Origin of the sequence: Psychroflexus maritimus, from assembly GCF_011089875.1 — a bacterium.
In the GTDB taxonomy this organism is placed as follows: Bacteria; Bacteroidota; Bacteroidia; order Flavobacteriales; family Flavobacteriaceae; genus Psychroflexus; species Psychroflexus maritimus.
Map to the genome: position 1 here is coordinate 1 of NZ_JAANAS010000037.1, position 56,647 is coordinate 56,647.

General features: G+C 35.3%; 50 protein-coding genes and 1 pseudogene. 31 read left to right on the top strand and 20 right to left on the bottom strand.

What is annotated here, in order from left to right; genetic code table 11:
• Positions 1 to 61: 61 nt before the first annotated feature.
• Positions 62 to 1,282: an IS256 family transposase gene (locus G7034_RS03945; protein ID WP_166399667.1), complete on the top strand. Its 1,221-nt coding sequence runs from the start codon at positions 62 to 64 to the stop codon at positions 1,280 to 1,282.
• Between the two features lie 103 nt (positions 1,283 to 1,385).
• On the opposite strand, the gene tsf is transcribed toward G7034_RS03945, so the two are convergent.
• From tsf to G7034_RS11870, 5 genes and pseudogenes are all read right to left on the bottom strand, one after another.
• Positions 1,386 to 2,213: a translation elongation factor Ts gene (tsf, locus tag G7034_RS03950; protein WP_166399668.1), complete on the bottom strand. Its 828-nt coding sequence runs from the start codon at positions 2,211 to 2,213 to the stop codon at positions 1,386 to 1,388.
• A 59-nt stretch (positions 2,214 to 2,272) separates the two neighbouring features.
• Positions 2,273 to 3,034 (bottom strand): 30S ribosomal protein S2, encoded by a 762-nt coding sequence (rpsB, locus tag G7034_RS03955; protein ID WP_166399669.1) that lies wholly within the window; start codon positions 3,032 to 3,034, stop codon positions 2,273 to 2,275.
• A 177-nt stretch (positions 3,035 to 3,211) separates the two neighbouring features.
• The gene (gene rpsI / locus G7034_RS03960; RefSeq protein ID WP_166399670.1) at positions 3,212 to 3,598 is read right to left on the bottom strand and encodes a 30S ribosomal protein S9; all 387 of its coding nucleotides are present in this window, start codon (positions 3,596 to 3,598) and stop codon (positions 3,212 to 3,214) included.
• Positions 3,599 to 4,054 (bottom strand): 50S ribosomal protein L13, encoded by a 456-nt coding sequence (gene rplM / locus G7034_RS03965; RefSeq protein ID WP_166399671.1) that lies wholly within the window; start codon positions 4,052 to 4,054, stop codon positions 3,599 to 3,601. It abuts the gene before it with no gap.
• Between the two features lie 418 nt (positions 4,055 to 4,472).
• Positions 4,473 to 4,641: pseudogene (locus G7034_RS11870) on the bottom strand (IS1380-like element ISPto6 family transposase); the annotation flags it as partial.
• 154 nt (positions 4,642 to 4,795) lie between these two features.
• On the opposite strand from G7034_RS11870, the gene G7034_RS03970 reads away from it, so the two are divergent.
• The 18 genes from G7034_RS03970 (at position 4,796) to bioD (ending at position 24,483) form a co-directional block, all read left to right on the top strand.
• Positions 4,796 to 6,574 (top strand): 1-deoxy-D-xylulose-5-phosphate synthase, encoded by a 1,779-nt coding sequence (locus tag G7034_RS03970; RefSeq protein WP_166399672.1) that lies wholly within the window; start codon positions 4,796 to 4,798, stop codon positions 6,572 to 6,574.
• Positions 6,575 to 6,769: 195 nt separating this feature from the next.
• Positions 6,770 to 8,101 (top strand): trigger factor, encoded by a 1,332-nt coding sequence (gene tig / locus G7034_RS03975; protein WP_166399673.1) that lies wholly within the window; start codon positions 6,770 to 6,772, stop codon positions 8,099 to 8,101.
• Positions 8,102 to 8,209: 108 nt separating this feature from the next.
• Complete coding sequence (locus G7034_RS03980) at positions 8,210 to 8,881, top strand: ClpP family protease (protein ID WP_166399674.1); 672 nt, start codon at positions 8,210 to 8,212, stop codon at positions 8,879 to 8,881.
• Positions 8,882 to 8,884: 3 nt separating this feature from the next.
• On the top strand, positions 8,885 to 10,117 hold the full coding sequence (gene clpX, locus G7034_RS03985) for an ATP-dependent Clp protease ATP-binding subunit ClpX (RefSeq protein WP_166399675.1): 1,233 nt from the start codon (positions 8,885 to 8,887) through the stop codon (positions 10,115 to 10,117).
• Positions 10,118 to 10,301: 184 nt separating this feature from the next.
• Positions 10,302 to 14,345 (top strand): T9SS type A sorting domain-containing protein, encoded by a 4,044-nt coding sequence (locus G7034_RS03990; protein WP_166399676.1) that lies wholly within the window; start codon positions 10,302 to 10,304, stop codon positions 14,343 to 14,345.
• A gap of 25 nt (positions 14,346 to 14,370) precedes the next feature.
• Positions 14,371 to 14,556, top strand: a complete 186-nt coding sequence (locus G7034_RS03995; RefSeq protein WP_166399677.1) for a hypothetical protein — start codon at positions 14,371 to 14,373, stop codon at positions 14,554 to 14,556.
• A gap of 136 nt (positions 14,557 to 14,692) precedes the next feature.
• On the top strand, positions 14,693 to 15,667 hold the full coding sequence (locus G7034_RS04000) for a polyprenyl synthetase family protein (RefSeq protein ID WP_166399678.1): 975 nt from the start codon (positions 14,693 to 14,695) through the stop codon (positions 15,665 to 15,667).
• A 5-nt stretch (positions 15,668 to 15,672) separates the two neighbouring features.
• Positions 15,673 to 16,023 (top strand): hypothetical protein, encoded by a 351-nt coding sequence (locus G7034_RS04005; protein ID WP_166399679.1) that lies wholly within the window; start codon positions 15,673 to 15,675, stop codon positions 16,021 to 16,023.
• 72 nt (positions 16,024 to 16,095) lie between these two features.
• A complete protein-coding gene (locus G7034_RS04010) occupies positions 16,096 to 16,815 on the top strand; it encodes a heavy-metal-associated domain-containing protein (protein WP_166399680.1) in 720 nt (239 codons plus the stop codon).
• Positions 16,816 to 16,925: 110 nt separating this feature from the next.
• The gene (locus tag G7034_RS04015) at positions 16,926 to 19,232 is read left to right on the top strand and encodes a putative monovalent cation/H+ antiporter subunit A (protein WP_166399681.1); all 2,307 of its coding nucleotides are present in this window, start codon (positions 16,926 to 16,928) and stop codon (positions 19,230 to 19,232) included.
• Positions 19,233 to 19,237: 5 nt separating this feature from the next.
• Positions 19,238 to 19,651, top strand: a complete 414-nt coding sequence (locus G7034_RS04020; RefSeq protein ID WP_166399682.1) for a Na+/H+ antiporter subunit B — start codon at positions 19,238 to 19,240, stop codon at positions 19,649 to 19,651.
• A gap of 3 nt (positions 19,652 to 19,654) precedes the next feature.
• Positions 19,655 to 20,008 carry a Na+/H+ antiporter subunit C gene (locus G7034_RS04025; protein WP_166399683.1) on the top strand — a complete coding sequence of 118 codons (354 nt, stop codon included), beginning with the start codon at positions 19,655 to 19,657 and terminating at the stop codon, positions 20,006 to 20,008.
• Entirely contained in the window at positions 20,005 to 21,510 is a 1,506-nt protein-coding gene (locus G7034_RS04030; protein WP_166399684.1) for a proton-conducting transporter transmembrane domain-containing protein, read from the top strand. The genes G7034_RS04025 and G7034_RS04030 overlap by 4 nt, the downstream gene beginning before the upstream one ends.
• Before the next feature lie 6 nt (positions 21,511 to 21,516).
• Positions 21,517 to 21,996 carry a Na+/H+ antiporter subunit E gene (locus tag G7034_RS04035; RefSeq protein WP_166399685.1) on the top strand — a complete coding sequence of 160 codons (480 nt, stop codon included), beginning with the start codon at positions 21,517 to 21,519 and terminating at the stop codon, positions 21,994 to 21,996.
• Complete coding sequence (locus tag G7034_RS04040; protein ID WP_166399686.1) at positions 21,993 to 22,271, top strand: monovalent cation/H+ antiporter complex subunit F; 279 nt, start codon at positions 21,993 to 21,995, stop codon at positions 22,269 to 22,271. Before G7034_RS04035 ends, G7034_RS04040 begins: the two co-directional genes overlap by 4 nt.
• The gene (gene mnhG / locus G7034_RS04045) at positions 22,264 to 22,665 is read left to right on the top strand and encodes a monovalent cation/H(+) antiporter subunit G (protein WP_166399687.1); all 402 of its coding nucleotides are present in this window, start codon (positions 22,264 to 22,266) and stop codon (positions 22,663 to 22,665) included. The genes G7034_RS04040 and mnhG overlap by 8 nt, the downstream gene beginning before the upstream one ends.
• A 20-nt stretch (positions 22,666 to 22,685) precedes the next feature.
• Positions 22,686 to 23,819 (top strand): aminotransferase class I/II-fold pyridoxal phosphate-dependent enzyme, encoded by a 1,134-nt coding sequence (locus tag G7034_RS04050; protein ID WP_166399688.1) that lies wholly within the window; start codon positions 22,686 to 22,688, stop codon positions 23,817 to 23,819.
• Between the two features lie 25 nt (positions 23,820 to 23,844).
• On the top strand, positions 23,845 to 24,483 hold the full coding sequence (gene bioD, locus G7034_RS04055; RefSeq protein ID WP_166399689.1) for a dethiobiotin synthase: 639 nt from the start codon (positions 23,845 to 23,847) through the stop codon (positions 24,481 to 24,483).
• A 2-nt stretch (positions 24,484 to 24,485) separates the two neighbouring features.
• Here bioD and recO read toward each other — a convergent pair whose 3' ends face one another.
• The 4 genes from recO to G7034_RS04075 all read right to left on the bottom strand — a co-directional run bounded on the left by recO (position 24,486) and on the right by G7034_RS04075 (position 30,379).
• Entirely contained in the window at positions 24,486 to 25,193 is a 708-nt protein-coding gene (gene recO, locus G7034_RS04060) for a DNA repair protein RecO (RefSeq protein ID WP_166399690.1), read from the bottom strand.
• Positions 25,194 to 27,488: a type IX secretion system anionic LPS delivery protein PorZ gene (porZ, locus tag G7034_RS04065; RefSeq protein ID WP_166399691.1), complete on the bottom strand. Its 2,295-nt coding sequence runs from the start codon at positions 27,486 to 27,488 to the stop codon at positions 25,194 to 25,196.
• 139 nt (positions 27,489 to 27,627) lie between these two features.
• Positions 27,628 to 28,971, bottom strand: a complete 1,344-nt coding sequence (gene gdhA / locus G7034_RS04070; protein WP_166399692.1) for an NADP-specific glutamate dehydrogenase — start codon at positions 28,969 to 28,971, stop codon at positions 27,628 to 27,630.
• Between the two features lie 262 nt (positions 28,972 to 29,233).
• The gene (locus G7034_RS04075; protein WP_166399693.1) at positions 29,234 to 30,379 is read right to left on the bottom strand and encodes a cystathionine gamma-synthase; all 1,146 of its coding nucleotides are present in this window, start codon (positions 30,377 to 30,379) and stop codon (positions 29,234 to 29,236) included.
• A gap of 164 nt (positions 30,380 to 30,543) precedes the next feature.
• Between G7034_RS04075 and hemF the strand changes: the two genes are divergently transcribed.
• Together hemF and hemB are read left to right on the top strand one after the other, a co-directional pair.
• Entirely contained in the window at positions 30,544 to 31,452 is a 909-nt protein-coding gene (gene hemF, locus G7034_RS04080) for an oxygen-dependent coproporphyrinogen oxidase (protein ID WP_166399694.1), read from the top strand.
• Between the two features lie 11 nt (positions 31,453 to 31,463).
• Complete coding sequence (gene hemB / locus G7034_RS04085) at positions 31,464 to 32,456, top strand: porphobilinogen synthase (RefSeq protein ID WP_166399695.1); 993 nt, start codon at positions 31,464 to 31,466, stop codon at positions 32,454 to 32,456.
• Here the strand turns inward: hemB and G7034_RS04090 are convergent.
• Positions 32,453 to 33,514 (bottom strand): alkane 1-monooxygenase, encoded by a 1,062-nt coding sequence (locus G7034_RS04090; protein WP_166399696.1) that lies wholly within the window; start codon positions 33,512 to 33,514, stop codon positions 32,453 to 32,455. The genes hemB and G7034_RS04090 overlap by 4 nt on opposite strands.
• Before the next feature lie 129 nt (positions 33,515 to 33,643).
• Between G7034_RS04090 and kbl the strand changes: the two genes are divergently transcribed.
• Entirely contained in the window at positions 33,644 to 34,843 is a 1,200-nt protein-coding gene (gene kbl, locus G7034_RS04095) for a glycine C-acetyltransferase (RefSeq protein ID WP_166399697.1), read from the top strand.
• Between the two features lie 130 nt (positions 34,844 to 34,973).
• Here kbl and hppD read toward each other — a convergent pair whose 3' ends face one another.
• Both hppD and G7034_RS04105 read right to left on the bottom strand, forming a co-directional pair.
• Positions 34,974 to 36,134, bottom strand: a complete 1,161-nt coding sequence (gene hppD / locus G7034_RS04100; RefSeq protein ID WP_166399698.1) for a 4-hydroxyphenylpyruvate dioxygenase — start codon at positions 36,132 to 36,134, stop codon at positions 34,974 to 34,976.
• A 122-nt stretch (positions 36,135 to 36,256) separates the two neighbouring features.
• On the bottom strand, positions 36,257 to 37,414 hold the full coding sequence (locus G7034_RS04105; protein WP_166399699.1) for a homogentisate 1,2-dioxygenase: 1,158 nt from the start codon (positions 37,412 to 37,414) through the stop codon (positions 36,257 to 36,259).
• A gap of 214 nt (positions 37,415 to 37,628) precedes the next feature.
• Here G7034_RS04105 and rpiB point away from each other — a divergent pair, with 214 nt between their 5' ends.
• The 3 genes from rpiB to G7034_RS04120 are packed head-to-tail and all read left to right on the top strand — an operon-like array spanning position 37,629 to position 39,407.
• A complete protein-coding gene (rpiB, locus tag G7034_RS04110) occupies positions 37,629 to 38,060 on the top strand; it encodes a ribose 5-phosphate isomerase B (RefSeq protein WP_166399700.1) in 432 nt (143 codons plus the stop codon).
• The gene (locus G7034_RS04115; protein ID WP_394351935.1) at positions 38,041 to 38,961 is read left to right on the top strand and encodes a cation diffusion facilitator family transporter; all 921 of its coding nucleotides are present in this window, start codon (positions 38,041 to 38,043) and stop codon (positions 38,959 to 38,961) included. Before rpiB ends, G7034_RS04115 begins: the two co-directional genes overlap by 20 nt.
• Entirely contained in the window at positions 38,961 to 39,407 is a 447-nt protein-coding gene (locus tag G7034_RS04120; protein ID WP_166399701.1) for a GNAT family N-acetyltransferase, read from the top strand. Before G7034_RS04115 ends, G7034_RS04120 begins: the two co-directional genes overlap by 1 nt.
• Positions 39,408 to 39,411: 4 nt before the next feature.
• Here the strand turns inward: G7034_RS04120 and G7034_RS04125 are convergent, their stop codons facing one another.
• Positions 39,412 to 40,143, bottom strand: coding sequence for a lysophospholipid acyltransferase family protein (locus G7034_RS04125; protein WP_166399702.1), 732 nt, complete (start codon positions 40,141 to 40,143; stop codon positions 39,412 to 39,414).
• 230 nt (positions 40,144 to 40,373) lie between these two features.
• Here G7034_RS04125 and trpS point away from each other — a divergent pair, with 230 nt between their 5' ends.
• Positions 40,374 to 41,342: a tryptophan--tRNA ligase gene (gene trpS, locus G7034_RS04130; RefSeq protein ID WP_166399703.1), complete on the top strand. Its 969-nt coding sequence runs from the start codon at positions 40,374 to 40,376 to the stop codon at positions 41,340 to 41,342.
• A 41-nt stretch (positions 41,343 to 41,383) separates the two neighbouring features.
• Here trpS and G7034_RS04135 read toward each other — a convergent pair whose 3' ends face one another.
• Positions 41,384 to 41,848, bottom strand: coding sequence for a CBS domain-containing protein (locus tag G7034_RS04135; protein ID WP_166399704.1), 465 nt, complete (start codon positions 41,846 to 41,848; stop codon positions 41,384 to 41,386).
• Positions 41,849 to 41,997: 149 nt separating this feature from the next.
• Here G7034_RS04135 and G7034_RS04140 point away from each other — a divergent pair, with 149 nt between their 5' ends.
• From G7034_RS04140 to G7034_RS04150, 3 genes are all read left to right on the top strand, one after another.
• A complete protein-coding gene (locus G7034_RS04140; RefSeq protein WP_166399705.1) occupies positions 41,998 to 42,183 on the top strand; it encodes a YgaP family membrane protein in 186 nt (61 codons plus the stop codon).
• Between the two features lie 88 nt (positions 42,184 to 42,271).
• On the top strand, positions 42,272 to 42,829 hold the full coding sequence (locus G7034_RS04145) for a YeeE/YedE family protein (RefSeq protein ID WP_166399706.1): 558 nt from the start codon (positions 42,272 to 42,274) through the stop codon (positions 42,827 to 42,829).
• An 11-nt stretch (positions 42,830 to 42,840) separates the two neighbouring features.
• Positions 42,841 to 43,254, top strand: a complete 414-nt coding sequence (locus G7034_RS04150) for a DUF6691 family protein (protein ID WP_166399707.1) — start codon at positions 42,841 to 42,843, stop codon at positions 43,252 to 43,254.
• Between the two features lie 159 nt (positions 43,255 to 43,413).
• Here the strand turns inward: G7034_RS04150 and odhB are convergent, their stop codons facing one another.
• From odhB to G7034_RS04175, 5 genes are all read right to left on the bottom strand, one after another.
• Complete coding sequence (gene odhB, locus G7034_RS04155; protein ID WP_166399708.1) at positions 43,414 to 44,649, bottom strand: 2-oxoglutarate dehydrogenase complex dihydrolipoyllysine-residue succinyltransferase; 1,236 nt, start codon at positions 44,647 to 44,649, stop codon at positions 43,414 to 43,416.
• A 22-nt stretch (positions 44,650 to 44,671) separates the two neighbouring features.
• Positions 44,672 to 47,473, bottom strand: coding sequence for a 2-oxoglutarate dehydrogenase E1 component (locus G7034_RS04160; protein ID WP_166399709.1), 2,802 nt, complete (start codon positions 47,471 to 47,473; stop codon positions 44,672 to 44,674).
• A 299-nt stretch (positions 47,474 to 47,772) separates the two neighbouring features.
• Complete coding sequence (gene fbp / locus G7034_RS04165) at positions 47,773 to 48,792, bottom strand: class 1 fructose-bisphosphatase (RefSeq protein ID WP_166399710.1); 1,020 nt, start codon at positions 48,790 to 48,792, stop codon at positions 47,773 to 47,775.
• Positions 48,793 to 48,964: 172 nt separating this feature from the next.
• Positions 48,965 to 49,936: a sodium-dependent bicarbonate transport family permease gene (locus G7034_RS04170; protein ID WP_166399711.1), complete on the bottom strand. Its 972-nt coding sequence runs from the start codon at positions 49,934 to 49,936 to the stop codon at positions 48,965 to 48,967.
• Between the two features lie 138 nt (positions 49,937 to 50,074).
• Positions 50,075 to 51,505, bottom strand: a complete 1,431-nt coding sequence (locus G7034_RS04175) for an NADP-dependent isocitrate dehydrogenase (RefSeq protein ID WP_166399712.1) — start codon at positions 51,503 to 51,505, stop codon at positions 50,075 to 50,077.
• A gap of 85 nt (positions 51,506 to 51,590) precedes the next feature.
• On the opposite strand from G7034_RS04175, the gene G7034_RS04180 reads away from it, so the two are divergent.
• Entirely contained in the window at positions 51,591 to 52,490 is a 900-nt protein-coding gene (locus G7034_RS04180) for a LysR family transcriptional regulator (RefSeq protein WP_166399713.1), read from the top strand.
• Between the two features lie 7 nt (positions 52,491 to 52,497).
• Here the strand turns inward: G7034_RS04180 and G7034_RS04185 are convergent, their stop codons facing one another.
• Positions 52,498 to 53,313: a UbiA prenyltransferase family protein gene (locus G7034_RS04185; RefSeq protein WP_166399714.1), complete on the bottom strand. Its 816-nt coding sequence runs from the start codon at positions 53,311 to 53,313 to the stop codon at positions 52,498 to 52,500.
• Between the two features lie 120 nt (positions 53,314 to 53,433).
• Here G7034_RS04185 and gcvP point away from each other — a divergent pair, with 120 nt between their 5' ends.
• Complete coding sequence (gene gcvP / locus G7034_RS04190) at positions 53,434 to 56,292, top strand: aminomethyl-transferring glycine dehydrogenase (RefSeq protein WP_166399715.1); 2,859 nt, start codon at positions 53,434 to 53,436, stop codon at positions 56,290 to 56,292.
• Positions 56,293 to 56,647 lie beyond the last annotated feature (355 nt).

Here is a 56,647-nt window from a genome sequence, read left to right on the forward strand (position 1 = left end):
AGGGTGTAATTTGAACTCTGTCTAAAATTTATTAAATTAAACCTTTAAAATTTAGATAGAGATGAAAAAAGTAGAACAATCCGAATTAGAACAAAAAATATTAGACCAATTTTTGTCAGGCAAAAATTTATTTGGAGAAGACGGAGCTTTGGCTCCCTTATTAAAAAATGTTTTAGACAAGGCTTTACAAGCCGAGATGGAGAACCATTTGAATGAATCAGAGCGAAGCTCTGGCAACAAGCGCAACGGACTAAAAACTAAAACAGTAAAGAGTAGTTTGGGTAATTTTGAATTAGAAGTACCCCAAGATCGTAACAGTAACTTTGAACCTGAAATAGTGAAGAAACGTCAAACTGTTTTAGCTGATCAATTAGCCGATAAAATTATTGGTTTATATGGTTTAGGTATGAGTTACAGAGACATCTCTTCTCACATTAAAGAGATGTATGATACAGAGGTATCGCATAGTGTTTTAAGTCAGATTACCGATAGAATAATACCTGAGATTAAACGATGGCAAAATCGTCCTTTAGAATCGATGTACTGCATTGTTTGGTTAGATGCAATGCACTACAAAGTAAAAGTGGATGGACTCATAAAGAGCAAAGCTCTTTATAACGTGCTTGGAGTAAACAAAAATGGCTACAAAGAAGTTTTAGGTATTTATTTATCCGAGAGTGAAGGAGCTAACTTCTGGTTAAGTGTTTTAACAGATTTAAATAATCGTGGATTACAGGATATTTTAATTGCTTGTACAGACAACCTAAAAGGCTTTAGTGAAGCTATTTTAAGTGTATTTCCAAAGACTGAAATACAGAAACGTGTTATACATCAGATTAGAAATTCCCTAAAGTACATAGCCTCTAAAGACAAAAAAGACTTTATGAAAGACCTGAAAGAGGTCTATAGAGCAGATACCAAGGATTTAGCAGAAGAAGCTTTAAAAGCACTCGAAGAGAAGTGGGTACAGAAATACCCTTTAGTGATAGAAAGCTGGAAAAACAACTGGGAAGAACTCAGTACCTATTTTCAATATACTAAGCCAATACGTAAGCTTATTTACACGACAAACACCGTAGAGGGTTATCATCGCCAAGTAAGAAAAGTAACAAAAACAAAAGATGCATTCCCAACTGATATGGCTCTTCTAAAGATAGTTTACTTAGCTACAATGAATATACAAAAAAAGTGGAAAGCACCACTGCACAATTGGAGTTTGACGATTCAACAATTATATATTAAATTTGGCAACAGAATCCCATTGGATTTGGAACTTCGTTAACGAAAAAATCGGACAGAGTTTAAATTACACTCCCTAATTAAGCACAAAAAAATGCCGTTTTACACTTGGTAAAACGGCATTTACAATGTTAGTTGATTTAGTTTTAACCTAAAGCAACTCTTTCAAAAGCAACTACTTCAACATCTTTACCAAGTTCAGCTTGAACGTGTTTAGCAACTGTTGTTTTGTTATCTTTGATAAAAGCTTGGTTAACTAACGTATTGTCTTTAAAATATCTGTTGATTTTTCCAACAACAATTTTATCCAACATTTCTTCAGGTTTCCCTTCTTGTCTTAACTGATCTTTAGCTATTTCTGTTTCTTTGTCTATAGTTTCTTGATCAACTTCACTTTCATTAAGTGCAATAGGATTCATAGCAGCAGCTTGCATAGCAACTTCTTTAGCTACTACTTCTGCTCCTTCTGCTTTTTTGTTTAGACCGGTTACAACACCAATTTTGTTGCCTGCGTGAATGTAGAAACCTACAAATGGAGCTTCTAATGTTCGGAAGTCACCAATTTCAATTTTTTCACCAATAACGCCTGTTTGCTCAATAAGTTTTTCTTGAACTGTGATGCCTTCATAACTAGCCGCCAATAACTCTTCTTTAGTGTTTACACCTAATGCAAGTTCTGCAAAGTCGTTGGCTAATTTAACAAATGAATCATTTTTTGCTACGAAATCAGTTTCGCAATTCAAAGAGACTACAACACCTTTGTTAGCTTCACTGTTTACTTTTGCAATTACAGCACCTTCAGAAGAATCTCTATCGGCTCTTTTTGCGGCTACTTTTTGGCCTTTCTTACGAAGCACCTCTACGGCCTTATCAAAATCGCCCTCAGCTTCAACTAGGGCTTTTTTACAGTCCATCATACCGGCACCGGTACTTTTTCTTAATTTGTTTACTTCTGCTGCAGTTATTTTTGCCATTTTAATTTTATTTAAAAAGAGAGCATTCTCAAAAAGAATGCTCTCAAGTTATTTAAAGATTAAGCTTCCTTAGTAGCTTCTTTTTCTTCTACTTTTTCTTCTTTTTTCTTTTCTTTACTTTCTTTGCTTTCTTTTCTAGCTTCAAGCCCACCAACAATTGCATCGGCTACATAACCTACAATTTTGTTAATTGATTTAGAGGCATCATCATTAGAAGGAATGGGGTAATCTACCTCTCTTGGATCGGAGTTGGTATCTACCATAGCAAAAATAGGAATGTTTAATTTTTTAGCTTCCTTAATAGCAATGTGTTCTCTAAGTGTATCAACAACAAATATTGCGCTTGGCAATCTGTTCATTTCTGAAATAGAACCTAAGTTTTTTTCTAATTTTTCGCGTAAACGATTTACTTGTAAACGTTCTTTTTTAGAAAGGGAGTTGAAAGTTCCATCTTTTTTCATGCGGTCTATAGCTGCCATTTTTTTAACCGATTTTCTAATGGTTACAAAGTTGGTTAACATACCACCTGGCCAACGCTCAGTGATATAAGGCATTTTTGCACGCTTGGCGTGTTCTGCTACAATTTCTTTAGCTTGTTTTTTGGTTGCAACAAACAAAATATTTCTACCTGAGGCAGCAATTTTTGCTAAAGCAGTGCTTGCTTCTTCTAATTTTGCAACTGACTTGTAAAGGTTAATGATATGGATTCCGTTACGTTCCATGTAAACGTAAGGAGCCATATTAGGATTCCATCTTCTGGTTAAGTGCCCAAAATGCACTCCAGCGTCAAGTAATTCTTTTACTTCTATATGATTTGCCATTTTTTGTAATAGTTTACGTTCTGTTGAGATAGCAACAAATAAGTGGCGAGTTTCCCTCGGCCTTATTCATTTAGATGCTAAACTAACTTCCGAACAATGCGGAATAACAACAAAATTTCAAATTGAACTTTAATTTTATTAATTGATTCAGGTAACCTGAATACCAATCTCTTCCGATTAACGCTTTGAGAATTGGAATTTTTTACGCGCTTTCTTCTGACCGAATTTCTTACGTTCAACCATTCTTGGGTCTCTAGTAAGTAAACCTTCTGGCTTTAACTTTAAACGGTTTTCAGCATCAATATGACATAATGCTCTAGAAATAGCTAAGCGAATTGCTTCTGCTTGACCTGTGATTCCACCACCAACTACATTTACCTTTACGTCATAGCTTCCTTCACTTTCCGTTAATAAAAATGGTTGATTTAATTTGTAAACCAATTGGTCTGTGCAAAAATATTCTTTCGCACTTTTCCCGTTAATGTTGAATTTTCCTTCTCCTTGAGTTAGGTAAATTCTTGCTACAGAGGTTTTTCTACGACCTATCTTGTGAATTGTATCCATTTACACTAGTTCGTTTAAATTAATAACTTCTGGTTTTTGAGCCTCCATTCCGTGCTCTGCATCCAATACAACTTTTAAGTTTCTAAATAATTTAGCACCTAATTTGTTTTTTGGAAGCATCCCCTTTACTGATTTTTCAATTAATCTAGCTGGGCCTTTAGCAAACATTTCTGTTGCTGTCATCTCTCTTTGTCCACCTGGGTAGCCTGTGTAACGAATGTACTTTTTAGAGTTCCACTTATCACCAGATAATTCAACCTTGTTGGCGTTGGTAACAACTACATTGTCTCCACAATCAACGTGAGGGGTGAAATCTGGCTTGTGTTTTCCTCTTAAGTACTGCGCAACAACAGAAGCCACTCGTCCAAGCGATTGTCCTTCTGCGTCTATTACAACCCACTTTTTATTTACTGTTTGTGAGTTGGCAGACACGGTTTTGTAACTTAATGTATCCACACTTTTTACTTTTTAATTAAACATTCCTTTTCTTGAAAAATTTCAAGGGTGCAAATGTACGATTATTAATTTTATTTTCAAGTCTTTGTAGTAGAATTTTATTTCACACAATGTCAATGCTTTATTCCTCTTAAATCCGCAAACATATATATTGATGAATAACGGATTAATTTGTATAAAGTTCTTGTCTTATTTTATAAATTTAGAGTGATTATAATCGAATTCAGGGTATAATACCAATTTAACCATCAAATGACCCTATTTAGCTTATTCATTTTCCCATATATTTCCTTGTTCACAATTTCCGTCCCGTACGTACAGGATGCAAATTATTCACAGCCTTATATATGAAAAAAGCAATTTCGCTCTCTTAACGACAATTAATAGTAAAATTGGTATTATTTGATACATGGTTTTAAAAGTAGGTGTAAAAGTTTTTAGCATTGCAGTTATTATCATAAAACGGCAATTTTGATTTAAGAAGGAAAAGGCTAAACGTTTCCCTCCAAAATCATTATTTATCACATCAAATTTTTTTTATTTCCATCTCTCTGATTGTAATATTCAATAACTTGCTTTTCAGAAGAATAAAAAAAAAGTAAAATTTTCTTAGTTCAAGCTACTAAGAGAAGTCTTTTTTCTTAGTAACTTAGATTAACATATCAGCGGTTGTGAATTTAAGTTGATATAAGAATTTCGAAAAAATGATTTCATGTTAAAAAATTGAAATACTTTTGCGTTATGAGTTATCCATTTTTAAGTAAAATCAATGAGCCTAGTCAGCTAAAGCAATTCAACCTTGAAGAACTCCGCTTACTAAAGGAGGAATTGAGAGCTTTTATCATTGATGTAGTTTCTACTAAAGAAGGACATTTAGGCGCTAGTTTAGGCGTGGTTGAACTAACTCTAGCTTTACATTATGTATTTCACACACCCAACGACCTTTTGGTTTGGGATGTTGGTCACCAAGCTTATGGCCATAAAATCTTAACAGGAAGAAGGGATGTTTTTTTTACTAACCGACAAAAAAATGGAATTTCAGGATTTCCTAAACGAAGCGAAAGTAAATTTGATGCTTTTGGCGTGGGACACAGCTCAACTTCAATTTCTGCAGCACTAGGAATGGCCATTGCTTCTCAATTAAAAGGCGATGTTAACAGGCAACATATTGCGGTGATTGGCGATGCGTCTATTGCTGCAGGAATGGCTTTTGAAGGACTGAACCACGCTGGCGTAACCAAGGCTAATTTAATTGTTATTTTAAACGATAACGCCATAGGAATCGATCCTAGTGTAGGGGCGCTTAAAAATTACTTGACCAAAGCTAAAGTTGGTCATAAGCCTAAACAAGATAATATTATTGAAGCCCTAAATTTCACCTATAAAGGCCCTGTAGATGGTCATGATTTACCAAGTTTAATAGCCGCCCTAGAAGAACTTAAAAGCAAAAAAGGCCCTCAGTTTTTACACGTTATCACCAAAAAGGGCAAAGGCCTGCAAAAAGCCGAAGAAAATCAAGTAAAATATCACGCACCAGGGAAATTCGACAAAAATACAGGCGAACTTTTACCTAAAAATAACCAGGATTTACCGCCTAAATTTCAAGATGTTTTTGGACTGACTTTAGTAGAACTAGCCCAAAATAACGAAAAAATTGTGGGCATTACTCCAGCCATGCCCACAGGGAGTTCGTTAAAATATATGATGCAAGCTTTTCCCGATCGCGCTTTTGATGTAGGCATTGCCGAGCAACATGCCGTGACTTTTGCAGCAGGTTTGGCCACTCAAGGTAAACGTGTTTTTTGTTCCATTTACTCTACGTTCTTACAACGCGCCATAGATCAAGTTATTCACGATGTGGCCTTACAAAATTTACCTGTTATTTTCTGTATAGATCGCGCTGGTTTAGTAGGAAACGACGGCGCGACCCACCACGGTGTTTTTGATGTAGCCCTACTCAAAAGCATTCCTAATATAATTATTGCCAATCCAAGTAATGCCATCGATTTAAGAAACTTACTTTACACCGCTTCTTTGGGATTGAATAACCCAATTGCTATTAGGTACCCACGAGGTAGGGGCGAAATTAAAGATTGGCAGCAGGCGTTCGAGAAAATTGAAATAGGAAAAGCAGTTGAATTAAAACATGGAAATCGACTCGCCATTCTCAATTTTGGTCATTTACTGCCTCAAGTTGAATCGGCTGTCAATTCACATCAACAAAAAGAAGAAATAGGCTTATACGATATGCGTTTTGCGAAACCTTTAGACTTTGAAACACTAAACCAAATTTTCTCCACCTATCAGTACTTAATTACTGTTGAAGACGCTGCTGTGGAAGGCGGATTTGGTCAATCTGTACAAGCCCTTGCGCAAGCTAAAGGTTTTACTGGAAAAATTGAAAAACTTGGCATTCCAGACTACTTTATCGACCACGGTAGTACGGAAGAGCTGCATGAAGAGGTAGGAATAAGTAGTACTCAGATTACGCAGAAAATTGATTTTTTATTAGATAAATAAGCATAGAAGATTAAATCATGTTGCTGTTTTAGTCCTTTACACACTTAGCGCCTTTGCAGTAAAACAAGTTGATGCTATATCATTAACCCTTTCACTTTTTTAAAGCTTAATCTTCACTAACAAGCTTTTAATCAAAAACTTGCTTGGCCATTAAAATAATTGTACTTTTGCAAATTCAAAAACAGAAGCTTACGTATGAATATTACCAGAGAAAACAAAGACAATTTAAACGCTGTTTTAAGTGTTGCTATAGCGAAAGGTGACTACAGTGAAAAAGTAGAAAAAATATTAAAAGATTACCGTAAAAATGCCAATATTCCAGGGTTTAGAAAAGGAAAAGTACCTATGGGCATGATTAAAAAACAATACGGGCAAGCGGTATTGGTGGATGAGGTAAACAAGTTACTTCAAGATTCATTGAATAAGTATATCCAAGACGAGAAATTAGATGTATTAGGAAATCCACTTCCTATGCCTCAAGATAATTTAGATTGGAAACAAGACGATTTTACCTTTGAATTTGAATTAGGTTTAGCCCCAGAATTTGATGTAAACTTCGATAACAAAGAAAAAATAACGCATTATAAAATTACCGCTGACCAAGAAATGATTGATGAGCAAATCAAATTGATTCAGCGTCAGTACGGAAAACTTGAAACGCGTCAAGAAGTTAAAACAGGCTTTAATGTGGTGGTGGAAATCACTAACCAAGACCAAGCCATTAAAAATGAAACTACGCTACAACTAAAAGACTTAGCAAAAGACGCTCAAAAAAGTTTAAAAGGAACTAAAATTGGTGATAGCGTTCAATTGAACTCAAAAGGGCTTTTTGAAAACGAAGAAGATTTAGGGCGTTTTCTTGGTTTAGAAAAAGAAGATGCTGAAGCTTTAGGCGAACTAGATTTGACTTTCGAAATCAAAGAAATTAACGAAGAAATACCCGCCGAATTAAATCAAGAATTGTTTGATAAATACACCGGTGAAGAAGCTAAGCTTACTTCTGAAGATGAATTGATAAACTTCATTAAAGAACAAGCCGCTGAGCAATTTGTTCAGCACAGCGACCAACAATTATTGAATGACGTTTCTGCCCACCTTATTGAAAACACCAAATTTGAATTGCCAGGTCAATTCTTGACAAAGTGGATTCAGCAAACCGCAGAAAAAGAACTTTCTGACGAAGAGGCTAAACAAGAATACGAGAATAGCGAAAAAGGAATTCGTTATCAATTAATAGAAAGCAAAATCATTAAAGAAAATGATTTAAAAGTTGAGCCTAAAGAAATGAAAGCGATGATGATGGACCGCATCAAACAGCAAATGGCACAATACGGAGGTGCAAATATGCCAGACGAGCAATTGGAAGGCTTTGCAGACCAAATGCTTGCTAATCAAGAAGAGTCAAGAAAGATTGCAGAACAAGTAATGAATGCAAAAATTCTTGAAGTATATAAAGAAAAATTGAACTTAAAAGAAAAGGAAGTAAGCTTTAAAGAATTTGCAGACGAGGCTTACAAACAGCAGTAAATAAATTACTTTTGCTAAGCTTCAATAAAGAAGTTTAGCAAAAGTTTTTGATTGATACATAGGCGTAGTGCCTATATTCGTAGTTTATTTCTAATTAATATAAGACGTATGAATATCGCTAAAGAATTTGAAAAATTTGCTACTAAAGACCAAGGGGTAAATAGCAATTACTACAATAAAGTTATTAATTCAATGTATCCTGTGGGCATGACGCCTAATATTATTGAAGAGCGACAAATGAACGCTGTGGCTATGGATGTTTTTTCTCGATTAATGATGGACCGAATTATCTTTTTAGGTACTCCAATTAATGATCAAGTGGCTAATATTATTCAAGCACAGTTGTTGTTTCTAGAAAGTACAGATGCTACAAAAGACATTCAGATTTACATTAACTCTCCCGGAGGTAGTGTTTATGCAGGATTAGGAATTTACGATACCATGCAGTTTATTAAACCTGATGTAGCAACTATTAATACAGGAATGGCAGCCTCTATGGGCGCAGTGTTATTGTGTGCGGGTACCGATGGTAAACGTACTGGATTACCGCACTCTAGAGTGATGATTCACCAACCTATGGGGGGCGCGCAAGGACAAGCCGATGATATTGAAATTACCGCTAAACAAATTTTGATTTTAAAGAAAGAACTTTATGAAATCATCGCTCAACATTCTAAAAAAGATTACGATAAAGTCTATCAAGATGGCGATCGTGATTTTTGGATGAATGCTGAAGAAGCACTAGCGTACGGTATGATTGATGAAGTTTTGAAAAGATAAATAATGGCAAAGGAAAATTTAAGTTGTTCGTTTTGTGGACGTAAAAAAGCAGAAACCAATATTTTAATTGCAGGTTTAGATGCACACATCTGTGATCGATGCATTGAACAAGCCCACGGAATTGTTTTGGAAGAAGCTAAACAAGAATCATCAAACGAGCTTTCTTCTGAATTGGTATTAAGAAAACCTAAATCCATTAAAACTTTCCTAGATGAATATGTAATTGGTCAAGACAAAACCAAAAAAGTAATGTCGGTGGCCGTTTACAACCACTACAAACGATTATTACAACCCACTACCGATGACGATATTGAGATTCAGAAATCCAATATTCTAATGGTAGGAAAAACAGGTACAGGTAAAACTTTAGTGGCTAAAACCATTGCACGCATGCTTAATGTGCCTTTGGCCATTGTAGATGCTACTGTTTTAACGGAAGCCGGTTACGTGGGCGAAGATGTAGAAACCATCTTAACCAAACTTTTAGCCGCCGCCGATTACAATGTTGAAAAAGCAGAACGCGGAATAGTTTTTATTGATGAAATAGATAAAATTGCCCGAAAAAGCGATAATCCATCGATTACTAGAGACGTTAGTGGCGAGGGTGTGCAACAAGCTTTATTGAAACTATTGGAAGGAACTACAGTAAATGTACCCCCAAAAGGAGGAAGAAAACACCCCGACCAAAAATTTATTGAGGTGAACACCGAAAACATTTTATTTATTGCGGGGGGTGCCTTTGATGGTATTGATAGAAATATTTCGAAGCGCTTAAACATGCAAGCCGTAGGTTATGGAGCCTCTAAACAAGGCGAAAGTTTAGATAAAGAAAACATGCTGCAATACATCATTCCTAAAGATGTAAAAGATTATGGACTAATTCCTGAAATTATTGGTCGTTTACCCGTTTTAACGCACATGGACCCGCTGGATAGAGCCACGTTGAAAATGATTCTTACCGAACCCAAAAACGCCATTATCAAGCAATATGAAAAACTCTTTGAAATGGACGATATCAAGTTTAGTATCACCGACGGCGCCTTAGAATACATTGTTGACAAAGCCTTAGAATACGAATTAGGCGCTCGAGGTTTACGCTCCTTATGCGAAGCCATTCTCACCGAAGCCATGTATGAAATGCCCGACGGAGAAGAAAAAGAATTACGCGTTACTAAAACTTATGCTGAGCACAAACTCAACCAAAGTGGCATTAGCAAATTGAAAACCGCCTCCTAATTATTTTTCCAAAAAAAGCAAAAACCCCTTATTTAAATAAGGGGTTTTTTATGCGTTAAACTTTTTTCAATTTTACCGCAAAGTGTAGTCATTTGACTGTTAAGTGTTTGTTAATTTAAAGATTTTCTTCATATTCATTTACATAAAAGTTTATAAGTTTGTAATTCACCAATAGTTAAATATAATGAAAAAATTACTACAATCAGGTTTATTATTCCTCACCACATTTTTGTTTTCAACGATGAGTTGGGGGCAGATTACAGAAAATTTTGATACTGGACTAAGTGGTAGTTATACTACGGGTTCACAAACATTAAATAGTGGTGTTTGGACAACTGCAAATGTGCTTCAAGAATCTAGTTCAGATGCAAGATCAGGATTTGCCGCAAGATTGAATGATAATATGCCAGAAAGTTCTTTAACAACCCCAGAAATTAATTCAGGTGTGGGTGAAATTTCTTTTTGGTACAGGGAGCTAAATAGTGGAGGAGGTACTTTTAAAGTCCAAGTTTCTTCTGACGGAACTAACTTTTCAGATGTAGACTCTCAAACATATTCAGGTTCTACTTATTCTCAATACATATATACATTAAATCAATCTGGAACAGTTTACATAAAGATTTTAATTGAAAATCAGGAAGGTCACTTAATAATTGATGATTTTTCAACAACAGCTTTTACTGCTACTACAACCGAAACCATCAACCTTTCTGAAACTACGCTTTCCGGTTTAGATTATGTGGATGGTAATGGCCCATCCACAGAGCAAACCTTTACCGCCGAAGGAAGCAACTTAACCGCCGATATTACAGTAACCGCACCAACCAATTTTGAGATCTCAACGACTTCCGGCTCAGGTTTTGGGTCTTCAGTAACTTTAACCGAAACGAGTGGTAGTGTGAGCTCAACCCCAATTTACGTTCGCTTAGCCTCTGGTTTAGCAGTTGATACTTACAGCGGTACCTTATCAGCCACAAGCACAGGCGCTACACAACAAGATGTGAGTTTAAGTGGGGAGGTGTCGGCAGCAACATGCGCTGGAACTTCTACGTCTTTTCCTTTTAATGGCGTAACAGGCAGTACCAATTTGGAGCATTCATCATCTAACCCACCGGGTTCAAGTGGTGAAGACTGTGGAACCAATTACCTAATCTATTATGATACGGCACCAAGTACAGATTCTAGTGTGAACTTTTTAAGATCTAACACTACCGATGATTTAATTGAAAGTGCAGACTGGGGCGGTGAAGGAAAATTTGAAACTTTTGCCATAGACGTATCAGGTGAAACCTCAGTTGATATTGAAACTTTTGGTAACACGACTAATAGTGGTTTCAATGCTGGTGGCGAGGAATTTCAATGGTGGTACACCTTAGATGGAGGCACTCAAATCAATTTAGGTTCTGCAATTTCAGGTACAGGCTCATTAGCCGTTGGTCCAACAACTATTGACGTTACGGCGGTAAATGAAATCATAGTAGGATTTACATTTAACATGAATGGCGGTTCAGATGGTTTTGAAGATGTAGATGTGACTGTAACGGCTACACCAACTGCCCCAGAAGTCGGTTTTGATTCAGCATCAAGTACGGTTAACGAAACCAACGCTACTTTTACAATAAATATTCCGGTGACCTTGAGTAACTTTAGCTCAAATGTAGATTTAAGTGTTTCTGTTGATGGTAGTAGTACCGCTGAAGCAAGTGATTATACACTAAATACAACCTCTTTAAGCTTTACAGGGAACGGTACTCAAAATATTTCTTTAGACATCAATCCTGATGCAGGTTATGACGATGAAACCATCATTTTAGAAATCGCTGAAACAACTTCAACTGGCGTAACAATCACTACCAGTCAGCATACAGTAACTGTTTTAGATGATGAAACAGCACCTTTAGGCTGGCAAATTACAGCTGAAGATACTGATTTTGTTATCGATTTTGATAATACCGTTGCAGGGGTCAATAATGGTCAGTTTAATGGTAGTGGATTTTCTCCTTCACCAGCAACAGGACAATTAAATTCAGAAGCTTGGAAAACAACGGGTATGTCTGATGGAGATTCTAATTTTGGCGATACAGAAACATCAGGTGATTTTGCAAGGGGTCCGTCAACCGGCGGTGAGACTACAGGTGGTTTTTATGCCTTTGAAACTTCAAGTAACAATCTCTCTTTAGGATTTCAGGGAGCAGGTAGCGATTTTACCCCCGGTACAATTACCCTTCGCGCTCAAAACCAAACGGGTACTACGGTTACCGATGTAGATTTATCTTATATTTTATATGTCTATAATGATCAAGATAGAGCCAACTCCTTTAATTTTGAATATAGCACAGACGGTAGTAATTATACAACTGTTGCCAGTTTAGACTTTACTTCTCAAGAAGTTGCTGATGGAAGTCCCGTCTGGGCTTCTAATTCAAAATCTACCTCTATTTCTAACTTATCAATTGCAGATGGTGCGTATTTTTATCTGCGTTGGGAAAGTGATGATGTTTCAGTGAGTGGTTCAAGAGATGAATTAGCTATTGATGATATTACAATTAATTTCAATCCTGTTATTTACATTTATGATAATGGATGGAATACAAATCCAGTTGTAGCATCTACTGCTGCGAACGATATTAAAGTTATAAACGGAACAGCAAACATCACGCAAGAATTAGTAGCCAACAATTTAGAAATTGCTTTAGGGGCTACCTTAAATATATCTCCTTCAGGAGTTTTAGATTTAGCAGGAGATATTACCAACAATGGAGATTTAGTCTTCCAAAGTGATGAAAACGGTACAGCTCAATTAGCAGAATTTACAGGAAGCATCACTGGCGATGTTACGGTTGAACGCTACATTCCAGCTAAACGTGCTTTTCGCTTGTTAAGCTCAGCAGTTGGTGGAGAAAGCATTGCTAATACCTGGCAACAAGATACGCACATCACTGGCACAGGTGGTGCAACCAATGGTTTTGATGTTACAGGAACAAATAACCCGTCAATGTTTACATTCGACAATACAATTACTGATCAAACTAGTGGCGCTGGTTGGCAAGCTACTGCTAATACCAATGTTACAAACCTAGAAGCAGGAACCCCTTACCGCTTAATGGTGCGTGGTGACCTTTCAATTGATTTAACTGATAATGATGCTCCAGCAAATGATGTTACTTTAAGTGCTTCGGGCACAATGCATACAGGAAGCTTTACACCAACTTTAGCTACTGCTGCCAATAATTATAGTTTCGTAGGAAACCCTTATCAAGCAGTAGTTGACTTTGGTGCGGTGACAACTACAAATTTAACTGGCTATTTATACGTTTGGGATGCTTCAATTGCAGGTGATAATGGAAGAGGTGGCTATACTGTTGTAGATGCTGCAGATGGTAGCGAAGTTACTGGAATCAGCCCACATTCATCAGCTGCAAACCAATACATTATGCCCGGCCAAGCCTTTTTTGTGCAAAACAACGGAACGGGTAACGGAAGCATTACCTTTGAAGAAGTTGATAAAGCCACAGCTCAGTCCCAAGTTAGTATTTTTAGTGAGTACACTAATTTTTACATTAACTCGCGTTTATACAAAGCCTCAGCTTTACAAAATGGTGAGATGGAAAGCGATGCCATTGGTTTACGTTTTAATGAACAATACACCACTATTGGTAGCGAAGAAGACGCCAGCAAACTCGCTAACCCAGGAGAAAATTATGCCATCGTAAATAATGGCTTTAAATCAATTGATAAACAAAACATCCCAACAGATGGCCACCAAGTTGATTTATTGATTGTGAATTATGAAGAAAATGCTTATAGCTTAAGTTTCACCTTAGGTAATCAACCAGAAGCGCTTAAAGTTTATTTAAATGATTCGTATTTGGCTACACAAACTGAATTAACAGAAAGCACAACGTATAATTTTACAGTTGATGCAAATGTGCCAGAAAGCATAGACCAAAATCGTTTTCATTTAAGTTTTGAAACGGTGGCATTAGGCCAACAAGACTTCACTGAAGTTCAAGTTCGTTTATACCCAAACCCAGTGGTTGATGAATTGCAGATAGAATTACCCGCTTCTGTTTTAGTAAATTCAGTTAAAATTTTCAATTTATTAGGTCAAGAAGTCATTGCTTCAACACGACCTCAAGTTGATGTGAGGCTTTTATCTTCGGGCTTTTATTTGGTGCAGGTAGATACCTCAGCAGGCACAGTGACAAAGAAAATCATAAAAAAATAAACCTAAACATTTAAAACAAGAAAAGATGAGACCTACATACAGATATACATTACTTTTATTGTTAACCTTAATCATCACCCAAGTCAATGCTCAAGGATTAGAGCAAGCCATCGGCTTTGATGATCAAGTAAACGATGTGCCAATCAACGGACTCATAGCACTAGGAATGGCCGTTGCAAGTTATTTGGGCTACAAGAAATTTAAAAAGTAAATCCAATTGTTGAATAACACAAAAGCCTTTAGCTTACTGCTGAAGGCTTTTTTTTCTTTGTCAAGCCACTTAATTTTTAATTTTATTTCAGATAAAAGACAAAAAAAAAACGTTGTTTTGCTGTAAAAGTAATTTAATGAAATCATTGGCTAATTACCAAGAAGCTTTTTTAGCTTATCTGAATCAACAAGATTATACATTAGAACCTAACGGGCTTTATGCTCCTATAGATTATATTTTGAAACTCGGAGGAAAACGGCTACGTCCAATTTTGGTGCTATTAGCGGTAGAAAGTTTTGGCGCGAAAAAAGAAAAAGCTTTACCTGCCTCGTTAGCCGTGGAGATTTTCCATAATTTTAGTTTAGTGCATGACGATATTATGGATGAAGCTCCCTTAAGAAGAGGTAAGCCTACCGTGCACAAAAAATGGGACACCAATACAGGAATTCTTTCGGGTGACGCTATGCTGATTATGGCTTACCAACAACTCCATGATTATCCATCTTCTCAAGCAAAACAACTTCACCAATTATTTTCAAAAACAGCCATCCAAATTTGTGAAGGACAACAATATGATGTAGAGTTTGAAACTCGAAATTTGGTTAGTGAAACTGAATACCTTCAAATGATTGAGTACAAAACCGCTGTTTTAGTAGCTTGCGCGCTTCAAATGGGAGCTATTATTGCTGAGGCTGCTGAAGAAAGTCAGCATAAAATTTACGAATTTGGAAAACTACTAGGAATTGCTTTTCAGTTGCAAGATGATTTTTTAGATGCTTTTGGTAACCCAGCTACTTTTGGAAAACAAATAGGTGGCGATATTTTAGAAAACAAAAAAACTTTTTTGTACATCAAAGCCAAAGAATTAGGCAATGAAAAACAAAAGGATGAGTTGAATCGATTTTTTAGTGTTGAGACCCACAAAAACGAAGATAAAATTCAACAAGTGAAGGATGTTTTTGAAGCCACTGGAGCTAAAAAAAGTATCCAAAAGGCCATTGAAGCATATACACATCAAGCCATTAAAGTTTTGAATTCTATTGAAATGGAGGAACAAGCAAAAAATCACTTGCTTGAATTTAGCGATTGGTTAATGACTAGAAAGGTCTAACTTGTATGGAGCAATTCAGTACATTAAGTCATTCGCTTATAGTAGAAATTAAAGAAAATGGCTATTTCAATGATTTCATTCAACTTGTGAATAAAGATTTGGCTTCTGTGAATTTTAAAACCGTTTTAGCTAATGAAACTTCAGTTGATGAGCTATTATTTCAGCTTGAAAACTCCATTAAGGAACATAACGTACAAGCTGAGGTGATTAAACAACTATGTTACCGCGTTGACTTGCCAGAACATATTTATCATTCATACACGCGCCACCCCTTAGAGGAATTTAATTTTTTTATTCACCACCTGCTTAAACGATGGTATTTAAAATTAGTATATCGAATAAAACACAAGGACTAATCTCAATTTTTTTTTAATCGAACTCTTATTCAATAATAAATACTGAACTTTGTAAATTCAAATTAGTGAATCATGATACATCAGTATAAAGTAGAAGGAATGACTTGCGGAAATTGCAAGAAGCACGTTGAAGAGGCTTTAGCAAGTTTAAGCGAAGTAAAGTCGGTTGAAGTAGATTTGGAGCAAGGTGAAGCCCGTATTGATTTAGCGAAGCATCTTACGGAAGAAGAGCTTCAGCAAAGTGTGGGAAGTAAATATAGTATTACTCAAAAATCAGATTTTGATACTAATAAAACAGAAGCTTCAGCTGAAAACAAAACAAAATTTCAGCAATTAAAACCCTTATTTTTAATTTTTTTCTACATCACTTCAGCAAGTGTATTGCTAAATATTTCAAATTTCAGCATAGAAGAATTTATGCTTGACTTCATGGGCTTGTTTTTTATAGTATTTAGTTTTTTCAAATTTTTAGACTACAAGGGGTTTCCAGATTCGTTTGCTATGTATGACCCTATAGCCAAAGTTTTCAAACCTTACGCTTGGGTTTATCCATTTATTGAAACGGCTCTAGGCTTGGCATTTTTCTTTAGGTTTCAGCTAGAACTAGCTTTGGTGCTTACTATTTTAATTTTAGGAGTAACCAGCATTGGCGTAACTAAATCTTTATTTTCTAAAAATACTATTAAGTGTGCTTGCTTAGGAACTGCATTAAATTTACCTATGACCGAAGCCACTTTTATTGAAAATGCCATTATGTTAATTATGGCCACAAGCATGTTGCTCATGATTTAAATAAGCTTAATTGAACTTGTTGGTGCTGTAAAATCTTGGTTAAAAATCAAGATGTGGTCAAGGTCTAAGTCAATTATCCTTATATTTGCCTTTTCCAAAAAAATCAACCGATGCTAATAGCCGTATTATTAGGTTTTATTTTTGCCCTTTCAATTTTAGTGATTGGAAAATTCATTAAAGGGAAGCAATCTTGGCTTAGTACGCTTATTCCGCTTTCTTTACTGGCTTATTTTTCAAGTTTTATTCCTCAGGTTAGTCGGGGAGAAATCATACAACAAACCTACACTTGGATTCCCTCATTTAATGTGGAATTAAGTTTTCAGTTGGATGGCTTATCCTTGCTTTTTTCGTTGATGATTACAGGAATTGGAACCTTGGTTTTTGCTTATACTTCAGCGTATTTAAAAGGACACGAGTTTTTAGATCGGTTTTACGCTTACTTGAGCATGTTTATGGGAGCAATGTTGGGGCTAGTTTTGTCTGACAACCTGATTTCCATGTTTGTGTTTTGGGAATTAACCAGTATTTCTTCCTTCTATTTAATCGGTTTTAATAATGCTTCATTAGCCTCTCGAAAATCGGCTTTAACTGCTTTAGGAATAACGGGTATGGGAGGTTTACTCTTTTTAGGAGGAGCGGTTTTGTTAGGTGATGTAGCGGGCACATTTAGCATTTCTGAAATGATTGGCATGAGTGAAGAAATCACCACTCATTCAGCTTATGTTTTAATAGCCATCCTGTTTTTTGGAGCAGCTTTTTCTAAATCGGCTCAATTTCCGTTTCACTTTTGGTTACCAGGAGCAATGAAAGCTCCAACGCCGGTTTCTACCTACTTACATTCGGCTACCATGGTGAAAGCTGGGGTGTATTTGTTATTGCGATTTACCCCAATTTTAGGAAATACGGAGTTTTGGAATTCAACGTTAATTATTGTGGGTGGAGTAACCATGTTGTATTCGGCAATTCATATTATTTTTAGAACCGATTTAAAAGGAATTTTAGCTTACTCAACTATTTCAGCTTTAGGGATTTTAGTTTTCCTCATTGGTTTAGGCACCCAAGAAGCTTTGATTGCTTGCTTAGTTTTTATCATCGTTCACGCCCTTTACAAAGCTTCACTTTTCTTGATTACAGGAATTATTGACCACGAAACAGGAACAAGAGATATTACCCAATTAGCTGGCTTAAGAAAAGTTTTGATGCCAGTAGCTGTGGCTGGATTCTTAGCTGCATTGATTAGTGGGGGAGTGCCGCCAACCTTCGGCTTTATTGGTAAAGATTTAATTTACGAAGCAGGCTTAAATTGGGGAAGCTTTACTTGGCTTTTGATAGGTGCTGCTTTGCTTACAAAAATCTTACTTTATTACGCAGGTTTTGTAGCTGGAGTAAAACCCTTTATGGGGAGTTTACCCGCTTCATTTGAAAACGTACATCTCCCTGAAAAAAGATTGTGGGTACCCCCTTTATTGTTGGTGAGTTTAGGGGTGCTTTTAGGCTTTGTTCCTCACTTGGCAGAAGATGCTTTAATTGCCCCGGGAATTGAGGTGTTGATGACTTCAACTGAAACATTTCACCTTAAATTATGGCATGGTTTTAATACTGCACTAATTTTAAGTTTAGTAACTATTGGCATTGGAACTTTGCTTTATTTTGTGCTGATACCTTCACATAAAAAAGAAAATTTTATCGGGAAGTTTGAAGTGATTAGTCCAAAGAATATAGTGCTAAAAACCACTGAAGGATTTAGTGCTTTTTCTTCCTTATGGACTAACTTTTTCCAAAACGGATTTTTAAGGCACTATGTAGCTACTATTATTGGTTTTTTATGCTTGGTTTTAGGTTATCTTATTTTTAGTAATTTCAATTTACGTTTAGACTATTCAAGTTTTTCAAAACTAACCATTTATGAAGTAGCTATTATAGTTATGATGATTACAGCTATTTTTTTTACCGTTTTTTCAAAATCGCGTTTAGCGGCGGTGGCTTCCATGGGAATTGTTGGTTTTGCCTTTTGTTTGTTGTTCTTGTTTTATTCAGCTCCCGATTTGGCAATGACTCAGTTTTCGGTAGATACACTTACCGTAATTTTATTTGTATTGGTTTTATACCGTTTACCCAAATACCTTAGATTATCCAAAAACGTATTAAGAATAGAGCACGGTATTTTGTCGGTTTTTTTTGGTGCTTTAATGACAATTTTAGTGCTGAAGGTTTTACAAGAGCCTGTTAATGCTGAAATCACGAATTATTATGCGCAAAATGCTTATTTATTGGCAAAAGGTAAAAATGTAGTGAATGTGATTTTAGTTGATTTTAGAGGAATTGACACCTTAATTGAAACTTGTGTTTTGATTGTTGCCGCTTTAGGTGTTTTTGGTTTACTTAAATTAAGACTTAAAACACGAGATAAAAAATAAAGGATATGAAAACTATTATACTTAGAACAGCTTCCGATTTTCTGCTTCCTGTATTACTGCTTTTTTCAGTGTTTATTTTACTGCGTGGGCATTATTTGCCAGGGGGTGGTTTTATTGGCGGATTAGTAGCTTCAATTGCTTTTGTACTTGATGCCTTTGCTAATGGTTTAGAAAACACTAAAAAGCTATTGAAAATTCACCCAGGATTTTTAATGCCTTTTGGTTTAGTGATTTCAGCTGTAGCTGCAATTTCTCCTATTATTTTCACGGGACAACCAATTATGACCGGACTGTGGGCCAATGATCCTATTCCAGTTATTGGAAGCATTGGTTCGGCCTTGTTTTTTGATACTGGCGTTTACTTAATTGTAATTGGAGCCTCATTAACCATTATATTCACCATATCAGAATCGGCTTAACCTATGGAAATATTACTTGCAATAACTACGGGAATACTTTATGCAGCGGGAATTTATATGATGCTTAGACGAAGTATGGTTAAACTTATTCTTGGGTTAATCTTGTTAGGCAATGGGGTAAATTTACTCATCTTTTTGTTGGGTAGAATTACTAAAGGGAAACCGCCCATTATTCCAGAAGAAACCAAAGTTTTTGAAGACCTTTTTGCAGACCCCGTTCCGCAAGCTTTAATTTTGACGGCTATTGTAATTAGTTTTGGCTTACAATCTTTTGCTATTATTCTAGTGAAAAGAGCTTATAAAGTACTAAAAACAGACGATTTAGATCAACTTAATACAACCGACGAAGATTCATGAATGAACAAATAATCATACTCCCATTACTTTTACACCTAGTCTTTAGCATTAGCTTAATGTTTTTTTGGACGAACATAAAAGCGCAAAAAGTACTTTCAATTACCGGTAGCTTTTTAGCGATGTGTGCTTCCATTTGGGTATTTATTTATGTTTGGGATAACGGCATCCAAACCTTTCAAGCGGGAAACTGGGAAGCGCCATTTGGAATTACTTTTGTAGGGGATACACTGGCTTCAATTTTAGTCCTACTTACAGGAATTACTGGTTTTGCAGTTTCCATATTCGCCGCTGTATCGGTGATTAAAGCTAGATTGAGATTTGGTTTCTATAGTGTTTTTCACTTTTTACTCATGGGCTTAAATGGCGCTTTTTTAACAGGTGATATGTTTAACCTATACGTATGGTTTGAAATTATCATCATAAGCTCTTTTGTATTGATTAGCCTGGGCGGAGAAAAGAATCAGCTGGAAGGAGCAGTAAAGTATTTTACGCTTAATTTCTTAGCGTCAATGATTTTCTTAACCGGCTTAGGTGTGCTTTACGGACTAACGGGAACTTTAAACATGGCCGATTTATCGCAGAAAATTCCATTGGTAAATAATCAAGCATTAGTAGATGTTACTGCCTTTTTGTTTTTGGTTGGCTTTGGTATAAAATCAGCTGTTTTCCCCTTGTATTTCTGGTTACCCGCTTCATATCACACACCTCCTTCAGCAGTTTCTGCAATTTTTTCAGGATTGTTAACCAAAGTAGGAGTATATGCCTTAATACGCGTTTTTACCTTGATTTTTGTCAATGATAGTTTTATTGAAATTATGCTTCAAAGCTTAGCTATACTTACTATTTTTAGTGGAGGAATTGGCGCCATTATTCAAAAAAATATAAGAAAGGTGTTTTCTTACTTAATCATTTGTCATATTGGTTTTATGATTGGTGGTTTGGGCCTGTTTACTGAAGTAGCCATGGCAGGAGCTATTTTTTACTTGATTCATGACATTGTTGTAAAAACAAATTTATTTTTGGTTTCAGGATTAATTTATCGCTTAAAATCGACTACCAGCTTAGACCGTTTAGGAGGTATTTATAAATCTTATCCTAAGTTGAGTTTGTTAATGGCAATTCCTTTGTTTTCTTTAGTAGGTATTCCTCCACTATCTGGATTTTGGCCTAAATTATCCCTGTTGTTAGCCGGTTTTAATGAAGGAAATTACTGGTATTTTGGAGCGGTTATTTTTGGAAGTTTACTAACACTAATTGCTATTGCACATGTTTGGGCAAAAGCTTTTTGGGAAGACGGTAAAGAAATCAAAAAATCGAAGAAATTTATTGAGTTTAATCAGTTGCGCAAGTATCAAAAAATGCAATATGTAGCTCCTATTGTTTTTCTTGCTATAGTTTCTTTGTATATTGGCTTTGGCGCAGAACATATTCAACAGGTATCCTTACGCATAGCTAATGAGGTATTTGATAAACAAGCTTATTTTGATGCAGTTTTTAAGTAATTTAAAATGAGAGGAAAATTTTTAACTAACATAGTACTTACCATTATCTGGGTGTTCCTAACGGGAAGCTTTGAGGTAGTGAACTTTGTTTTTGGCTTTATTGTTACTTTTCTAATTCTCTGGATCATCAGTTCAAAAGATACACAGACGGAAAAGTATTTTAAGCTCATACCTAAATTAATTTCCTTTATTTTCTTCTTTTTATGGGAAGTGATTAAAGCAAATATTCAAGTAGCTTATGAAGTGATTACACCACAAAACAAAATGAAACCCGGTATTGTAGCCTTGCCATTAGAGGCCAAAACAGATACTGAAATTACACTTTTAGCTAATTTAGTTACACTTACTCCAGGAACCTTGAGTTTAGATGTTTCTGAAGATAAGAATGTACTTTATATTCATGCTATGTATGTTCATGATAAACAGGAGTTTATCAACGAAATTAAAAATGGATTTGAACGCAAACTTTTAGGAATTTTACGATGAATTTACACGATTATCTTTATTATATCATACTACCTATTTTATCACTATCTTCCTTAGTGGTGTTTATTCGCTTTTTAATTGGGCCAGGCATTGTAGATCGCGTGGTAGCATTAGATTTAGTGATTACTATTGGTATTGGAATTATTGCTATTTACAGTATTATAAACGACAAACCTACCTTTCTTGACATTGCTACAATTCTAGCTTTAATCGCCTTTTTAGGAACGGTGGCTTTTGCTTTTTATCTAGAAAAAAGAAACAAAAAAGATGAGTGAACTATTAATTTATATACTATCCACCTTAGGAGCTATTTTTGCTATGTTAGCAGCTATTGGTATTTTACGAATGCCTGATGCTTTTCTAAGAATTTCAGTCACTACTAAAGCGGCTACCTTAGGGGTGGGTTTGCTTTTAGGAGCTGCAGCACTTTATTTTAATGATTTTTCAGTATCAACTCGCGTACAGGCCATTATTATATTTATCATTTTAACTGCTCCTGTTGGCGCCCACCTCATTGGAAGAACTTCTTACTTTCTCGGAAACAAGATGTGGAAAAATTCAGTAATAGACGACTTAGAAGGAAAATACGATAAAAAGAACCACAAGCTGTTAAGCGAAGACGTAGCTGAAAAAAACAGTCGAGAGAAAAAAGAAGAAGAAAAGAAATAAACGACATAAATTAACAACCTATGCGCTTTCCAAATAGCCTGAACGAAAAATTGAAGAAGAGAGTGGAAAGTAACTTGCTTAGAAAATTAAGTCAGACTTCGTTAACCTACGATTTTACCTCGAATGATTATTTGGGTTTTAATCAGTTAAAAGAAATTTCTGAAAAGGCAACCCAATTGGTAGAGGAGCATCAACTTAGTTTCAACGGAGCTGGCGGTTCTAGACTTTTAAGCGGAAATCATTCCTTATATCCATTGACAGAAGATTATTTAACAGCCCACTACAAGAGTTTATCAAGTTGTATTTTCAATTCGGGTTATACCGCCAATTTAGGATTGCTTTCAGCTATTGGTCTAAGAAATACTATTTTTCTTTATGACGAATTAGTTCATGCTTCCATTCGTGATGGTATGCAGCTTTCTCATGCCAAAGCTTATAAATTTCAACACAATGATGCCTCCGATTTAGAGCGATTACTTACCAAGTTTGAAAGTGATGAAATTGATGTATTTGTGATTACTGAAGCGGTTTTTTCTATGGATGGAGATGGTCCAAATTTAAATCGTTTTTTAGAACTTTGTCAAGCATACAAGGCCTATTTGATTATTGACGAAGCACATTCCAATGGAATTTTTCCCTTAGAAGATTTGCTTTCAGAACACGATGTAAAAGATGTTTTTGCCCGTGTTGTTACTTTCGGAAAGGCCTTAGGTATTGAAGGCGCTGCTGTTTTAGGAAGTGAAGAATTAACAACCTACTTAGTCAATTTTTCTAGAAGCTTAATTTACACTACAGCATTAAGTCCAATACAAGTGGCAAAAATTTATACCGCTCACCAACTATTAGCGGAAAAAAAAGAAGAATTGAATTGGCTGAAAGAAAATATCAGTTTTTTTAGGAGCATGTGTTTTCAGTTGAGGCTGGATCAGTATTTTGTGGAAAGTTTCTCGCAAATACAATCTTGTGTAATTCCAGGAAACGATAAGGTTACCGAAATTGCTGAAAAGTTTCAAGAACGTGAGTTTCATGTGAAAGCAATTAAAAGTCCTACCGTTCCCGAAGGCCAAGAGCGAATTCGTTTTTGTTTGCGTGCTTATACCAATCCATCAGAAATGGAAGCGGTATTAAAGTTGCTAAAACAGTGGTTAGTTTGATTATTTTAATGATTGAAATAAAGTTATGAATAAAGAGATTTTTTTAACTGGTATAGGTACAGAAGTTGGTAAAACCATTACCTCTGCAATTGTTGTTGAAGCCTTAGAAGCTGATTATTGGAAACCTGTACAAGCAGGCGAATTAGATTTTGGCGATTCGCATAAAGTAAAAAGTTTAATCACCAATGACAAATCGAAGTTTTTTGACAATACCTACGCCTTAAACACAGCTATGAGTCCTCATGCTTCAGCTGAAATTGACAAAGTTGAAATTGACCTAGCAAAAATCATCCGGCCTACAACAGAAAATAAGTTGGTCATTGAAGGTGCAGGTGGTTTATTAGTGCCTTTGAACAATAAAGATTGCATTATCGATTTAATACAGCCTTCCGATTATATAATTTTAGTATCTCGGCATTATTTAGGAAGCATCAATCATACGCTGTTATCCATTGAGGCTTTACAAAACAGAGGCTTAAAAAATATCGGAATAATTTTTTCAGGAAATGAGCATCCCACCACAGAATCGATTATCTTAGAAAAATCGGAGGTAAAATTTTTGGGAAGAATTAATGAAGAGAAAGAAGGTTTTAATCAACAAAAAGTAAAGGCTTATGCTAAAAAACTTGAAAATGAGCTAATGGACTTTCTTTCAGTACTATAATTTTAAAACAACCCCCTCAAAACCTCAAGCGACTTCGGTTTTTTAAATCCTTGTAAATGCACTTCGTAATACAAAATAAGAAAGTCTATAAAGGCGTTTCGTTTTTCTTTGTTTAGTCGAATTTGAGTGTAGCTTTCCTGGTGTAATGATTTGAGCAGGGAAACATTATCCCCTGAAAAACAATAATTAGATGTGGGCTTCAGTTGAAATTCTCCTTCCACTAAATTGAAATAAGGAAATTCATCTAAGCTAAAATCTGGATAAAAACCTAAAAACTTACTCAATTGAAGCATAAAATTCAAATGAAAGTTTTGGTAGTTTTCTTCTTTTTCTAACTGAAGTATTTGGTCTTTCAGAAAAGAAAACAAACCCTCATCTTTTGATTCTTCAATAATAGCTTGGGAAAGAATTTCAGCTATAAAATACAGCATTGAAGTTTTTCCGAAATCCATATAAAGCTGGTTCAAGACTTCAGTGGGTTTTGCTTCAGTTATAAATTGAAGATTTCTATTTTCTCGGTAATTAAAATTTAAATCTAAGATGGTCAATACTTGAAAATAGGATGGTCTAAATTTTTTTGATTTCGATTTTCTAATTCCTTTCAACAAAAAGCTACATATTCCAAATTCTTTAGTGTAGGTTTTTACAATTAAGTCGGCTTCACCAAAATTGATTTTAGAAAGGACAATAGCTTGAGAGGTAGTTTGCATTTATCGTATAATCATCAATTTTTTTACATCGGTTTGCTGGCCTTCATCATTGGTAACCAAAATCAAGTAAACACCAGAAGCTACTGCATGTTTTCCAAAGGCGGTAGTGTCCCAACGCACGCTTCCTCCTCTTGCGGTACGTTCAAAAACTAAATTCCCTTCAATATCGGTTATTTTTACGTTAGCATTTTGGCTTAAGCCATCAATGTTTACCTGTCCAGAATAAGTTGGTCTCACTGGGTTGGGGAAAACGCGTAAGTTGCTTAAATCTTCTTGGGCTTCAGTAACAAAACTCTGATAAGAAACAAGTCCGTTAATGGTACCAAAGAACACTTCTCCACTTCTTGGATCAATTTCAATACTATTTACTGCATTTGAAGGCAAAGGCGAGTTGCTTCTAGTAAAGTGATTGAGCACTTCTTGACCTGTAGGCGAAACTTGAAAAACACCAGAATCTGAAGTGGCAATCCATTTGTTATCTGCACCATCAGCCTTAATATCGGTTATCGTTTGTCTAAACAGAAGCTGTTGTGCAACGCCATCTGAATCGGTAATTATAATTGGGATAATGCTCAGGCTTCCTGAAAATGCGGCTCCAGGATTGAACATTACCCGTAGGCCATCTGTAGTTCCAATCCAAAGTCGGTTGCTCACATCTACCTCTAAGGTATTTATGGCTGATGTAACATTATTGTTAGCTTCAGGTAAATCTACACCAGCGGTATTATTCGATATTCTTCTAGACTGTCCAGTAGAATGTTGGTATGCAAAAAGCCCTCCTCCTCGACTAGCAATAAAAATATTATCTGAATTATCTTTTTCAATTGTTGCAACACTAAACGAACTTGAATCGCCTCCTAATGAAACATTTTGCATTACTCCATTTTCATTGATGCGTTTAAGTGGGTTATTGGTTAATGCATTTGTAAAATAAAGGCTTCCATCTCGAGTAAGAATGCTTCCGCCAATTCTATTATCTAAATTAGTTGAGTTTGAAGCCGATTCAATAGGGCTATTCTCTCCGTTTAACTGATTTACTAATTCAAAGTTTTTCAATTCTAACAATCCGTCATAATAACTACTTAAAAAAACCGATTCTCCTTTTTTTGTAGCTTGAACCAATACTCTGGCGTTATTAAGTTGTTCAAGACTTAGATTGATCCAATTTTCATCTTTTAAAACACTCAAGCCTCTTGCGTTTAGAGGAAAAGGGTTAAAAAATTGATCATACTCGCCAAAAGTAGCCCAAAGTTCACCATCAAAGTAATCTAAATTAAAAATTCGGTTGAGTAGGGGGCCAGTAGGATTAATCCTTTTAAATTCATCATTTACAATAGGTAGATTAAACTTTAACAAGCCCTCGTTTTCGTCGCCAATAAAAAGTTCATCATTAATGCTATTAAATGTATTAATTGTAGGTTGGTAGTTTTCATTTCCAAAGAACACAAGTTCTTCGTTGAAATTTTCGTCGTATGCAAAAATTTTATTTTCAGTGGCTACCCATAGTTTTTCTTGCTCATTGTTTTCTACAATTTGTGTTTCAGTAATTACTTCGTCCATTATAAAAGCAGAAGAAATAAAACCGGGCGTGGCTGTAAAAATACCACCATCAAAACGCCTAACTACATAGGCTTGGTTATTAAAAACAAAAGCATGGGTAAATATGGAAGTGGCAATTGTATTCCAGTTAGCAAAATTAATTAGGTTGTCATTGAGGTTAGCTGTAAAAACACCATCATCTGTGGCTGCCCAAATTCGATTATTGTTAATGACAGACTGATTAACTTTAACAAACCCTGCATTTTCTCCGATGTAGTAAGTAGAGTCAAATTCTAGGTTAGTTAAATTGAATTTTACTATACCAAAATCGGTGGCTATATAAACTAAATTCTCAAATTCAAAAAACTGATTAATTTTTCTAATATTAGGAGGGATGACTACGCGATTGGTAATTTCTACAAGGTTAGTAATTTGATTATTTTGATCTTTTATTACTTGAATTAACCCGTTTTGGTATCCAATTAAGGTAAGTTGGAAATCTTTAGAGTAATGAATAGCAGTAATATTTTCTCCAGAAAGCCCTTCAATTGGGGTGATTTTTTCGTTGGTTTCCGATTCAATTTGATGCCTAAATATTGAATTACTTGCCGCTGCTGTTAGTGTATTTCCATCGCTAGATAAATCAACTATATTTCTATAGGAAAAATAACCATTCCAGCGTTCTATTTGATTTTGAGCAATCAAAGAATTAGAAATACTAAGGCAAACTAATAAAAATATAAATTTACTTCTCATAAAAACTTAACTCAATCAGTTTGTAAATATTGCATATTAATTTGAAATATCCACACATAAGCACTTCAATTTGGTATAAAAAAGCAATGCCAAGTGAAAAGAACACTTGGCATTGTAGCGAATGTTGAACGTCTTGCTATTAAACGGCTCCTTGTGCTAACATAGCATCGGCAACCTTAACAAATCCAGCAATATTTGCTCCTTTAACATAATCAATATATCCATTATCTTCTTTGCCATAGGTTACGCAAGCATCATGAATATCTTTCATTATGGTTTTTAGTTTGTCATCTACTTTTTCTGCCGACCAATTTAGGCGGAGTGAGTTTTGCGACATCTCTAATCCTGAAGTAGCTACACCACCTGCATTAGATGCTTTTCCTGGTGAGAAGAAAATCTTTGCCTTCTTAAATACATCTACTGCATCTGGAGTACAGGGCATATTAGCACCTTCGCCTACTAAAATACATCCATTTTGAACTAATTTCTTAGCATCTTCTTCGTGCAATTCATTCTGTGTAGCACAAGGTAAAGCAATGGCTGCTTTTTCTCCCCAAGGAGTTTTTCCTTCGTGATAAACGGCATTAGGGTATTCCTCTACATATTCACTAATTCTTCCTCTTCTTTCATTTTTTAACTCCATTACAAAAGCTAACTTATGTTGATCAATACCATCCTCATCATAAATATATCCACCAGAGTCAGACATGGTAAGTACTTTGGCACCAAGTTCAGTAGCTTTTTCTGTTGCATATTGAGCTACATTTCCAGAACCAGAAACCAAAACAGTTTTTCCTTTTAAGCTGTCGTTTTTGGTTTGAAGCATGTTTTCTGCAAAGTAAACATTACCGTAGCCAGTAGCTTCAGGACGAATTAAAGAACCTCCAAAAGAAATTCCTTTACCCGTTAAAATGCCAGTAAATTCATTTTGAATACGCTTGTATTGTCCAAACATATAACCTACTTCTCTTCCTCCAACGCCAATGTCTCCTGCGGGCACATCTGTATTTGGACCTATATGTCGGTATAATTCAGTAATAAAACTTTGACAAAAACGCATTACTTCGTTGTCTGATTTTCCTTTGGGGTTAAAGTCAGATCCTCCTTTTCCTCCACCCATAGGTAAAGTAGTAAGTGAGTTTTTGAAAACTTGTTCAAAAGCTAAGAATTTCAAAATACTTAAATCTACTGATGGGTGAAAACGCAAGCCTCCTTTGTAGGGACCAATGGCAGAATTCATTTGAATTCTATAGCCTTTATTTACTTGTATATTCCCTTGATCGTCTATCCAAGTAATACGAAACATAACAACACGCTCTGGTTCAACCATGCGCTCTAGTAACATTTTGTTTTTATACTTAGGGTTTTCTTCTATAAAAGGAATAATGGTTTCTGCAACCTCATGAACTGCTTGTATGAATTCAGGTTGATTGGGGTTGCGCTCAGAAACTTTGTCTAAAAAATTTTTTACGCTTGTAGTCATTTCTTTTCTCTTAATTATATAGTTAGCAAATATAGTATTTATTTTTAGAGATATTATATTTAAAATTAGATTATAGCGCTTAAAATTACGAAATTTTCATTTTGATTTTCATCATTCACTAAACTATTTTTCCGCAAATTTCTTCAAGGAGTATTCATTAGTTTTTGAATAATTTGTTCTTTTGCTAAAATCATTTCAATATCATTTTTTTGCGGTAATTTTTATAAAACAGTTTATTTAGAAGTAATTCTTTGAAAGAAAGCTATTCACCTAAAGCTTGTTTTAAATCCTCAATCAAATCTGCTTCATCTTCAATACCAACACTTAACCTAATCAAGGAATCAACCACTCCTGTTTTTTCTCTTTCTTCTTTCGGAATACTTGCATGAGTCATACTTGCTGGGTGACCGGCTAAGGATTCAACTCCTCCTAAAGATTCAGCTAAGGTAAAAACTTTCACATTTTCAACAAATTTTACGGCATCTTCCATCACATTTCCTTTGGTGGTAAATGAAACCATACCGCCAAAATCCTTCATTTGTTTTTTGGCAACATCATGGTTTGGGTGATCTTTAAATCCTGGCCAATAGACTTTTTCAATTTTTGGATGGTTTTTTAGAAATTCAGCCACTGCACGCCCATTTTCTGCATGGCGCTGCATTCTAAGATGTAATGTTTTAATTCCTCGTAATACTAAAAAGCTGTCCATTGGTCCAGCAATAGCGCCACTGGCATTTTGAATAAAGTATAATTTATCTGCTAATTCTTGGTCTTTAACAACAATACTTCCCATTACAACATCACTGTGGCCTCCTAGATATTTAGTAGCCGAATGCATGACTAGATCTGCTCCTAAATCTAAGGGTTGTTGCAGATAAGCCGTAGCAAAGGTATTGTCAACCGCAAGTAAAACTTCATGTTTTTTTGCTATTTTACTCACTGCCTCAATATCAATGATATTCATCATTGGATTAGTAGGCGTTTCAGTCCAAATAAGTTTGGTTTTGTTAGTTATGTAGTTTTCTATATCAGAAGCCTTTTCCATTCCTATAAAATGAAATTTAATTCCAAAATCTTTAAAAATAGAAGTGAATAATCGGTAGCTTCCCCCGTACAAATCGTTGGTTGAAATAATCTCGTCTCCTGGTTTAAACAATTTCAAAATAGCATCAATTGCAGCTAAACCAGAGCCAAAGGCCAGTCCAAAATGACCATTTTCTATACTTGCTAAGGCGTTTTCAAGTGCTGTTCTAGTTGGATTAGCGCTTCTTGAATACTCAAAGCCCTTGTGCGCACCGGGTGTGGTTTGAGAATAGGTAGAAGTTTGATAAATAGGGGGCATTACTGCGCCATAAGCAGGATCAATATTTTTTTGTCCTCCGTGAATGGTTTTTGTATTAAATTTCATAATTCTATTTTTTAAATCTATACAAAAGTAATTTAGATTCAAATGAAAAGACAGCGCTTTACTTTTTTTATCCTGAGTTTAACAAGCTGAAGCTTATATTTTGATTTTTATCAATAAAAAACTGACATATAAAGTTTATTTTTGCTGAAAAGCAGAATTAAAGCATGCAAACAAAAGATAAATTTTATAGTTACATCCAAAAATTACAAAACCAAATTACTGCTAAACTTGAAAAAATTGATGGCAAAGTTCAATTTCATGAAGATTTATGGAATAGGGAAGAAGGTGGCGGAGGAAGAACTCGCGTTATAGAAAATGGAAAGGTTTTTGAAAAAGGAGGAGTGAATATATCTGCTGTTCACGGGGCCTTACCTGCTTCAATGCAAAACTACTTCAAGGTAAAAGATTGTGATTTTTTTGCTTGTGGATTAAGCCTTGTAATTCACCCCAAAAACCCTATGGTTCCCACTGTCCATGCTAATTGGCGCTATTTTGAGATGTATGATAAAAGCGGAAAAATTGTAGATCAGTGGTTTGGTGGTGGGCAAGATTTAACACCGTATTACCTTTTTGAAGAAGATGCCAAGCACTTTCATCAGGTAAGTAAGAAAGCCTGTGACGCCCATGATTCTTCGTTTTACCCTAATTACAAAAAACGATGCGATGAATATTTTTGGAACTCGCATAGAAATGAAGCGCGCGGAATAGGTGGATTGTTTTTCGACTACCTAAAAGCTTCAGAAGAAAAATCAATAGAGCAATGGTACAATTTTGTAACTGAAGTAGGTGATTCTTTTCTTGAAGCCTACGTTCCTATCGTTGAAAAGCGAAAGGACTTAGCGTTTGAGGACCATCATCGAACTTGGCAAGAAATACGAAGAGGAAGGTATGTTGAATTTAACTTAGTACACGATAAAGGAACACTTTTTGGCTTAAAAACCAACGGAAGAATAGAAAGTATTTTAATGAGCCTACCTCCTCATGTGCAATGGCAATACAATCACCAACCCGAGCCCAATTCTGAAGAAGAAAAGTTAATTAATGTATTAAAAAAGCCAATTGATTGGCTCTAATAAAACAAACTATGTTTCCATACACAAGACACCGAAGATTAAGAAACTCTCAAGCCATTAGAAGTTTGGTAAGCGAAACTCAACTAAGCGTAAACGATTTTATTGTTCCCCTTTTTATTGTGGAGGGCGAAAATGTAAAAGAAGAAATTGCTTCTATGCCTAATTATTTTCGTTATAGCTTAGATTTAATTGAAACTGAAGTGCAGGAGCTATGGTCGTTGGGATTAAAATCTGTTTTGCTTTTTGTGAAAGCTGAAGAAGACCGAAAAGACAATCAGGGGGCTGAAGCATTAAATCCAGACGGACTCATGCAAAGGGCTATTAAAACCATCAAAAAAGCAGTTCCAGGAATCTTGGTTATGACCGATGTTGCTTTGGATCCTTTTTCGTCTTTTGGTCATGACGGAATTGTTGAAAATGGCGAAATTATTAATGACGAAACAGCCGATGTGTTAGCAGAAATGGCGCTTAGCCACGCTCAAGCTGGAGCCGATTTTGTGGCTCCTAGCGATATGATGGACGGAAGAATCCTTCAAATCCGAACTAAACTTGAACAAGAAGGCTACACCAATACAGGAATTATGAGTTATTCTGCTAAATATGCTTCTGCTTTTTATGGTCCGTTTAGAGATGCGTTAGATTCTGCTCCGGTGGACGCAAAAGATGTACCTAAGGATAAAAAGACTTACCAAATGAATCCTGCTAATAGAAAAGAAGCATTGAGTGAGACACTTGCCGATATTGAAGAAGGTGCAGATATTGTTATGGTCAAACCTGGGCTTTGTTACCTAGATATTATTCGTGATTTAGCTAATGAAGTTGACCTACCTATTGCCGTGTATCAAGTAAGTGGCGAATATGCCATGTTGAAGGCGGCGGCCGAAAAAGGATGGTTAGACCATGATTCTGTAATGCTAGAACAACTTACCGCCATTAAAAGAGCTGGAGCAAGCTTAATTGCAAGTTATTTTGCTAAAGATGTTGCTAAATTATTAAAGGCTTAAATTTTTGAAGCCGATCGTTTCATTTCTTTGGGAACTCTAGGATTCATAAGCGCAAACCACAAGAGCGGAATGAACGCAATCAAAATGGATGTAGGATATCCATACGGTAATTCTGGGCTTGTAGAATGATAATCTAAAACTTGGTATTTTTTATTTGCTCGGTAATGATGATCGCTATGACGCGTTAATTCATAGAGCATAATTCTGCCCAATAAATGATTAGAATTCCAAGAATGAATTTCTTTAACTGGCTCATACCTTCCACTTTTCTTTTGTTGGCGCAGTAAGGCGTAATGTTCTAAATAATTGATACTTTCAAGAAGTAAAAAACCAACGATTCCCATAAAAATAGCTAATAGAGCTATTTTCCAAGAAAAAAAAAGAAAAAGTAAGGTGAAGTAGCTAATTTGTAGAAAGCTATTGATTAGCATGTCATTTTTTAGTGAAAAGAAACTTGCTTCTTTTGTGTTTAGAAGCTTCTTCTGAATTTTCCAAGCATTTTTATACTGTCCAGTTGAAGATGTCCACCAAAAACTATAAAGACTTTGATTTAGCTTAGCAGTTGCTGGGTCTTCAGGAGTAGAAACTTTAGCGTGATGGCCATAATTATGCTCTAGGGTAAAATGCGTGTAATGCGAAGGTAATAATAGCAAACGGGCAACTTGTTGACTCCAAAAATCATTGCGATGACCTAATTCGTGAGCAACATTAATTCCATTGCTTCCTAATACAATTCCAATGCTAACTACTAAACCCAGAATTTCTAAATAACTTAAATCTTGTTGATTGATTTGTATTAAAGCTGTAATCAATATAAAATATACCAGAGGAAGATTAAGGTAAAGCAGGAAATCAAAAAACTTACTTTTATTCTTCTTTACTTTTTCTTTTTCAAGTAAATTCGTTTTATTTTCTGTGGTAAATAATTCAATAATTGGGATTAAGATAAATGCAAAAACAGGGGTTAAAAAGCTAAAGTACTTAGGATAGGAAACACCCACCAAAGCACAAATAGGAATTAGAAAGGCCGTTAAGTATTTTAAATCATTAAATTTCATTGTAGTAAGGTACTTAATTTTTTGAACTTACAAAAGTTAATTTTTATGAAGCACTTCATGCATCATTTATTAGTATATTAGAATTAGTTAATTCATTTGTTTGTAAATTTGTCAAAAATCCGATTAAAAATGTATTCAGAAAAATTAAAAACTCAATTAACTCAAGAGTTAAACGATATTGAAGAGCAAGGTTTATTTAAAAAAGAACGAATTATAACAAGTCCGCAGGGGCCTGAAATTACCATTAATACTGGAGAAAAAGTTCTGAATTTTTGTGCCAATAATTACTTAGGTCTTTCTTCACATCCGGAGGTAGTGCAGGCAGCTAAAGCCACCTTAGATTCACATGGATTTGGAATGTCTAGTGTGCGATTTATTTGCGGTACACAGGATATTCATAAAGAATTAGAAGCTCGTATAGCCGATTTCTACGGAATGGAAGATACCATTTTATATGCGGCTTGTTTTGATGCTAATGGTGGGGTTTTTGAACCTTTATTAGGAAAAGAAGATGCCATTATTTCTGATTCGTTAAATCACGCTTCAATTATTGATGGTGTGCGTTTGTGTAAAGCAGGAAGATACCGTTACGAAAACGGCAATATGCAAGACTTAGAAGAAAAATTGAAAGAAGCTGATGCCAATGGGGTAAGAACAAAATTAATTGTTACCGATGGCGTTTTTTCGATGGATGGTTTAGTGGCTCCATTAGATAAAATTTGTGACTTAGCCGATAAATATGATGCTTTAGTAATGATTGATGAATGTCATGCTACAGGATTTATTGGTAAAACAGGAATTGGAACGCCTGAAGAAAAAGGAGTTTTAGGTCGCGTAGATATTATCACTGGAACTTTAGGAAAAGCCTTAGGTGGAGCTATGGGCGGCTATACCACGGCTAAAAAAGAAATTATTGAAATTTTACGTCAGCGTTCTAGGCCTTATTTATTTTCAAATTCATTAGCTCCTTCTATTGTTGGCGCTTCAATTAAGGTGTTTGATTTGTTGAAAAATGACACAAGCCTACGTGATCAACTTCAGGAAAATACGGCCTACTTCAAAAATGGAATGAAAGAAGCAGGATTTGATATCATTGACGGAGAATCAGCTATTGTTCCTGTGATGCTTTACGATGCGAAATTAGCTCAAGATATGGCAGCTAAATTATTGGAGGAGGGCATTTATGTAATTGGCTTCTTTTATCCGGTAGTACCCAAAGAAAAAGCTAGAATACGAGTGCAATTATCGGCTGCTCATACCAAAGAACACCTAGATAAGGCCATTAATGCTTTTATTAAAGTAGGCAAGGAAATGAAGGTGATTAGCTAAGTATTTTTTGATATAGAAAAAAAGCCGTTTCAAATTTGAAACGGCTTTTTTATTTTTAAGCCTAAATTTTTTAAATCTAGCTTACTAGAATTGCTCTGAATAGCTTTATTTGAGGGTTAAACGGGGATTATTATAAAGTTCCTCTTAATTGTTGCTCACGCTCAATAGACTCAAATAAAGCTTTAAAGTTTCCTGCTCCAAAACCACGTGCGCCCATACGTTGAATGATTTCAAAGAATAAAGTAGGTCTATCTTGCACAGGTTTGGTGAAAATTTGGAGTAAGTAACCTTCTTCATCTGCATCTACCATAATTCCAAGTTTTCTTAGGGTCTCTAAATCTTCTCTAAGTTCGTGGCTAAACTCTTCTAACCTTCCAGGAATAGCTTTGTAGTAGGCTTCAGGTGGCGTAGATAAAAATTCAACGCCCCTAGAACGAAGATCAGAAACTGTTTTGATGATATCGTCTGTAGCTACAGCAATATGTTGTACTCCAGCACCTTCATAAAAATCTAAGTATTCTTCAATTTGTGATTTTTTCTTTCCTTCAGCAGGTTCGTTAATAGGGAATTTAATTCTTCCATTGCCATTACTCATTACTTTACTCATTAAAGCAGAATATTCGGTATGAATTTGCTTGTCGTCAAAAGACAAGAAATTGACAAAGCCCATTACTTCTTCGTACCATTTTACCCAAGTGTTCATTTCATTCCAACCTACATTACCAACCATGTGATCAATAAATTTAAGGCCTACAGGTTGAGGTTGGAATTCGGATTTTATTTTTTTGTAACCAGGTAAGAAAGTTCCATTGTAGTCTTTTCTTTCAACAAATAAATGAACGGTTTCACCGTAGGTATAAATTCCGGAGCGTACTACTTTTCCGTGTTCATCTTCTTCTACGGTAGGCTCCATAAATGATTTTGCCCCTCTTTTGGTGGTCTCTTCCCAAGATTTTTTAGCATCTTCAACCCAAAGAGCAATTACCTTAACCCCATCCCCATGTTTCACAATATGATCATTAATTGGGTTTTTGGAGTTTAATGGCGAGGTAAGTACCAATCTAATTTTATCTTGCATTAAAACATAAGAAACACTGTCTTTGCTTCCTGTTTCTAGTCCTTTGTAGGCATAAGTTTGGAAACCAAAAGCCGATTTGTAAAAGTGAGCTGCTTGCTTGGCATTTCCTACGTAAAGTTCAACGTAATCGGTACCCATTAGTGGAAGGAAATCTTGCGCTCCATCAAATATCTTTTCTAAACCGTAATTAACTGATTTTATATCTTTTTTCATTTTTTACTTAATTTTAATTCTGTTGTATTTTATTAGAATTAGATCAATTTTTCTAATCTCTAGTTTTCTTTTCTTCTTGTTTTGTGAATAGGTTTAAACCATTAATCATCAAAATTAAAAGCTTATTCTAGCCAGGATTTATAATAGGTTTCGTCGGCTATTTTTAAAGCTTCTTCAGTAATTTGAAGCGGTTTGAAGGTATCTACCATAACGGCTAATTCTTCGGTTTCTTTTTTTCCAATGCTTCGCTCAACGGCGCCAGGATGTGGGCCATGCGGAATTCCTGCTGGATGCAAAGAAATATGTCCAGCATCAATATCATTTCTACTCATAAAATCGCCATCCACATAATATAAAACTTCATCACTATCAATATTGCTGTGATTGTAAGGAGCTGGAATAGCTTCAGGGTGGTAATCGTATAGTCTTGGGCAGAATGAACAAACAACAAAAGCCGAAGTTTCAAAAGTTTGATGTACTGGAGGTGGTTGATGTATTCTTCCGGTTATGGGTTCAAAATCGTGAATTGAAAAAGCATAAGGGTAATTGTAGCCATCATAACCAACAACATCAAATGGATGAGAAGCGTAAACTAAATCAAAAACTTCATTTTGTTTTTTTACTTTTATTAAAAACTCTCCACTTTCATTATGGGTTTCTAATTTTTCAGGTCTTCTAATATCGCGTTCACAAAATGGAGAATGTTCTAACAATTGTCCAAAATGATTTCTATAGCGTTTGGGCGTGTACATGGGGTGAAAAGATTCAACAATAAATAATCGATTGTCTTCATTGTTGAAATCAAGTTTGTAAATAGTTCCTCTAGGAATTAGTAAATAATCACCATATTTAAAGTCTAAATTTCCAAACTGTGTTCTAAGTTTTCCGCTGCCCTTATGAATAAAAATCATTTCATCTGCATCTGTATTTTTATAGAAATATTGATGCGTCGAATTTTGAGGTGCAGCCAAAATAATATTGCAATCTGTATTGTGCATAATTACTTTTCTGCTCTCTAAATAGTCTTTAGCTGGAGGTACTTGAAAACCCTTAAAACGGTAAGACTGAATATTATTGGCTTTTGCGATTTTAGGTTGTACGCTATGGCTTCCTTTTATTTCCTTGACTTGAGTGGGCCTTTGCTCATGATAAAGATTAGAAGACATGCCATCAAAACCAATGGTGCCAAATAATTCTTCATAATATAAATTACCGTCGGGTTTCCTAAAAATAGTATGTCTTTTATGGGGTATTTTTCCAAGTTTATGATAAAACGGCATAATTTTTATGTTTTCAACAAATATCGTGATTTTAGATGGATTTATGAAATATTAAATGGCTGATTCAAATCAGTTAATTGCGAGTTTTTAAAATAGACCAATCTTTTTTAGACTTTAGCGAAGTTTTTGGTTTCCTTTTTTTTTCAGCTGTAAAATTCAGCTTAGTTTCATTTTGAAATAATTACTTTTGTAGATAAAATTAAATAACAACACAATGAAAATTTCAATAGGAAATGACCATGCCGGTACAGCATACAAAGAAACAATTGTCGCTTTTTTAGAAAATTTGGGGCATACAATTGAAAATTATGGAACTAATGCCAAGGATAGTGTAGATTATCCCGATTTTATTCATCCCGTAGCCCAAGATGTGGAGAGTGAAAAAGCTGATTTAGGAATTATTATTTGCGGCTCTGGAAATGGGGCTAATATGACCGCCAACAAGTACCAGGGTGTGCGTTCAGCTTTGTGTTGGAATGAAGAAATTGTAGCTTTAGCTAGACAACATAACAACGCCAATATACTTAGTATTCCTGCGCGTTTTGTTAGTCAGCAAGAAGCCTTAGAATTTGTAAAACTATTTTTGAATACCGATTTTGAAGGTGGGCGACACCAAAAACGGATTGATAAAATACCAGCCTCTTAACCTATTGGATGAGCAACTTGTAAAATATAAGAAAAAGAAAAACAATTTACTTCTTACCATAGTTCTCAATATTTTGATTACTGTGGCGCAAGGTATTGGTGGGTTTATAAGCGGAAGTTTAGCATTGCTCTCTGATGCATTACATAATTTATCGGATGTTATTTCGCTTGTAATTAGTTATGTAGCAGCGGTTTTTTCAAATAAAAAAGCCTCTCAAAACAGAACATTTGGTTATAAAAGAGCAGAAATAATAGCTGCTTTTATCAATGCCGTTTCTCTTATTGTTATTGCTGTTTTTTTAATATTTGAAGCTGTTGAACGATTTTTTATTCCTGAAATTATCGATGCTAGTTTGGTGATTTGGCTATCTATTGTTGCAATTGTAGGGAATGGTGTTAGCGTTCTGATTTTACATACCGATGCTAAACACAATATGAATATTCGTTCGTCTTATTTACATTTGTTTACTGATTTACTTGGTTCGGTGGCTGTTTTAGTGGGAGGTCTAGCTATGAAATTTTATCAAGTTTATTGGATAGATGGGGTGCTTACACTAGGCATAGCTCTCTATTTAATTATAGTTGGTTTTTCACTGGCTAAAAAATCTTATGGTGTACTGATGCTTTTTACCCCAAAAGAGGTTGATGTAAAAAGCTTAGTAAAAAAGATCAATCAATTAGAAAAAGTAAAGCATATTCATCATCTCCATATTTGGAAGCTAAATGATGATGAAATTCACTTAGAGGCTCATGTTGATTTTATGGAAGACATTAAATTATCTGAATTTGATGAAATCCTAGAAAAAATTGAAAATGTAGTCGAAGAATTCGGGGTAAATCACACAAACATTCAGCCTGAGTATGAAAAACCAGATAATAAAAATATAATAGTACAAGACTAATGAAATGGAAGTGTTTAAGTTTTGAAGAATTAACTACTACTCAATTGTACCAACTTCTTCAGTTGAGGTCTGAAGTCTTTGTTGTTGAGCAAGATTGTGTTTACCAAGATATTGATGGATTAGACCAACAAGCTTTACATGTAATGGGGTACAAGAATCAAGAAATGCTTGCTTATGCACGTATCTTTAAACCTGGCATTTATTTTAAAGAAGCCAGTATTGGCCGTGTAATTGTAAAAGAAAATTCTAGAGCCCAAGATATTGGGCATTTACTGATGCAAAAGTGTATTTATTTTGTTCAACAAAATTTTGAAACTACCTCCATTCGTATTTCAGCACAGCAATACTTAATTAAATTTTATGAATACCAAGGCTTTGCATCGGTGGGAGAGGGGTATTTGGAAGATGGAATTCCTCACATTAACATGGTGAAGGAAGAAGAATAAAATACTAATAGTTTAAGTCTTTCAAAAGTAATTCTCTCACCAACTTTTTTAGCATTTTTTTGTCTTTTAGGTCTTTTCCTATCGTTGGTATTGGCCAGTGAATATTTGCCTGGAGCACGCCTGGGCTTCCTTTAAAAAAAGGATATGGAAAGCGTTTTTTGTTTGTAACAAAGCTAATGGGAACAATGGGTATTTGATGATCGATAGCTACTCTAAAAGCACCATCTTTAAATTCGTCAAGAATGATGTTTTCATCATCGGGAATTCCTCCTTCAGGGAATATGCAAATACTTAAGCCTGTTTGAATTCTTTTTTTAGAAGCTTCAAAAACAGAACGCCTGCTTTTTGGGTCTGAACGGTCAACTAATATGCAAGTTCGTTTATAGAAATAACCAAATATGGGCATTTTAGCTAATTCTTTTTTTCCTACAAAAACAAATGGGTTTTTTGATAAATAGAGCATCATCATAATGTCCATCATACTTGTGTGATTAGCCGCTAAAACGTAGCTTTTTCCTTTTTCAAAGTTGGACTTAAAGCTTACTTTTGGATAAAAACCCATGCCATAAATCATAGCTTTTGCCCAAATTCTAGCTAATTTGTAAAAATAAGGATACCATTTTTCTTTGGTTGTAGAAATTAGTAATAGCGGAAAGAGTAATAAAATAACAACGAGCATCCAGGTGTAAAACCAGACACGCCAAAGAAGACGTAAAAAATTGAATAAAACTTGCATAATTACTTTGGCATTTTAAAAAAGCGAATTTAATAAAATTATACTTTAGCCTTCAATGATCTACTTTCTGTTTTAAATTTGATATAAAAAAAACAACTAATTTTATTCGCCTTTGCTTAAGCTTGCTGAGATTTATAACAGGAAACCTATAAATGTATTTTAATTCACTTCCTTTATAATTTTAATGAATCAAAAATAAGTTTAATTTTGAGGTCTAAATATCGTTTACTATGGCAAGAATACTAACAGGAGTTCAAAGTACAGGAACACCGCACTTGGGAAATTTATTAGGGGCCATTATTCCCGCCATTGAAATGGCTAATCACCCCAATAATGAGTCTTTTTTGTTTATTGCAAATCTTCATTCGTTAACCCAAATAAAAGATGCTGAAGTTTTAAAAAACAATACCTTATCTACTGCTGCAGCATGGTTAGCTTTTGGTTTAGATACTTCTAAAACGGTTTTTTACAGACAAAGTGACGTGCCTCAGGTAACCGAACTTTCTTGGTATTTAAGTTGTTTTTTTCCTTACCAACGGCTCAAATTAGCGCATTCATTTAAAGATAAAGCAGACCATCTAGAAGATGTTAATGCTGGTTTATTTACCTACCCAATGTTAATGGCTGCCGATATTCTAGCTTATGATGCCGAGGTGGTTCCTGTTGGTAAAGATCAATTACAACATTTAGAAATTACTCGTGATGTAGCTAATAGGTTTCATGCAAAATACGGAGAAACCTTTGTCTTGCCTAAAGAACAAATTCAAGAAGAAAGTAAATTAATTCCTGGAACAGATGGAACTAAAATGAGTAAATCTAAAGGGAATATCATTAATATTTTTGAAACCGATAAAAAGTTGAGAAAGTCGGTCATGAAAATTGAAACCGACTCGAAAGGCCTTGAAGAACCAAAAGACCCTGAAACTTGTAATGTTTTTGCTATTTATAAATTAATGGCCACTTCTGATGAAATTAAAGACTTAGAAAGTAAATACAAGGCTGGAAACTTTGGCTACGGTCATGCAAAACAAGCCTTGTATGAGTTGATTCTTGAAAGGTTTAAAGAACCCAGAGAAAAGTATCATTACTACATGCAAAATCCTGAAATTATTGAGGATATTCTCTTAGAAGGGGCGCGTAAAGCACAACAAGTTTCTTCAAGTATTTTAAAGCGTGTACGCACTAAAATTGGTTATTAGATGCTTGAAAAAGTACAATGAATAGCTCTTAGCGTAATTTGTTATTTTTTCCAGTGATTGCCACTCATTCTTGTAGCTATTCGTAACATATCTTTTTGACTAACTAAGCCTAAAAGTTGATTGTTTTCTACCACAGGAAAACGACGTCTTTTAAGGGTCAAGAATTTGTTAGCTATATCAAAAATATTTTCGTCTGGATGAATAGTTTCTATAGCTGTACTCATTTTATGTTTAATTTTTACATCAGCCATTGGCATATTGTAATACCTAGAATCAGAAATTTGTTTAACACAATCTCCTTCAGAAATAATTCCAACTAATTTTTTTTCTTCGTTTAGTACAGGGCCACCTGAAACTTTTTTTTGAATCATTATTTCCATTGCTTCCAACAAACTCATTTCTTCATAAAACAAAATCATTGCTGTGTTCATGCAATCACGAACTCGAATTTGATCAACTTCAGTGATTATTGCTGCGCGTTTACCTTCAAAACTTTTAATACCCATAATTGACAAATTTTTAATAAAAATAGTAAAAATATATCAAATATGCTGATTTTTGTCATAAAAATTAAAAATAACTCTCCAAAGTGACTTAGGTTACTTATTTTAACTACTACTGATTTTATCTTTGCTTTTTAAAATACTAAAGAACTATGAAAAATAGAATAGTAAGAGGTGTTGCAGGTACGTTTATCTTAATTAGTTTGGTTTTAGCCATATATGTTCATCTCAATTGGTTGTGGTTTACCGCCTTTGTTGGTGCTAATTTACTTCAGTCTTCGTTAACTAAATGGTGCTTATTGGAAGACATCTTATCAAAGTTTGGAATAAAAAAATAGAAGTTAGTTATAAACATCATTATTTAAGTAACTTTAGTTACACATTAGCAGGTCTATTTTCTGTTATTTTGCAGAAAAATTATTGACTATGGAGTTTATTTATGAACCTTGGCCTTGGTATGTCTCTGGCCCACTAATTGCCCTGACTATGTTTGTTTTGCTTTTCTTAGGAAAGCAATTTGGAATGTCTTCTAATTTAAGAACCGCTTGTGCTATTGGTGGAGCAGGAAAAGTTTCAGACTTTTTTAAATTTGATTGGAAAAGTCAACGTTGGAATCTCATCTTAGTGCTTGGATCTGTGATTGGAGGTTTTATAGCTGCCAATTATCTATCTAACAATAAAGTTAAAATTAACGAAGATGTTGCATTGAAACTTAATTCTTACGGAATAGAATCTACGCAACAAGCTTATTTGCCAACTGAAATTTTTTCTACCGAAAGTTTATCAGACCCAAAAGTACTTGCCATTCTAATTGTGGGTGGTTTTCTTGTAGGTTTTGGTGCAAGGTATGCAGGCGGATGTACTTCTGGTCATGCTATTTCTGGACTTAGTAACCTGCAATTACCTTCATTAATTGCTGTGATTGGCTTTTTTATAGGTGGTTTGGTTATGATTAATTTTATTTACCCTTTAATTTTTGGATAAAAAAGAAAGATATGAAAAGTATAATATATTTAATAGTAGGTGTTTTCTTCGGAATTTTAATGTATAAATCGGAAGCTGCTTCCTGGTTTAGAATTTATGAAATGTTTGAGTTTGGAGCCTTCCACATGTATGGAATTATTGGTTCTGCCCTCTTTTTGGGAGTTATAGGAACAAGCTTAATAAAGAAATTTGACATCAAGGCTTTAGGTGGCCAAGAAATGCAATTAAAGCCTAAAGATAAAAGTATAGCAAGATATTTGGTAGGAGGAACTATATTTGGACTAGGCTGGGCCTTAGCAGGCGCTTGTCCAGGACCAATGTATGTGCTAGCTGGCTCAGGATATGTTTCTATTTTAATAGTTATTGGCGGCGCCCTACTTGGTACGTTTGTTTATGGGGTACTTAAAAATAAATTACCTCATTAAGCTTCATGGTTTTTAAGTTTAATTGTTTAAAAGCACAGCGAAAGTTGTGCTTTTTTTAGTCATTCACTGTTGAAAGCTAAGATTACTTTGTTTCTTCAGTTCATCAAAAAAACCTTCAGTTTATGCTGAAGGTTTTTCTAATTTATAATGTTGGAGGGATTACAACTCTAAGGCTTTTTTTACATCTCCATCCATAAGTAATTCTTCTGGATTTTCTAGTGCTTCTTTTACTTCTACTAAGAAACCAACCGATTCTCTACCATCAATAATTCGGTGGTCATAAGAGAGAGCTAGGTACATCATAGGTAAAATCACTACTTTACCATCAACCGCCATTGGGCGTTCAACAATATTATGCATTCCTAAAATACCACTTTGTGGTGGGTTTATAATAGGAGTTGACATCATAGAGCCAAAAACACCTCCGTTGGAAATGGTAAAAGTTCCGCCAGTCATTTCATCAACTGTAATTTTTCCATCTCTAGCGCGGGTTGCTAAGCGTTTTACTTCTTGTTCAACTCCTCTAAAACTCAGGTTTTCTGCATTTCTCATAACAGGAACCATTAAACCTTTTGGTCCAGAAACGGCAATACTTATATCTTTGTAGTCATAAGTAATCATTTCTTTACCGTCCACCATCGAGTTAACCGATGGAAACTTTTCTAAGGCACGCACCACTGCTAAAGTGAAGAATGACATAAAGCCTAAACTAACTCCGTGCTTTTCTTTAAATTCTTCTTTGTATTGCTTTCTAAGGTCAAAAATTGGCTTCATGTTAGCTTCGTTGAAAGTAGTTAGCATAGCCGTTTCGTTCTTTGCACTTACCAAACGCTCTGCAACTTTTCTTCTAAGCATAGACATTTTAGACCTTGATTCGCTTCGTTTTCCAGTGCCTGGCGATCCCATAGAAGGTTTTCCTTTGGCTTGAACGGCGTCTTCTTTGGTAATTCTGCCATCTCTACCTGTTCCTTTAACCTCTTTAGGATTGATTCCTTTTTCGTCTAAGGTCTTCTTTGCAGCAGGCGAAGGTGTTCCAGAAGCATAAGTTTCAGCCTCCTCCTTCCCTTCCGAAGGAGAGGAGTTTTTAGATTCTTCCTCTTTAGAAGACTCTTCTTGTTCTTCCCCTTTAGGGGAGTTAGAGGGGGCTTCTGGTTTTTCTGCATCAGTATCAATAAGACAAACTACTTCACCTACTTCTACCACATCGCCTTCTTCTGCTTTTAGCGTAATAATACCACTTGCTTCTGCAGGTAATTCTAAGGTTGCTTTGTCTGAATCTACTTCAGCTATTGCTTGATCTTTCTCCACGTAGTCGCCATCTTGGACTAACCATTCTGCGATTTCTACTTCGCTAATTGACTCGCCCGGTGAAGGGACTTTCATTTCTAAAGCCATAATCTATGAATTTCTAAATCTTTTATTTTTTATCTTTTTTATAATCTATAACGCAGTTATTTTTAGACTTGTCAAACACATAGTCAATAACTTCATTGTGTCGTTTCTCAAAACGCGCTGAACTTCCTGCCGCCGGAGAGCCGTAAAATCTTCTACTACAAACCCTAAAGTCGGCTACCTCTGGAAACTGAATCAACAAATGAGAGTAAGCTCCCATATTTCTTGGTTCTTCCTGTGCCCAGACAAATTCTTCTGCGTTTTTATATTTCTTCATCAGCTTTTTCATTTCCTCTTTCGGAATAGGAAAAAGTTGTTCTAACCTAACAAGAGCTAGGTCTTTTCGGTCTTCTTCTTCTTTTCGTTTAAGTAAATCGTAATAAAATTTACCCATACAGAACACCACCGATTTTACCTCTTTTACTTTCGCTTTTGGATCGTCAATTAGCATTTGGAAACCTCCGTTAGCCAATTCTTCCTTAGTTGAAGTTACCTTTGGATGACGCAATAAGCTTTTTGGAGTAAATACAACTAATGGTTTTCTAAAGTTGATTTTTAGTTGTCTTCTTAATAAGTGGAATAAATTGGCTGGTGTAGTACAGTTGGCAACAAACATATTGTCTTTGGCACAGAGTTGTAAATACCTTTCCATTCTTGCTGAAGAGTGTTCAGAACCTTGGCCTTCATAGCCGTGCGGCAACAATAACACCAAACCATTTTGAGTTTTCCATTTGTCTTCAGCTGAAGAAATATATTGGTCAATCATGATTTGGGCTCCGTTAGAGAAATCGCCAAATTGCGCTTCCCAAATACTTAGTGTTTTTGGGCTTGCCATGGCGTAACCATAATCAAAACCAACCACTGCATATTCTGAAAGTAAGGAGTTGTATATATAAAACTTCGCTTCTTCGTTTATTTGATTATGAGGTACAATTTCTTCCTCACTGTCCTCCACTTTAATTACGGCATGTCTGTGTGAAAACGTTCCTCGCTCAACATCTTGCCCTGTAATTCTAACATCGTGCCCTTCTTTTAGCAAGGTAGCGTAAGCTAGTAATTCGCCCATGGCCCAATCTAGCTCATTTTTTTCAAAGAACATTTTGTTTCTATTCTCAAACAAACGCGCTGTTTTGCGCATTATTTTTTTATCCTCTGGAAGTTTGGTTATCAGTTTGGCTAATTTAGTAAGTTCGTCTAAATCAAATTTAGTATTTACATCGGCCATCATATCTTCGCGATCGCCATAGCTAAAGTCATTCCATTCTTCTTGTAAAATGGGAATTACTTGAGCTTTTTCTTCCTGCTTAGCTTTATCAAATTCCTCTTCTAATTTAGATTTATAGTTGCTTTCTAATTGTTGAACAAAATCATCGTCAACAATACCTTCTTTTTTCAGTTGTTCAACGTAAATATCTCTAGGATTATCATGTTTAGAAATGGCTTTGTATAATTTAGGTTGAGTAAATCTTGGTTCATCCCCTTCGTTATGTCCATATTTTCGATAACCTAACAAGTCAATAAATACATCTTTACCAAATTTCATTCGGTATTCTAATGCAAAATTCATGGCGTGAACCACAGCTTCAACATCATCGGCATTGACATGAAGTACGGGAGATAAAGTTACTTTACCTACATCGGTACAATAGGTGGAAGAACGTCCGTCAATATAATTGGTTGTAAAACCAATTTGATTATTGACCACAATGTGAATGGTTCCTTGTGTTTTGTATCCATCTAATTGAGCCATTTGAACAATTTCATAGGCAATACCTTGTCCTGAAATTGCGGCATCTCCATGAACAACAATGGGAAGTACATTTTGCTCTTCGCCTAAATGATGATCGTCTTGTTTAGCTCTAGCCAAACCTTGAACAACGGCACCAACAGTTTCTAAGTGAGATGGGTTAGGTGCTATATTTAAATTGATTTTCTTGCCAGAATCGGTTTCTCTTTCAGAGGTCCATCCTAGGTGATATTTTACATCACCATCAAAACCTTCCATTTCATAATCTTTTCCGGCAAATTCATTAAAGATGCTTTTAGGATCTTTGCCAAAGATATTGGCTAAGGTGTTTAAACGACCACGGTGGGCCATTCCCATCACAAATTCTTTAACTCCTTTGTTGGCAGCACCTTCAATTAAAGCGTCTAAGGCAGGGATTAAACTTTCGTTTCCTTCTAAAGAAAAACGCTTTTGTCCCACGTAACTTTTGTGTAAGAAAGATTCAAAAGTAACCGCTTCATTTAGTTTTCTTAAAATGTTTTTCTTTTCATCTTTAGAAAAATTAGGTTGATTTTGGTTGTGGTATATTTTATCTTGAATCCATTTTACTTCCTCAGGTTTTCTGATATAGGCAAATTCAACACCAATAGAATCACAGAATACGTTTTCAAGGAATTCGATGATTTTTTTGAGCGATGCTTTGCCAATGCCAATTAATTCACCAGCTTCAAATTCGGTAGTTAGGTCTGAAGACGAAAGTCCAAAATTCTCTATAGCTAATTTTGGTTGGTATTGTCTTCGCTCACGAACGGGATTAGTTTTAGTGAACAAGTGACCACGGTGGCGATAGCCATCAATTAAATTAATTACCTGAAATTCTTTTTGTACATTATCAGGAACTTCTACTGTTTTGGTTTTATTGGTTTCTGTGTCTCTTACAACTACTTCTTCTACAAATCCATTTTCTTGCATGCCTAAATCAAAACCTTGGAAAAAGGCTCTCCAGCTTGGCTCAATACTATCTGGGTTTTGTAAATATTGGTCGTATAAATGAGAAAGGTGCGAAGGATGCACTGCATTTAGAAATGAAAATTGGTCCATATAAGGAATTACTATTTCTGTTTTATATGAAGCAAATTTACAACATTAGATTCATCTAACAACAACACTTTAACAAATATTGAAAGCTAGGTTTGTTTTTCTTAAAATGATAAAATAAGCCCTGTTTTTTTGCTGAAATTGAATTTAAAATCGCTAGAATTATCAAGTTTTAATTATTTACTCTACTAATTGCTGTGTTTTAGATTGCTAAACAGGCACAACTATAAGCTTTGAGTAGAAGACTTATTGATTGCACCTTTAATGGATATATTTAACCAAATGTTCAATTTTCTTTTTTCTTATCTCTCTGCTTCGGCCATCATTTTCTCTGCTTTTTCTACCATTTTGGTACTTCCGCAGAAAAAAGGAACTCGTTCGTGAAGTTCGCTGGGTTTGATGTCTAATATCCGATGAAAACCATTACTGGCTTTACCCCCTGCTTGTTCTGCTAGAAAAGCCATTGGATTACATTCGTAAAGCAAGCGTAATTTACCGTTGTTTGCCTTAGAGCTTTTTGGATAAATATAGATTCCTCCTTTAATTAAGTTTCTGTGGAAATCTGAAACCAAAGAGCCAATGTAACGGGCGGTGTAAGGTGTTTTTCCGTTTTCTTCGTCTTCTAATTGACAGTATTTAATATAATCTTTTACTCCTTGAGGAAAATGTACATAATTCCCTTCATTGATGGAATAAATTTGTCCTTCCTCAGGGATTTTCATGTTCGGATGACTTAAATAATACGTACCAATAGCCGGGTTTAATGTAAAACCGTTTACCCCATGTCCTGTTGAATAAACCAACATAGTTGAAGTGCCGTAAATAATGTAACCGGCGGCTACTTGTTGATTCCCTGGCTGAAGAAAATCTTCCATTTCTACTGGCTGACCAATAGGCGTAACCCGTCTGTAGATGGAAAAGATGGTTCCAACGGAAACGTTTACATCAATGTTTGAACTTCCATCTAAGGGGTCCATTAAAACCACGTATTTGTTGTTATGTTTTTCGTTATGCCCTTGAATGGTGATGTAATTATCGTTTTCTTCTGAAGCAATTCCACAAACAATTTCGCGGTTAATGAGGGTTTGAATGAATTTTTCATTGGCATAGACATCTAGTTTTTTTTGATCTTCGCCTTGTACGTTTGTTTCCCCAACTTCGCCAACAATATCAACTAAACCGGCTTTGTTTACCTCGTGGTTTACTACTTTAGCAGCCAAGCGAATAGAGTTGATTAATCGTGATAATTCTCCTGATGAATATTTAAAAGATTCTTGATGCCCAATAATAAACTCACCTAAGGTTTGATTGGTTTTTGTCATAATTGCTATATCGTTGTAGTTGATAGCGCAAAAATACAAAAGAAATCTTAAGAGGCAAGTTTTTCTGAATGCAGTTCTTATCTAAATTCAGTTTTATTTTACCCCTTTAAAAATTTAGGCATTGAGGCCATTTGAAACATTGTTCCAGTCTTTAAAACTGAAGCAACAAAGATTAAGAGGTTGAAGCTACTAGCTTTAATATATACATGTAAATAGGAAACCCAAGGCTAATATTAATAGGAAAAGTAATGGCTAAAGCCATAGGTAAATAGATGCCGGGATTCGATTTAGGGGCAACTACGCGCATGGCGGCAGGAACCGCAATATAGGATGCACTTGCTGCTAAAATGCTAAGTAAAAATCGATCGCCTAAGCTATCAATAAAAAAGGAACTTATTAGCGCGGTTAAAGTACCGTTTACAAATGGTAAACCAATAGCTAAATACAAATTTGAAAATCCAGTTTTGAAGAAATCTGAAAGTTTTCTCCCGCTTTGTATGCCCATATCTAATAAAAAAACAGCTAAAAAGCCTTTAAAGATATCTGTAGTAAATGGCTCAATACCTCTTGCATGTTCTTCGCTAGCAAGAAAACCTATAACTAAACTACCTAAAATAAGTAAGACACTACTGTTGGTTAAAGCATGGTGAAGTACTTGTTTAGTTTTTACTGTTGTACTTTCTACTGAATACTGCTTAATTAAAAACATTCCTACAATTATTGCTGGCGCTTCCATAAAAGCCATCGTTGCTACCATATGACCTCCAAATGAAATATCTAAAATTTCTAAGTAGCTTACTGCAGTGACAAAAGTTACCGCACTAATAGATCCGTAGGCGGCAGCAACAGCTCCAGCATTTTCAGTACCAAGTCGCTTTTTTACCAAGAAAAAAACATACAAAGGAACAATAGCCGAAAGCAGAATACCAAAAATGATAGCTCCGCTAACCTGAAAGTTAAAATCGCTATGAGCCAATTCTTGCCCCCCTTTAAATCCGATAGCAAATAATAAGTAAAGTGAAATAAACTTCGACGAACTATCTGGTATAGCTAAATCGCTTTTTAATTTAACGGCTAAAATTCCTAATATAAAAAATAAAAGGGCGGGGTTGGTAATGTTGTCAATAAGTAAATTTAGATTCATAATGTATGTTTAATTGTAAGCGTTTATATAAATTTATTTTTCTTTCATTATTGCCTCTGTTAAGACAGCAAACAGCTCACTGTATGTGTTTTACAGAGAGCTGTTATTTTATTCAGGTGGTTTTGCTTAGTCACCTTCTTATTGTCCTTGTCCTAATGAAAAGCCTCTTTTTCCTTCAAACGTATATAAGTTTTCTGTTTTTATGACGTCTATAGTATGATTGTTTAGTTGCCTGAGTAGTTCGATAATTTCTTCACGATTTACCACAGCTTCATTGTCTTTCATAAATCTACAGCGCCAATGTTGCGTACAAAAAGTTTCTTCAAAACCTTGAGGCCAAACTTTTACCCCTCGGTTAGTAATCATCACTAACTTTAGTTGATTTTCTGCCTTTTTTAATAATTCTGCCATTTTATTTGGATTCACATCAGCATCAGTAAAAACATCTATTCCTACAAGTTCTTTCTTTTTTGGTGCTACTTGACTAGCCTTTGGAACGTCAAAACTTGTGTTTTTACTGTAATTTACAATAGGTAAAAACGCAGGAACTTTTCCTAAGTTTTCAATAATGGCTTCGGCAAACTCTTTAGTGCCTAATTTTTCTTTACTTGTTCCAGCTTTGTATATATCGGCGGTATGTTTTCCTTCTTCAATAGTTTTGGACCATGCATTATGTATTTGCTCTGCAGCCTTTCCTTCTCCAATATGTTTAAGCATCAAAATAGCACCTTGCAGCAAACCTGTTGGGTTGGCCATGTTTTGTCCAGCAATATCTGGAGCCGACCCATGAATAGCTTCAAACATAGCGCAGTTTTCTCCAATATTAGAAGATCCTGCTAAACCAACAGACCCTGTAATTTGCGCAGCAATATCTGAGATAATGTCACCATATAAATTAGGCATCACTATTACATCAAAATCTTCGGGTGTTTCAGCTACTTTTGCTGCACCAATATCAACAATCCAGTGTTCGCTTTTTAGGCTAGGGTACTCTTTTGCTATCTCAGTAAACATTTGATGAAACAAACCATCGGTCTGTTTCATAATATTATCTTTGGTAAAGCAAGTTACTTTTTTCCTGTTATTAGCTTTGGCGTATTCAAATGCGTAGCGAATAATTTTCTCGCAACCCGGAACAGAAATGAGTTTTAAGCATTGAACAACATCATTGGTTTGTTGATGCTCTATACCTGCATAAAGGTCTTCTTCGTTCTCACGAACAATCACAAGGTCCATGATGGGATGCTTTGTCTCAACATAAGGATGTAAGCTTTTGCAAGGCCGAATATTAGCATATAAACCAAGAGTTTTTCTTAAAGTTACGTTTAAGCTTTTGTATCCTTTTCCTTGTGGCGTAGTAATAGGCGCCTTTAAAAGCACCTTATTCTTTCTAATACACTTCCAAGCTGCTGGCGAAATACCCGAAGTAAAGCCAGCTAAGTAAGCCTCTTTGCCCACTTCAATTTCCTCAAATTTTAATTGAACCCCAGAAGCTTTTAAGATTTGTAAAGTAGCTTCCATAATTTCAGGACCAATTCCGTCTCCTTTTGCAATAGTTATGGTTTTCATTTTTTTAATTTTTTTGCAAATATGTAATAAAAATTACATAAGTTTTTATTTATATTTGTTATACAACACATAAACAAAATTATATATGAATATAACCTTTAATCAGATTAGAGTGTTTACTACGGTAGTAGAGTGTAGTAGTATTACTAAGGCTTCAGAGAAACTTTATCTTTCACAACCGGCTGTTTCAATACAGTTGAGAAATTTTCAAGATCAATTTGAGATTCCTATTTATGAAATCATCAACAAAAAATTTAATCCGACTCCCTTTGGTTTAGAGATTTACGAATCATCGAAGGAAATTTTAAATCAAATTGAATTAATACAGCAAAAAAGTGCGGCCTTTTCAGGTTTGTTAAAAGGGCATCTTAAAATTTCTTCAGTTTCTACGGCCAAGTATGTCATTCCTTTTTTTGTGAGCCCCTTTGTAAAAAAACATTCAACGATCGATTTAGAAATTGAGGTGACCAATAAAAACAGTGTGGTTAAATCTTTAGAGCAAAATAAATCAGATTTTGCCATAGTTTCAACATTACCTAAAACCCTTGCCCTTGAAAAAATTGAACTTATGGATAACGAGCTTTTTTTAATTGCTCATAATGAAGTTAAAGAACGTGGTGCATCAGTGTTTAAACACCATCCTTTAATATTTCGGGAATTAGGCTCAGCCACCCGAACGGCGATGGAGAATTACCTTAAAAAGCAGCATATACTAGTCCAAACGAAGTACGAACTTTCTTCTAATGAAGCGGTAAAACAGGCTGTATTAGCCAATCTTGGAAGTAGTATAATGCCATTAATAGGAATTAAAGACGATTTAGCCAAACAGCGGTTAAAAGTAATCCCACAAAAAGGACTTCCTATAAAATCGAAATGGTATGTAATTTGGCGAAGTGATAAAAAGTTAAGTCCAGTATCAAGTGCCTTTATTCGCTTCTTGAATGAGGAAAAAGAGCCCATCATCAAAAAACACTTTACAGCCTGATAATTTTTCAGAATGAAGTTATTAAAATCAAAACAAACAGGTAAAAAATTGGCAAAGCTTCGACCCAAAAAGAAGCGAAATACTTTTTTTGATGAACCTTGCTAAAGAGAATTAGCAACAATAGACTAAGCGCTACTAACAAATAAACACTAAAATGAGTACTATCAAGAAGAATAAAATTGATACCACTGCCTATTAATAAAAGTAATCCCCCTAAAATTTTAGTCTTTGTAATACCTAGCACTTGAGGCAATGTTTTTATTCCTATTTGATCAAAGCGTATATCCCTAATTTCAAAGGGAATCATTAAGCAGCAAACTGTTAAAAATCGTTGACCTGCATACCAATGTGTGGTGGAAGTTAGCTCAGTATAAGTTTCAATTACAGGAAGATATACACTTACTCCAGCCCAAACCAATGCGATAACAAACACCTTCAAAAACGGAATCGACCTTAAATTTCTTGCTTTTAAAAATACAGGAACTGCATAAAAAAAATTTAGTAAGCCTAAGGGAAGAAGCACTAACCACGCTAAAGCACTTAATTGCCATCCAAAATACAGCATTAATAAAAAGGAAATGAAAGAAAAAATCTGAATTAATCGCAGGTTAGAAGTCAAGCTAATATGGTATAACTTGGCAATTCCTGCATATTTCACAAAATTATAGCCGGTAATGCTTGCAAAAAAAATAAAATACACCAAATAATCAGGTAATTCAAGCGCAAGTTCAATAGCAGATACATAGGTCAAAGCCACCACAGCTAGTGCAACGTGAATACTCGAATTAATATAGACGGAAATTAGTTCTCTAAACTTACGCATTCTTTTTCTTTGAAAATGCAATTCTATATAAAACATTCAAAAACAAAGCTTAATAATTTAATATTTAACAAGTCTATGTACTTTAAAAAAGTATTTTTGCAAAAAATTCAATTGAAGGATATGAACACTGAGTTATTTGCACTACGACACATAGGCCCAAGAAAAGAAGAATTAGCAGCAATGTTTAATTCAATTGGGGTGGAAAACATGGGACAACTAATGTTTGAAACCATTCCTGATGAAATAAAATTAGAACGCCCATTAAACCTTCCTCCAGCTTTAAGTGAGTATGAATTCGCACAACACATCAACACACTTGCAGAAAAAAATAAGCTTTTTAAATCCTACATAGGTTTGGGTTACCACGAAGCGGTATTGCCTGCTGTAATTCAACGTAATGTCTTAGAAAACCCAGGCTGGTACACAGCTTACACGCCTTACCAAGCTGAAATTGCTCAAGGAAGACTAGAAGCGCTTATCAATTTCCAAACCATGGTGAGCGATTTAACCGGAATGGAACTGGCTAATGCCTCACTTTTAGACGAAGCTACGGCCGCCGCTGAAGCCATGAGTTTACTTTTTGCTGTGCGAAGCAGAACAAAGAAAAAAAGCAAAGCCAATAAGTTTTTTGTCTCTGAAGAAGTGATGCCTCAAACCTTAGCTTTATTAGAAACAAGAGCTACACCAATTGAAGTAGAACTTGTAGTTGGCAAGCATGAAGATTTCGATTTTTCTGAAGCTTTCTTTGGCGCATTGGTTCAGTACCCTGGCAAAACAGGAAAAGTTTACGATTACGAAGCCTTCACTAAAAAAGCCATTGAAAACGATATTAAAGTCGCCGTTGCTGCCGATATTTTAAGCTTAGTTAAGCTAGAAGCTCCTGGAAATTGGGGAGTTGATGTTGTGGTAGGAACCACACAGCGTTTCGGGATTCCATTAGGTTATGGAGGTCCTCATGCTGCTTATTTTGCCACAAAAGAAGCTTACAAAAGAAACATTCCCGGTAGAATTATTGGTGTAACCAAAGATGTTGATGGAAACCCTTCTATGCGTATGGCGCTCCAAACAAGAGAGCAACACATTAAACGAGATAAAGCTACTTCTAACATCTGTACAGCTCAGGTTTTATTGGCTGTAATGGCCGGATTTTACGGAGTTTATCACGGACCAAAAGGCTTAACTTATATTGCTAATCAAGTACATCGCAAAGCCGTTCAATTGACTGAAGCCCTAGAAAAACTAGGTCTTTATCAAGAAAATGAATTGTATTTTGATACCCTTTCCATAAAAACCAATGCCCAAAAAATAGAGGCTATTGCGCTTAAAAACGAAATTAATTTCTATTACCCTGCTGAAGATAGCGTTGTTATTTCAATAAATGAGGCTACTTCTATGGAAGATTTAAATAAAATAGTTCATGTATTTGCTGAAGCTATTGGTAAAGAAAAAGTTTCTCTTGGCAATTTAGACCAAGACCTTATTGAAGCTTCAGCTTTAAACAGAAAAACTTCTTTTATGACGCAGGAGGTGTTTAATAGTTTCCATTCAGAAACTTCTTTAATGCGTTACATCAAGCGTTTAGAAAGAAAAGATTTAGCCTTAAATCACTCTATGATTTCCTTGGGCTCTTGTACCATGAAACTGAATGCCGCTTCAGAAATGTTGCCGTTAAGCAATCCCAAATGGGGAAATATTCACCCATTTGCTCCAGTAAATCAAGCGGAAGGATACCATGAAATGCTTGAAAAACTAGAAGATTATTTAACTGAAATCACGGGTTTTTCGGCTACTTCTTTACAACCAAATTCTGGGGCGCAAGGAGAGTTTGCTGGATTAATGGTAATTCGAGCTTATCATTTAGCCAACGGAGATGCGCATAGAAAAATTTGCTTAGTCCCTTCTTCTGCACACGGAACAAACCCAGCTAGTGCCGTAATGGCAGGAATGAAAGTGGTAGTGGTTAAAGCTACTGAAGAAGGAAATATTGATATAGAAGATTTAAAAGAGAAAGCTGAAAAATACAGTGAGAATTTAGCCGCTTTAATGGTTACTTACCCATCAACTCACGGTGTTTTTGAATCTTCTATTCGAGAAATTACAAGAACAATCCACGAACATGGCGGACAAGTTTATATGGACGGAGCTAATATGAATGCCCAGGTAGGTTTAACAAGCCCTGGAAGAATTGGCGCAGATGTTTGTCATTTAAATTTACACAAAACCTTTGCCATTCCTCACGGTGGCGGAGGGCCTGGCGTAGGTCCTATTTGTGTCGCTAAACAATTGGTGCCATTTTTACCTTCTAATCCTATGATTAAAACCGGTGGAGAAAATGCTATTTCAGCAATTTCAGCAGCACCTTGGGGTTCCTCTTTAGTTTGTTTAATTTCTTATGCCTACATTAGAATGTTAGGCGAAGAAGGTTTAACATCCTCTACCGAACATGCTATTTTAAATGCCAATTACATTAAATCTAGGTTAAGCGATTTCTACCCAACATTATATTCTGGTGAACGCGGTAGAGCAGCCCATGAAATGATTATTGATTGTAGAGCCTTTAAGGAAAAAGGAATTGAAGTTAAAGATATTGCAAAGCGATTAATTGATTATGGCTTCCATTCACCAACCGTATCTTTTCCTGTGGCAGGAACCATGATGATTGAACCTACAGAAAGTGAAGGAAAAGCAGAATTAGATCGTTTTTGTGATGCCATGATTGCTATCAGAAAAGAAATTGAAGAATGTGATAAATCTGAACCAAACAATGTTTTAGTTAACGCACCACATACTTTGGCAATGCTTACTACCGATGAATGGAATTTACCTTATTCAAGACAAAAGGCAGCTTTTCCGCTTCCATTTGTTTCTGCTAATAAGTTTTGGCCATCTACAAGAAGAGTTGATGAAGCTTATGGTGATCGAAATTTAATGTGTTCTTGTGAACCTTTAGAAAGCTATATGACTGAAACTGAAAACTAAATTTAGTTCAGTTTTAAATAAAATAGAACGCTACTTTTTTCAATCCTTGAAATGAAGTAGCGTTTTTTTATTTGAAATCAGAATCTTGCGTTAGCGATAGCAGTGGAAATCCCGGACTTTTGAAAGTATTATTTTTTTTAGATTGACAAAGCGACCGGCAGGAAGCTCTTGCTCAATCTTTTAAAAAATGACTTGAGAAAGGAGGAATTGCAACGGATAGCGCGATTTATACCAATTTAACTATTAAATATCGTTAAGAGAGCGAAATTGCTTTTTTCATATATAACGCTGTGAATAATTTGCATCCCGTACGTACGGGACGGAAATTGTGAACAAGGAAATATATGGAAAAATG

Coding starts and splice junctions, on each gene's coding strand:
- kbl (WP_166399697.1), top strand. CDS start 33,644: ATGTATTCAGAAAAATTAAAAACTCAATTAACTCAAGAGTTAAACGAT.
- G7034_RS04015 (WP_166399681.1), top strand. CDS start 16,926: ATGCTAATAGCCGTATTATTAGGTTTTATTTTTGCCCTTTCAATTTTA.
- G7034_RS04035 (WP_166399685.1), top strand. CDS start 21,517: ATGAGAGGAAAATTTTTAACTAACATAGTACTTACCATTATCTGGGTG.
- porZ (WP_166399691.1), bottom strand. CDS start 27,488: ATGAGAAGTAAATTTATATTTTTATTAGTTTGCCTTAGTATTTCTAAT.
- G7034_RS04075 (WP_166399693.1), bottom strand. CDS start 30,379: ATGAAATTTAATACAAAAACCATTCACGGAGGACAAAAAAATATTGAT.
- G7034_RS04135 (WP_166399704.1), bottom strand. CDS start 41,848: ATGGGTATTAAAAGTTTTGAAGGTAAACGCGCAGCAATAATCACTGAA.
- G7034_RS03945 (WP_166399667.1), top strand. CDS start 62: ATGAAAAAAGTAGAACAATCCGAATTAGAACAAAAAATATTAGACCAA.
- G7034_RS04020 (WP_166399682.1), top strand. CDS start 19,238: ATGAAAACTATTATACTTAGAACAGCTTCCGATTTTCTGCTTCCTGTA.
- G7034_RS04145 (WP_166399706.1), top strand. CDS start 42,272: ATGGAGTTTATTTATGAACCTTGGCCTTGGTATGTCTCTGGCCCACTA.
- G7034_RS04090 (WP_166399696.1), bottom strand. CDS start 33,514: ATGAAATTTAATGATTTAAAATACTTAACGGCCTTTCTAATTCCTATT.
- hemF (WP_166399694.1), top strand. CDS start 30,544: ATGCAAACAAAAGATAAATTTTATAGTTACATCCAAAAATTACAAAAC.
- G7034_RS03995 (WP_166399677.1), top strand. CDS start 14,371: ATGAGACCTACATACAGATATACATTACTTTTATTGTTAACCTTAATC.
- G7034_RS03970 (WP_166399672.1), top strand. CDS start 4,796: ATGAGTTATCCATTTTTAAGTAAAATCAATGAGCCTAGTCAGCTAAAG.
- G7034_RS04140 (WP_166399705.1), top strand. CDS start 41,998: ATGAAAAATAGAATAGTAAGAGGTGTTGCAGGTACGTTTATCTTAATT.
- hemB (WP_166399695.1), top strand. CDS start 31,464: ATGTTTCCATACACAAGACACCGAAGATTAAGAAACTCTCAAGCCATT.
- fbp (WP_166399710.1), bottom strand. CDS start 48,792: ATGACAAAAACCAATCAAACCTTAGGTGAGTTTATTATTGGGCATCAA.
- tig (WP_166399673.1), top strand. CDS start 6,770: ATGAATATTACCAGAGAAAACAAAGACAATTTAAACGCTGTTTTAAGT.
- mnhG (WP_166399687.1), top strand. CDS start 22,264: ATGAGTGAACTATTAATTTATATACTATCCACCTTAGGAGCTATTTTT.
- G7034_RS04040 (WP_166399686.1), top strand. CDS start 21,993: ATGAATTTACACGATTATCTTTATTATATCATACTACCTATTTTATCA.
- rpiB (WP_166399700.1), top strand. CDS start 37,629: ATGAAAATTTCAATAGGAAATGACCATGCCGGTACAGCATACAAAGAA.
- G7034_RS04010 (WP_166399680.1), top strand. CDS start 16,096: ATGATACATCAGTATAAAGTAGAAGGAATGACTTGCGGAAATTGCAAG.
- bioD (WP_166399689.1), top strand. CDS start 23,845: ATGAATAAAGAGATTTTTTTAACTGGTATAGGTACAGAAGTTGGTAAA.
- G7034_RS04185 (WP_166399714.1), bottom strand. CDS start 53,313: ATGCGTAAGTTTAGAGAACTAATTTCCGTCTATATTAATTCGAGTATT.
- G7034_RS04050 (WP_166399688.1), top strand. CDS start 22,686: ATGCGCTTTCCAAATAGCCTGAACGAAAAATTGAAGAAGAGAGTGGAA.
- G7034_RS04170 (WP_166399711.1), bottom strand. CDS start 49,936: ATGAATCTAAATTTACTTATTGACAACATTACCAACCCCGCCCTTTTA.
- rpsI (WP_166399670.1), bottom strand. CDS start 3,598: ATGGATACAATTCACAAGATAGGTCGTAGAAAAACCTCTGTAGCAAGA.
- gdhA (WP_166399692.1), bottom strand. CDS start 28,971: ATGACTACAAGCGTAAAAAATTTTTTAGACAAAGTTTCTGAGCGCAAC.
- G7034_RS04030 (WP_166399684.1), top strand. CDS start 20,005: ATGAATGAACAAATAATCATACTCCCATTACTTTTACACCTAGTCTTT.
- hppD (WP_166399698.1), bottom strand. CDS start 36,134: ATGAAAAAAGATATAAAATCAGTTAATTACGGTTTAGAAAAGATATTT.
- G7034_RS04025 (WP_166399683.1), top strand. CDS start 19,655: ATGGAAATATTACTTGCAATAACTACGGGAATACTTTATGCAGCGGGA.
- rpsB (WP_166399669.1), bottom strand. CDS start 3,034: ATGGCAAATCATATAGAAGTAAAAGAATTACTTGACGCTGGAGTGCAT.
- G7034_RS03980 (WP_166399674.1), top strand. CDS start 8,210: ATGAATATCGCTAAAGAATTTGAAAAATTTGCTACTAAAGACCAAGGG.
- G7034_RS04000 (WP_166399678.1), top strand. CDS start 14,693: ATGAAATCATTGGCTAATTACCAAGAAGCTTTTTTAGCTTATCTGAAT.
- tsf (WP_166399668.1), bottom strand. CDS start 2,213: ATGGCAAAAATAACTGCAGCAGAAGTAAACAAATTAAGAAAAAGTACC.
- odhB (WP_166399708.1), bottom strand. CDS start 44,649: ATGGCTTTAGAAATGAAAGTCCCTTCACCGGGCGAGTCAATTAGCGAA.
- G7034_RS04160 (WP_166399709.1), bottom strand. CDS start 47,473: ATGGACCAATTTTCATTTCTAAATGCAGTGCATCCTTCGCACCTTTCT.
- clpX (WP_166399675.1), top strand. CDS start 8,885: ATGGCAAAGGAAAATTTAAGTTGTTCGTTTTGTGGACGTAAAAAAGCA.
- G7034_RS04175 (WP_166399712.1), bottom strand. CDS start 51,505: ATGAAAACCATAACTATTGCAAAAGGAGACGGAATTGGTCCTGAAATT.
- G7034_RS04120 (WP_166399701.1), top strand. CDS start 38,961: ATGAAATGGAAGTGTTTAAGTTTTGAAGAATTAACTACTACTCAATTG.
- G7034_RS03990 (WP_166399676.1), top strand. CDS start 10,302: ATGAAAAAATTACTACAATCAGGTTTATTATTCCTCACCACATTTTTG.
- recO (WP_166399690.1), bottom strand. CDS start 25,193: ATGCAAACTACCTCTCAAGCTATTGTCCTTTCTAAAATCAATTTTGGT.
- G7034_RS04125 (WP_166399702.1), bottom strand. CDS start 40,143: ATGCAAGTTTTATTCAATTTTTTACGTCTTCTTTGGCGTGTCTGGTTT.
- trpS (WP_166399703.1), top strand. CDS start 40,374: ATGGCAAGAATACTAACAGGAGTTCAAAGTACAGGAACACCGCACTTG.
- G7034_RS04105 (WP_166399699.1), bottom strand. CDS start 37,414: ATGCCGTTTTATCATAAACTTGGAAAAATACCCCATAAAAGACATACT.
- gcvP (WP_166399715.1), top strand. CDS start 53,434: ATGAACACTGAGTTATTTGCACTACGACACATAGGCCCAAGAAAAGAA.
- G7034_RS04150 (WP_166399707.1), top strand. CDS start 42,841: ATGAAAAGTATAATATATTTAATAGTAGGTGTTTTCTTCGGAATTTTA.
- G7034_RS04005 (WP_166399679.1), top strand. CDS start 15,673: ATGGAGCAATTCAGTACATTAAGTCATTCGCTTATAGTAGAAATTAAA.
- G7034_RS04180 (WP_166399713.1), top strand. CDS start 51,591: ATGAATATAACCTTTAATCAGATTAGAGTGTTTACTACGGTAGTAGAG.